The following is a 52985-nucleotide window of genomic DNA, read 5'->3' as shown; positions in this document are numbered from 1 at the left end:
ACCATCCACTGCATCGAGATGCTGCCGGGCAAGGGTGCCCAGATCGCCCGCTCGGCGGGAGCGTCCGCGGTGCTGATGGCTCGCGAAGGCACGTACGCCCAGGTTCGACTGCGCTCGGGTGAGGTCCGCCGGATCCACATCGACTGTCGCGCGACCATCGGCGAGGTGTCGAACGAAGAGCACAGCCTGCGTCAGTACGGCAAGGCCGGCGCCATCCGCTGGAAGGGCATCCGCCCGACCGTGCGCGGCGTCGCGATGAACCCGGTGGATCACCCGCACGGCGGCGGCGAAGGCCGCACCGGCGAGGCGCGTGCTCCGGTGTCACCGTGGAACACGCTGACCAAGGGCTATCGCACTCGCAACAACAAGCGCACGCAGACCATGATCGTGTCGCGTCGCAAGAAATAAGAGGTAGGTCATGGCTCGTTCATTGAAAAAAGGTCCGTTCGTGGACCACCACCTCATGTCCAAGGTCGAGACCGCTTCGGCCAACAAGGACAAGAAGCCGATCAAGACCTGGTCGCGCCGCTCGACGATCCTGCCTGAGTTCATCGGCCTGACGATTGCCGTGCACAACGGCAAGCAGCACGTCCCTGTCTACGTGACCGACCAGATGGTCGGCCACAAGCTCGGCGAGTTCGCGCTGACCCGCACGTTCAAGGGTCACCCCGCGGACAAGAAGGCGAAACGGTAAGGAGTGACCATGGAAACCCGTGCAAGTGTTCGCGGCGTGCGTCTGTCGGTCGACAAGGGTCGACTCGTGGCAGACCTGATCCGCGGCAAGAAGGTCGACCAGGCGCTCAACATCCTGGAGTTCACGCAGAAGAAAGCTGCCGTGATCATCAAGAAGGCGCTCGAGTCCGCCATCGCCAATGCCGAGCACAACGATGGCGCCGACATTGACGAACTGAAAGTCAAGACGATCTATGTGGAGCAAGGCACCACGTTGAAGCGTTTCACCGCGCGCGCCAAGGGCCGCGGCAACCGCATCAGCAAGCCGACCTGCCACATCTACGTCACCGTCGGCAACTGATAGGCAGACAGGAAGAATATGGGACAGAAAATTCATCCGACCGGCTTCCGGCTGCCCGTCACTCGTGCCTGGGCGTCGCGCTGGTATGCGTCGAACCGCAACTTCAGCCAGATGCTGGCAGAAGACCTGCAGGTGCGCGAATTCCTCAAGGCGCGGCTGAAGAACGCCGCGGTGTCGCGCATCCTGATCGAGCGTCCGGCCAAGAACGCCCGCATCACGATCTACTCGGCCCGTCCAGGCGTCGTGATCGGCAAGAAGGGCGAGGACATCGAGAACCTGAAGGCCGAACTGACCCGTCGCCTGGGCGTACCGGTGGCAGTGAACATCGAGGAAGTGCGCAAGCCCGAAATCGATGCTCAACTGATTGCCGACTCGATCACCCAGCAGCTGGAAAAGCGCATCATGTTCCGCCGCGCGATGAAGCGCGCGATGCAGAACGCCATGCGTCTGGGCGCCCAGGGCATCAAGATCATGTCCGCAGGCCGCCTGAACGGCATCGAGATCGCGCGTACCGAGTGGTATCGCGAAGGCCGTGTGCCACTGCACACGCTGCGCGCCGACATCGACTACGGCTTCTCGGAAGCGAAGACCACCTATGGCGTCATCGGCGTCAAGGTGTGGGTCTACAAGGGTGACACCTTGGGCCGCGGCGATGCGCCGGCAGCCAAGACCGACGAGCGCCCGGAAGACGACCGCCGCAATCGCCGTGGCCCGCGCAGCGACCGCCCGTCCGGCGACCGTCGCCCCCCGCGTGGCGGCCCTGGCGTGCGTGCCGGTGCTCGCAATGAAGCGCCGGCCGACGGCAGCGACAAACCGGCCGAGGCCACCGACGCGCCCAAGACTCCCGCAGTCAAGCGCGTGCGCAAAGCCGCCACCCCGGGCTCCGGCTCGGGCGAGGCGAAAGGAGAATAAGCATGTTGCAACCCGCTCGTCGCAAGTACCGCAAAGAGCAGAAGGGCCGCAATACCGGCATCGCCACGCGCGGCACGAACGTGTCGTTCGGCGAGTTCGGCCTGAAGGCCACCGAGCGCGGCCGCATCACGGCCCGCCAGATCGAGGCTGCCCGTCGTGCCATTTCGCGCCATATCAAGCGCGGTGGCCGCATCTTCATCCGCATCTTCCCTGACAAGCCGATTTCGCAGAAGCCGGCTGAAGTGCGCATGGGTAACGGCAAGGGCAATCCGGAGTACTACGTGGCTGAAATCCAGCCGGGCAAGGTGCTCTACGAAATCAACGGTGTGCCCGAGCAGCTCGCTCGCGAAGCCTTCCAGCTCGCGTCTGCCAAGTTGCCGCTGCGCACCATCTTCGTGGCTCGCCAGATCGGCGCCTGACACGACGCATTCGGAGAACTCTGATGAAAGCATCTGAACTGCGCAACAAGGACGTCGCCGGCCTGGAGAAGGAAGTCAAAGACCTGCTCAAGGCCCACTTCGGTCTGCGCATGCAAAAGGCAACCCAGCAGCTGAGCAATACCGCCACGCTGGGTGAGACCCGCCGCGACATCGCTCGCGCCAAGACCATCCTGGCCGAGAAGAAGAAAGGAGCCGCGAAATGACGCAAGCTCAAGCCGCTGAAAAGAACACCCGCACCTTCGTCGGCCGCGTGGTGAGCGACAAGCGCGCCAAGACGGTCACTGTGCTGGTCGAGAACCGTGTCAAGCACGAGCTCTACGGCAAGATCGTGGCCCGCTCGCGCAAGTACCACGCCCACGACGAAAAGGGCGAGTACAAGATGGGCGACCTGGTCGAGATCGCCGAAGGGCGTCCGATCTCCAAGACCAAGTCCTGGGTGGTGACGCGCCTGATCGAGAAGGCCCGGGTGGTTTGAAGCCCCCGCGCGCGACGTGGCGCCTCGTTGTGCCGCGACGCGAAACGACGGTCGGTCCGCCATACTGGCGCCCGACCGTTTTTCTTTTCTGTTTGCCTACACCTGGAGGGGCGCATGCTGAAAGTTGGAGACAAGCTGCCGGCCGGCACGCTGTACGAATTCATCGAGGTCGAGGGCAACGGCTGCTCGCTCGGTCCGAACGCGTTCGACATCGAGAAGGCCACGGCCGGCAAGACGATCGCGATCTTTGCGCTGCCCGGCGCGTACACGCCCACCTGCTCGGCCCAGCACGTGCCGGGCTATGTGCAGAAGGCCGACGAGCTGAAGGCCGCCGGTATCGACGAGATCTGGTGCGTGTCCGTCAACGACGCGTTCGTGATGGGGGCTTGGGGCCGCGACCAGAAGACAGCCGGCAAGGTGCGCATGATGGCGGACGGCAGCGGCGACCTCGCTCGGGCCACCGGCCTCACGCTTGATCTGAGCGCCAAGGGCATGGGCGTGCGTTCACAACGCTATTCGATGCTGGTGGTCGACGGCGTCGTCAAGACGCTGAATGTCGAGGCCCCGGGCAAGTTCGAGGTCAGTGGTGCCGACACGATGCTGGCGCAGGCGCGCCAGTTGAAGGCATAACTCGGCGACATCATCGCCGGCGAGTCCAAGCCCTTGACAGGGGCTTGCGACCTCCTTCATAATTCGCAGCTTCGCCGGAATTCGGGTGGGCTTCGTCCATTACGGGCGCAGGCCTGGTTGAGCCGGCTTCAGCCCAAGCGGCCGTGCGTGGCTTCATCGCCAGGCGCGGTCAGACGGGCCCAAGACTGACCGCGCCAGCGACCTGTGATGGGCACAGGTTTCAAGCGGGAAAAGTTGGGGACTTAAATGATTCAAATGCAATCGCGACTCGATGTCGCCGACAACACTGGCGCGAAGTCCGTCATGTGCATCAAGGTGCTCGGCGGCTCCAAGCGTCGTTACGCCGGCATCGGCGACATCATCAAGGTGAGCATCAAGGAAGCTGCGCCGCGCGGCCGCGTCAAAAAGGGCGAGGTCTACAGCGCCGTGGTCGTGCGTACCGCCAAGGGCGTGCGTCGCCAGGATGGCTCGCTGATCAAGTTCGACGGCAACGCTGCGGTGCTGCTGAACAACAAGCTGGAGCCCATCGGCACCCGTATCTTCGGCCCGGTCACGCGCGAACTGCGTACCGAGCGCTTCATGAAGATCGTGTCGCTGGCCCCTGAAGTGCTCTGAGCAGCGAGCGAGGACAGGCCATGAACAAGATTCGTAAAGGCGACGAGGTCATCGTGTTGACCGGTCGCGACAAGGGCAAGCGCGGCAAGGTTGCCGAGCGCGTCGATGCCGACCACGTCACGGTCGATGGCGTCAACGTCGTCAAGAAGCACGTGCGTCCCAACCCGATGAAGGGCACGACCGGGGGCATCGTCGACAAGACCATGCCCATCCACCAGTCGAACGTGGCGATCTTCAATCCGGCGACCGGCAAGGCCGACCGCGTTGGCATCAAGCTCCTGGCTGATGGCAAGAAGGTCCGCGTCTTCAAGTCGAACGGCGAAGAGATCAAGGCATAAGAGGTTCGAGATGGCTCGTTTGCAAGAGTTTTACCGCGAAAAAGTGGTGCCGAACCTGGTGCAGAAGTTCGGCTACAAGTCCGTGATGGAGGTGCCGCGCATCACCAAGATCACGCTCAACATGGGTGTGAGCGAAGCGGTGGCGGACAAGAAGGTGATGGACAACGCCGTCGGCGACCTCACCAAGATCGCCGGCCAAAAGCCCGTGGTCACCAAGTCCCGCAAGGCCATCGCCGGCTTCAAGATCCGTGACGGCGTGCCCATCGGCTGCATGGTGACGCTGCGTGGCGTCCAGATGTACGAATTCCTGGATCGCTTCGTGACGATCGCGCTGCCGCGCGTGCGCGACTTCCGCGGCATCTCAGGCCGTTCGTTCGATGGTCGCGGCAACTACAACGTGGGCGTCAAAGAGCAGATCATTTTCCCCGAGATCGAGTACGACAAGGTGGATGCTCTGCGTGGTCTGAACATCAGCATCACCACGACGGCGAAGTCCGACGACGAGTGCAAGGCGCTGCTGTCGGAATTCCGTTTCCCGTTCAAGAACTGAGGTGGCACGTGGCTAAAGTTTCGATGAAGCAGCGCGAACAGAAGCGCGCCGACCTGGCTGCCAAGTACGCCAAGAAGTACGCCGAGCTGAAGGCAGTCGCCAACGACGCCAAGAAGTCCGACGAAGAGCGTTATCTCGCCCGCCTCGAGCTGCAAAAGCTTCCGCGCAATGCGAACCCGACCCGTCAGCGCAACCGCTGCGGGCTGACAGGGCGTCCGCGCGGCACCTTCCGCAAGTTCGGTCTGGGTCGCAACAAGATCCGTGAATTGGCCTTCGAAGGCGACATCCCGGGTGTCGTCAAGGCCAGCTGGTAAATCGGCACGATCAGGAGAAATCCAATGAGCATGAGTGATCCTATCGCCGATATGCTGACCCGCATTCGCAACGCGCAGACCGTTGAGAAGGCCAGCGTTTCGATGCCCTCCTCCAAGCTGAAGGTGGCGATCGCCCAGGTCCTGAAGGACGAGGGCTACATCGACAGTTACGCCGTGCGTGGCGAAGAAGCCAAGCCGCAACTCGAGATCTCGCTGAAGTACTACGCTGGTCGTCCGGTGATCGAGCGCCTGGAGCGTGTGAGCCGTCCCGGCCTGCGCATCTACAAGGGCCGCAACGACATCCCCCAGGTCATGAACGGCCTGGGCGTGGCGATCGTGACGACGCCCAAGGGCGTGATGACCGACCGCAAGGCACGTCAAGCCGGTATCGGCGGCGAAGTGCTCTGCTACGTCGCCTGATGAGGGGAGGCCAGTAAATGTCCCGCGTTGGAAAAATGCCGGTCGCCGTCCCGCAAGGTGTGGATGTGGCGATCAATGCTGAACAGATCAGCGTCAAGGGTTCGTTGGGCACCCTGGTGCAGTCGGTGAACCGCCTGGTCACGGTCAAGAACGAAGGTGGCAAGCTGACCTTCACGCCAGCCGACGAGTCGGTCGAGGCGAATGCGATGTCTGGCACGATGCGTGCGTTGGTGGCCAACATGGTCAACGGCGTGAGCAAGGGCTTCGAGCGCAAGCTGAACCTGGTGGGCGTGGGCTACCGTGCCCAGGCCCAAGGCCAGAAGCTCAACCTGCAGATCGGCTTTTCTCACCCGGTGGTGAAGGACATGCCGACCGGCATCAAGGTCGAGTGCCCGACCCAGACCGAAATCGTGATCAAGGGTGCGGACCGCCAGGTGGTGGGCCAGATCGCCGCTGAAGTTCGCGCGATCCGCCCGCCCGAGCCCTACAAGGGCAAAGGCATCCGTTATTCGGACGAGAAGGTCTCCCTCAAAGAGACCAAGAAGAAGTAAGGAGCAGCCAGATGTTGACCAAGAAAGAACAGCGCCTGCGCCGCTCCCGCCAGACCCGGGCTCGGATCGCCGAGCTGCGTGTGGCGCGCCTGATGGTGTTCCGCTCGAACCTGCACATCTACGCGAGCCTGATCTCAGAAGATGGCGTCAAGGTGCTGGCGACCGCCTCGACGGCCGAGAAGGAAGTGCGCGAGCAACTCGGTGGCGCCAACAAGGGCGGCAATGTGACCGCAGCGCAGATCGTCGGCAAACGCATCGCCGAGAAGGCCAAGGCCGCCGGCGTCGAGAAGGTGGCGTTCGATCGCTCCGGCTTCGCGTACCACGGCCGCGTGAAGGCGCTCGCCGAGGCGGCCCGCGAAGGCGGCCTGCAGTTCTAAGCGCACGACCTCAAGGAATCTGAAATGGCAAAGTTTCAACCCAAAGTGGCTGACGAAGGCCGCGACGACGGTCTGCGCGAGAAGATGATCGCGGTGAACCGCGTGACCAAGGTGGTCAAGGGCGGCCGGATTCTCGGTTTCGCCGCGCTGACCGTGGTCGGCGACGGTGATGGCCGCATCGGCATGGGCAAGGGCAAGGCCCGCGAAGTGCCGGTCGCCGTCCAGAAGGCCATGGAGGCGGCCCGCCGCAACATGGTCAAGGTGAGCCTGAAGAACGGCACCATTCACCACAAGGTGAACGGCGAGCATGGTGCGGCCCGCGTGCTGATGGCGCCTGCCAAGCAGGGTGACGGCATCATTGCCGGCGGCCCGATGCGCGCGGTGTTCGAAGTCATGGGTGTGACCGACATCGTGGCCAAGAGCCACGGTTCGACCAACCCCTACAACATGGTGCGTGCCACGCTGGACGCGCTGACGTCGCTGTCGACCCCGGCAGAGGTGGCAGCCAAGCGCGGCAAGACGGTTGAAGAGATCTTCAACTGAAGCGGGAGCAGACATCATGGCTGATGACAAGAAAACTCTGAAGGTGAAACTGGTTCGCAGCCCGATCGGGACGCGCGAATCTCACCGTGCCACGATCCGTGGCTTGGGCCTGCGCAAGCTGAATAGCGAGTCGGTGCTGGAAGACACCCCGGCCGTGCGCGGCATGATCAACAAGGTGAGCTACCTGGTGAAGGTGCTCTGAAGCGGGCTGAGGACAAGATGCAACTCAACACCATCAAACCGGCCGAGGGCAGCAAGAAGGCCCGCCGCCGTGTCGGTCGCGGCATCGGCTCCGGCCTCGGCAAGACCGCCGGCCGTGGCCACAAAGGCCAGAAGTCTCGCGCGGGCGGCTATCACAAGGTCGGCTTCGAAGGCGGTCAGATGCCGCTGCAACGCCGGCTGCCGAAGCGTGGCTTCAAGTCGCAGTCGCTGAAGTTCAACGCCGAGATCCGCTTGTCGGACCTCGAGCGCCTGGGGGCGGCCGAAGTCGACCTGTTGGCGCTCAAGCAGGCCGGCCTGGTGCCGGAGCTGGCGAAGAACGTCAAGGTGATCGCTGCTGGCGAGCTGACCCTGAAGGTCGTGCTGAAGGGCATCGGCGCTACCGCCGGCGCCAAGGCGGCGATCGAGAAGGTCGGCGGCTCTCTGGCCGAGTAAGCGCGACGCGAGCAACAGGCTGTAGGACACCCACACAGTGGCAACCAACGCAACCCAGCTGGCCAAGACCGGGAAGTTCGGCGACCTCCGTCGCCGTCTCGTCTTCCTGGTGCTGGCGCTCGTGGTGTACCGCATCGGCGCGCACATCCCGGTGCCGGGCATCGACCCGACCCAGTTGCAGCAGCTGTTCCAGGGCCAGCAAGGCGGCATCCTGAGCCTGTTCAACATGTTCTCGGGCGGCGCGCTGTCTCGCTTCACGGTGTTTGCGCTGGGCATCATGCCGTACATCTCTGCATCGATCATCATGCAGCTGATGACCTACGTGGTGCCGACGCTCGAATCGCTGAAGAAGGAAGGCGAGGCTGGCCGGCGCAAGATCACGCAGTACACCCGGTACGGCACGCTTGGCCTGGCGCTGTTCCAGTCGCTGTCGATTGCGATCGCTCTGGAAAGCTCGCAAGGGTTGGTGTTGAACCCGGGGTTCGGCTTCCGGATGACAGCGATGATCAGCCTGACCGCCGGGACGATGTTCCTGATGTGGCTGGGTGAGCAGATCACCGAGCGTGGGCTGGGCAACGGCATCTCGATCCTGATCTTCGCCGGCATCGCGGCAGGCCTTCCCAGCGCCATCGGCGGCCTGTTCGAGTTGGTGCGGACCGGCGCAATGAGCATCATTGCCGCCCTGTTGATCATCACGGTTGTTGGGCTGGTGACCTACTTTGTCGTGTTCGTCGAACGCGGCCAGCGCAAGATCCTGGTCAACTACGCCAAGCGTCAGGTCGGCAACAAGGTCTACGGCGGCCAGTCGTCGCACCTGCCCTTGAAGCTGAACATGGCAGGTGTGATCCCGCCGATCTTCGCGTCGTCGATCATCCTTCTGCCGGCGACGGTGGTGAGCTGGTTCAGCACCGGCGACAGCATGCGCTGGCTGAAGAACATCGCCGATGCGTTGCATCCGGGCCAGCCGCCTTATGTGATGCTGTATGCGGCTGCGATCATCTTCTTCTGCTTCTTCTACACGGCGCTGGTGTTCAACAGCCGCGAGACGGCGGACAACCTGAAGAAGAGCGGAGCATTCATTCCGGGCATCCGACCAGGCGATCAGACGGCGCGCTACATCGACAAGATCCTGTCGCGCCTCACGCTGGCCGGCGCGTTGTACATCACTGCGGTATGTCTGCTGCCGGAGTTCCTGATCCTGAAGTACAACGTTCCGTTCTACTTCGGTGGAACCTCTCTGCTGATCATCGTGGTCGTGACGATGGACTTCTGGGCACAGGTGCAGTCGTACGTGATGTCCCAACAGTACGAGTCACTGCTGAAGAAAGCGAATTTCAAGGCAGGCTGAAGGCCTGGAACTGCTACGTGAAGCGAAGCACGCATGGCGAAAGACGACGTCATTCAGATGCAGGGCGAGATCCTAGAGAACTTGCCGAACGCAACGTTTCGCGTGAAGTTGGAGAACGGGCATGTCGTGCTCGGTCATATCTCCGGGAAGATGCGGATGCACTACATCCGCATCCTCCCAGGCGACAAAGTGACCGTGGAGCTGACGCCCTACGATTTGAGTCGAGCTCGCATCGTGTTCCGAGCGAAGTGAGCAACTGTCAACCCTCGGAGCTACTGACCGTTCATCGGGCGCTGACCCCGTCGCGAGCACATTGAGGTCAAGGAGAAGACCATGAAAGTTTCGGCATCCGTCAAGAAGATCTGCCGCAATTGCAAGATCATCCGTCGCAATGGCGTGGTTCGCGTGATTTGCACCGATCCCCGTCACAAGCAACGCCAGGGCTGATCGGCTAGCCGACCCCTGATGAACGCGAACTAGAGGACCACATGGCACGTATTGCTGGTATCAACATTCCGCCCCACAAGCACGCGGAAATCGGTCTGACTTCGATCTACGGCGTGGGTCGCACCACGGCGCAGAAGATCTGCGACGCCTGCGGCATTGCCTACAGCAAGAAGATCAAGGATCTGACCGACGCCGATCTGGAGAAGATCCGCGAAGAGGTGGGCCGTCTCACGATCGAAGGCGACCTGCGCCGCGAAACGACGATGAACATCAAGCGATTGATGGACCTCGGCTGCTACCGCGGCTTCCGGCATCGCCGCGGCCTGCCGATGCGTGGTCAGCGTACCCGCACGAACGCACGCACTCGCAAGGGTCCGCGCAAGTCGGGCGTGCAGCTCAAGAAGTAAGCAGCCGCTCCAGCTGATTGAAAGAAGGTTTCCATGGCTAAGTCACCTGCGAACAACGCCGCCCGTCGCGTGAGCAAGAAGGTCCGCAAGAACATTGCGGACGGCATCGCCCACGTGCACGCGTCGTTCAACAACACCATCATCACGATCACCGACCGCCAGGGCAACGCACTGTCTTGGGCCTCAAGCGGCGGGCAGGGCTTCAAGGGCTCGCGCAAGTCCACTCCGTTTGCGGCGCAGGTCGCGGCCGAGATGGCTGGCCGCGCAGCCCAGGAGCAGGGCATCAAGAATCTGGACGTCGAGATCAAGGGCCCCGGCCCGGGCCGCGAATCGTCGGTGCGCGCACTGGCCTCGCTGGGCATCCGTATCAACTCGATTTCCGACGTGACGCCGATCCCGCACAACGGCTGCCGCCCGCAGAAGCGTCGTCGCATCTAATACAATTTGATGTTTTGGTTCGCCGGCGAGGTGCCTTGAGCACCGGCGCCGGCGGTTTCGTTGAAGCCCACCGTCTGAGCGGCTCCAAAAAATCAACAGCTCGCCAGACTCGCGTGACCTGATCGTCGGGACACGTCAGATTTCAGAGGAAGCACTCAAGTGGCACGTTATCTAGGCCCCAAGGCAAAACTGTCCCGCCGCGAAGGCACCGACCTTTATCTGAAGAGCGCGCGTCGCGCCATTGGTGACAAGGCCAAGTTCGATACCAAGCCCGGCCAGCACGGCCGTACCTCCGGCTCCCGCACCAGCGACTTCGGTCTGCAGCTGCGTGAAAAGCAGAAGGTCAAGCGCATGTATGGCGTGCTCGAGCGCCAGTTCCGCCGCTATTTCGCCGAGGCCGAGCGCCGCAAGGGCAACACCGGCGCGAACCTGCTGCAACTGCTCGAGTCACGTCTGGACAACGTCGTCTACCGCATGGGCTTCGGCTCCACCCGCGCCGAAGCGCGTCAGCTGGTGTCGCACAAGGGCATCACGGTCAACGGCGAAGTCGTGAACATCCCGTCCTACCTGGTCAAGGCCGGCGACGTCGTCGCTGTGCGTGAGAAGGCCAAGAAGCAGCTGCGCATCCAGGACGCCTACAAGCTGGCCGAGCAGATCGGTCTGCCGGGCTGGGTCCAGGTTGACGGCGCCAAGCTCGAAGGCGTGTTCAAGAAGACCCCGGACCGCGACGAATTCGGTGCCGAAATCAACGAATCCCTGATCGTCGAGTTGTACTCGCGCTGATGCTGATTCTGGCGAACCCGCGGTCGCGGGTTCGCCCCTTTTCCCTCTCCCGGCGGGGGACGAAACCGCCGGGTGGTCCATCAGCCTTATCGGTGTAACGAGCCGAGGGTATTGACAGGAAGACCTCATGCAAACGAATTTGCTGAAACCCAAAGCCATCAACGTGGAGCCGCTGGGCGGTCACCGCGCGAAGGTCACGCTCGAGCCTTTCGAGCGTGGCTACGGCCACACGCTGGGCAACGCGCTGCGCCGCGTCCTGCTGTCGTCGATGGTGGGTTACGCGCCGACCGAAGTCACGATTGCCGGCGTGCTGCACGAGTACTCGACGATCGACGGCGTGCAGGAAGACGTCGTGCACATCATGCTGAACCTGAAGGGTGTGGTGTTCCGTCTCCACAACCGTGAAGAGGTGACGCTGGTGCTGCGCAAGGAAGGCGAGGGCCCGGTCACGGCCGGCGACATCCAAACGCCGCACGACGTCGAGATCATCAACCCGGATCACGTCATCGCCCACCTGTCGCAAGGCGGCAAGCTGGACATGCAGATCAAGGTCGAGAAGGGCCGTGGCTACGTGCCGGGCAACCTGCGCCGCTTCGGCGACGAGCCCACCAAGGCGATCGGCCGCATCGTGCTCGACGCATCCTTCTCGCCGGTCAAGCGCGTCAGCTACACCGTCGAAAGCGCCCGTGTCGAGCAGCGCACCGACCTCGACAAGCTGGTGATGGAGATCGAGACCAACGGCGCAATTTCGCCCGAGGAAGCGATTCGTGCGTCCGCGAAGATCCTGGTGGAGCAATTGGCTGTGTTCGCCCAGCTGGAAGGCAGCGAAATCGCTGCATTCGACCAGCCGGCCCAGCGCAGCCAGCAGTTCGACCCGATCCTGCTGCGCCCGGTCGATGAGCTCGAACTCACGGTGCGCTCGGCCAACTGCCTGAAGGCCGAGAACATCTATTACATCGGTGACCTGATCCAGCGCACCGAGACCGAGCTGCTGAAGACGCCGAACCTGGGCCGCAAGTCGCTCAACGAAATCAAGGAAGTCCTGGCATCGCGCGGCCTCACGCTGGGCGTTCGTCTGGAAAACTGGCCGCCGTCCGGCCTGGACAAGCGCTAAGACAAGACCGCCCCTCTAGGGACGACGCTGGCGGACCGGCAAAGCCGGATCCGCGGCGTCACTCGATAAAAACAGAGATCACTCAGTGCAACCCCCGGTACCTTGTACGGCCGGGGTTCAATAAAGAAAGGAAAGCACCATGCGTCACCGTCACGGTCTCCGCAAACTGAACCGTACCTCCGAGCACCGCCTCGCGATGCTGCGCAACATGGCCAATTCGCTGATCGAGCACGAGGCCATCAAGACCACTGTGCCCAAGGCCAAGGAACTGCGCCGCGTCGTCGAGCCCCTGATCACGCTGGGCAAGGAGCCCACCGTCGCGAACAAGCGCTTGGCTTTCTCCCGCCTGCGCAACCGCGACAACGTGGTCAAGCTGTTCGAAACCCTGGGCCCGCGCTACAACGCACGCCCGGGCGGCTACACCCGCATCCTCAAGATGGGCTTCCGCGTCGGCGACAACGCGCCGATGGCTTTTGTCGAGCTGGTCGACCGTCCCGAGCCGACCGAAGCGCCGGCTGAAGGCGAAAGCGCGGAATAAGCGTTCAGGTACTGCCCGCACGCCCGAAGGCCAGCCACGTGCTGGCCTTTGTCGTTCTGGTGCCGGTGCCGATCCCCTGTGCCGACAAACGTCGCCGCCCTTTGGCACACTGCACGCCATGTCGACTGCCACCCTGTTTCGCGTGCAGCACCTCGTCAAGCGGTTCGGTGCCAGCACGGTCGTCAACGACCTGTCGTTCGAGATCCATGCGGGTGAATGCCTGGGCGTGATCGGGCCGAACGGTGCGGGCAAGACGACCACCATCCGCATGTGCCTCGGCCTTGCTGCCCCGGACGCCGGTCGCATCGAGGCCTTCGGTCTGCCGCTTCCCGAGAAGGTGCGGGACGCCAAGGCGCGCATCGGTGTCGTCACCCAGTTCGACAGTCTCGACCCTGATTTCACCTGCGCCGAGAACTTGCGTGTGTACGGGCGCTACTTCGGCTTGCCGAATGCCGTGCTGAACCAGCGCGCGCCCAAGCTGCTGGAGTTTGCGGCGCTGCAGTCCAAGGCGATGGCCAAGCCCGGCGAGCTGTCCGGCGGCATGCGCAGGCGCCTCAGCCTGGCGCGCGCGCTCGTCAACGACCCTGACCTTCTGCTGCTCGACGAGCCGACCACCGGGCTCGACCCGCAGGCGCGTCACCTGATGTGGGAGCGCCTGAAGCTGTTGCTGCAGCAAGGCAAGTCCATCCTGCTGACGACGCACTTCATGGACGAGGCCGAGCGGCTGTGCGACCGCCTGCTGGTGCTCGATCATGGCCGCAAGATCGCCGAGGGCACGCCACGCGGGCTGATCGCCGAGCATCTCGAAAGCGATGTCGTCGAGGTGTATGGCGACGGTGCTGCTGCGGCCGGCGAACACCATCGACGGCTTGCACAACGCGTCGAAACGAGCGGCGAGACCGTGTTCTTCTACGTGCGCGAGCCGAAGCAACTGCTGGACCTGCTCGCCGCCGATCACAGCGTGCGCTATCTGCATCGACCTGCCAACCTCGAGGACCTGTTCCTCAAGCTCACGGGTCGGCAGATCCGCGACGAAGCCTGAGGACGGCCGTCCATGCTCATCTCGTTCTATGCCCCGCCGCGCCTGTCGTCGCGCCTGTGGCCAGTGGTGCAACGCAACTTGCTGGTCTGGCGCAAGCTCGCGGTGCCGAGCCTGATCGGCAACATCGCCGAGCCGTTGATCATCCTCGTGGCGTTCGGTTACGGCCTCGGCGCGCTGCTCGGCGAAGTCGGTGGGTTGCCCTACATCGTGTTCCTGGCGTCGGGCAGCATTTGCATGAGCGCGATGAACGCTGCGTCGTTCGAGGCGTTGTACTCGGCCTTCTCCCGCATGCACGTGCAGAAGACCTGGGACGGCATCATGAACGCGCCGGTGTCTCTCGACGACATCGTGTTCGCCGAGATGCTGTGGGCGGCGATGAAATCGCTCTTCACGGCCGTCGCGATCTCGGGCGTGCTGGTGGCGCTGGACATCAGCCGCGCCCCGACGCTGCTGCTGGCGCTGCCGCTGCTGTTCCTGGTCGGCATCACCTTCTCGTCGATCGCGTTGGTGTTCAATGCACTCGCGAAGAGCTACGACTTCTTCACGTACTACTTCACGCTGGTGTTGACGCCGATGACCTTTCTGTCGGGAATCTACTTCCCTACCGACCAGCTGCCCGACTGGCTGCAGCGCGTCGCGCAATGGCTGCCGCTGACGGCTGCGGTCGAGCTGGTGCGGCCGCTGGTGATCGGACAATGGCCCGAGCAGGTCGGGCAGCCGGCGGCCGTGCTGATCGGTTATGCCGTGGTGGGCTACTACCTGGCGCTGGTGCTGACGCGCCGGCGCTTCTTCAAGTGAGGGTGCTGCGATGACCGATGCCGCAGAGCGCGCGCTGCTGGCCTTCAGCACGGCCGCCGACGAAGCGAGCGCCGCCGGGCTCGCCCGCTGCTTGCTCGAAGAGCGCCTGGCCGCCTGCGTCAACATCGTCCCCGGCCTGCGTTCAATGTACTGGTGGCAGGGTCGCATCGAGGAGGGCGCGGAGTGCCTGCTGGTGATCAAGACGACGGCGGCGCGCTGGCCTGCATTGAAGGACCGGCTGCCTCAGCTGCATGCCTACGACGTGCCGGAGTTGGTCGCGACGGAAATCACGGACGGTCTGGAACCCTACCTTCGATGGCTGATCTCAGAAGTTCAAGGAGTCGCAAGATGACGGGTCGCATGCGCTGGTTGGTGGGGCTGGCCCTGGCCATCGGCCTGGGGTTGCTGGGGAGCGCGCAGGCGGAAGACGACTTCCTCGAGCCGGAGAAGGCGTTTGCCTTCTCGGCCTCCGCGCTGGACGACCGCACGGTCGAACTGCGGTTCGAGGTGGCCGACGGCTACTACATGTACCGCGAGCAGTTCCGTTTTGCAGCGAGCGGCTCGACGGTGCTCGGTGCACCGGTGATCCCGCCCGGCAAGGTCAAGTACGACGAAACCTTCCAGAAGAACGTCGAGACCCATCGGGGCACGGTGCGCATCCGTGTGCCGGTCGAGCAGGCGCAGGGGTCGTTCAGGCTGACTGTCACGAGCCAGGGCTGCGCCGATCAGGGGCTGTGCTATCCACCGATGGACAACCACGCTGAAGTCGCGCTGGCGGCGTTCGGCGGCGACGGCCGCGTCGAGCTGTTGAGCGAAACCGAGGCCGAACGATGGGGGCAGCCTGGCGGCTTGTCGTCCGCCCTCAAGGGCCTGATCGGGAGCACCTCGGGGCTCGCCGTTTCGACGCCGGTGGTGTCCGAAGACGCGCGGGCGCTCGTCAACACGCCCTCACCGACCGACACCGGGGGCATCGAGGCCGCGCTCCAGTCGGGTCGGCTGCTCACGGTGGTTGCCGTCTTCTTCGTCGCAGGCCTGCTGCTGTCGCTGACGCCTTGCGTGTTGCCGATGCTGCCCATCCTGTCGTCGATCATTGTCGGACAGGCCGAGGCCGACCCGCGCGTCGCCGGCCGCCGCCGTGGGCTGGCGCTGGCCGCGAGCTATTCCTTCGGCATGGCCATGGTCTACACAGCCTTCGGCATCGCGGCCGGGCTGGCGGGCGAAGGCCTCGCGGCCTGGCTGCAGACTCCCTGGGTATTGGGCGCCTTTGCCGGACTGCTGGTACTGCTCGCGTTGTCGATGTTCGGCTTTTACGAGCTGCAACTGCCTGCCAGCTGGCGCGAGCGGCTGAATCACGCATCCGGCCGCCTCAAGGGAGGGCGCTTCGCAGCGGTGTTTCTGATGGGCGGACTGTCGGCGTTGATCGTCAGCCCTTGCGTTGCTGCGCCGCTGGCCGGTGCGTTGGTGTACATCAGCCAAACGCGAGATCTCGTGCTCGGTGGCACGGCGCTGTTCGCTCTGGCGGCAGGCATGAGCGTGCCGCTGCTGCTGGTCGGTGGTTCGGCCGGGCGCTGGCTGCCCCGTGGCGGTGCCTGGATGGAACACGTCAAGCACTTCTTCGGCGCGCTGCTGATCGCGGTCGCGATCTGGATGCTGCAGCCGGTGTTGGCCGGGTGGGTGGCGATGTTGCTGTGGGGCTCGCTGCTGCTGGTGGGCGCTGTCTACCTGAAGGTGTTCGACGCGTTGCACACCGGGGCACGCGGCTGGGCCAAGTTTTTCAAGGGCATCGGTGTGGTGCTGGCCGTGCTGGGCGTGATCCAACTCGTCGGGGCCGCGTCCGGGGGCGGTGACCCGTGGCAACCGTTGCGGCACTTGGCGCGTACGGAAGGGGGGCTGTCACCGGCGCAGGGGCCGCGGTTCGAGTACGTGCGCAGCATCGACGAACTCGACCGTGTGCTGGCCACCGCCAAGCGGCCGGTGATGCTCGACTTCTATGCCGACTGGTGCGTGTCATGCAAGGAAATGGAAGCCTTCACCTTCAGCGACCCCCGCGTCAGCACCAGGCTCGCCAACGCATTGCTGCTGAAGGCCGACGTCACCGCCAACAACGCAAACGATCGCGCACTGCTGAAGCGTTTTCGCCTGTTCGGGCCGCCCGGCACGTTGTTCTTCGATGCCTCCGGCCAGGAACTCGCCGGCGTGCGGGTGATTGGCTTTCAGTCGGCAGACCGGTTTCTGCAAACCCTGCAGGCCGCCGGCCTGTGAGCCGCCTGCCGAGTTTTGTGCATGTGAGTGGCGTCAAACTCGAGAAACGTGCTATAGTCTCATCTCTTCGCCGCGGGGTGGAGCAGTCTGGTAGCTCGTTGGGCTCATAACCCAAAGGTCGTTGGTTCAAATCCAGCCCCCGCAACCAAGGATATATACGTCCTGCCGCCTGCTGCATTAAGCAGCCGGGCGGCAGGGTATGCGAGATCGGCGTAAGCGCCTTCCTCGTCCCGTCCGACCACCACTTCCCCTAGCAATTCAGCCAGCAGGCGCCGCGTGTGCTCGCGGTCGGTGTCTTTCTCCAGCGCTGAACGCAGATCGAGCATCAACCGCTTGTATTGCGCGATCACCTCGTGCGCCAGCACTTCCGGCGTCGGAACGGCCTGGGCTTGCATCTGCTGCTTCACGGCCTCCAAGTCCGCTTCGGCCGCCTTCAGCCGGCCCGCAATGGCTGCGCTGACCCCGACCAGGGCCAGGGACTGCACCAAGTTGTCGATTTCGCGCTGTAGCTCGTTCTGGCGCCTCTGAAGGGCATCGCACCGCTCGGTCTGTGACGCCGTGGCTGCGGCCACCGCCGCGCGCACTTCGTCATGAAGATCGACCAGCGCCTCCGGGTGCATCAGTTCCTCGCGCACCACGCCCAGCAGCCGGGTGTCCAGGCCCGCGCGCGGCACCAGCGTCTCGGACGGGCACGCTACCGGCCCCCGGTCGTGATGGGCCGCGCAGCCGTAGCCCCAGGCGTTGACCGCCACCACCGGCCCGCCGCACACCGAGCACCGCAGCAGCCCACCAAACAGCGTGCGCCCCGGCCGGCCGCCCTTGCGCCCCGCACCGGCCTTGTCCTCGCCGCTGGCGTGCTTGATCGCCCGGGCGCGCACCGCGTCCCACACCGCCTGATCCACGATGCGTAGTTCCGGCGCCTCGCGCACCTGCCACTCGTGCGGCGGGCGCAGCACATAGCGCCGCGCGCCCGTGTCCGGGCACTTGAGCCACTGGCGCCGGTTCCAGACCACACGGCCGACGTACAGCTCGTTGTTGAGCAGCCCCAGGCCCACATCGGCCGGCCCCTTCAGTGCACTGGACGCCCAGGTGCCGCCGCGCGAGCTCGGTACCCCGCGCGCATTGAGGTCGAGCACGATGGCCCGCATGCTTTCGCCGGCCGCGTAGCGCGCGAAGATGTCGCGCACATGCCGGGCCTGTTCCTCGTCGATCACCAAGCGGCGCCCGCCCGGGGCGTCCACGGTGCGGTACCCATAGGTTTTGCCGCCCGCGTGCAGGCCGCGCTCCATCTGCCCGGCAAGGCCGCGATGGGTTTTCTCGCGCAGATCGTCCAGGTACAACTCGTTGACCAAGCCGCGCGCGATGCGCATGACCTTGCGCCCGCTCGCCAGCGTGTCGTATCCGTCAGCGGTGCCGATGATGCGGATGCCCCGGTGCTCCAGGCGCTTGACCATGCTTTCGGCTTCGCCCAGCTCGCGGCTGAGGCGGTCCAGCCCTTCGAGGATCAGGATGGAAAAGCGCCCGGCCAGCGCATCGGCCAGCATCGCCTTGCCGCCCGGGCGCAGCGCGACGGGCACGCTGCCACTGACGCCTTCGTCAGCGTGGGTCGCGACGACCGTCCAGCCCTCGCGGTGTGCTCTGGCTTTCGCCTGCCTCAGTTGGTCCTCGATGGACGTTTCGCGTTGTTTGTCGGTGCTGTACCTCGCATAGAGGCACGCCAGGGGTGTTGTCATGTGAATCCTCCTTGGGTACCGCCTTGTTCAGAAGCTCATGCGCGATCTGCCGTGCCAGCAGCTTCACCAGCCCCTTGCGGGCCAGCGTGCGCGCGTGTTTGTCAGGCGGGGAAGGCTTCATCGTAGGACCGCACGCCCCATACAACAACCCAAAACCACGTGCAGCGTTCAGCGACCGAGGTAGACCGCCGTAATCTGTTCACGCTCGTGACCCAGCTCGCGCGAGATGGTCAATCGCGCCTCGCTGTCGGTGGCTTTCTGTTCGAGGGTCAGTTGCTTCGAGGTCGGTCCGCCGGCAGCCGGCGCATTCCAGCCCGTCAACTCGGCATAGCGGCTTTGCGCGTACGCATGCCGCAGCCCGTGCACACGGTCGATACCAGCCTGCGCGGTCTGCGCCTTGAAGCGGTTCAGTTGGTCCCTGTACGTTTTGTCGGCAGGGATCAGGCTGCCTGTCCCTGCGAGCGCCTTGGCCTGTGTCAGCAGCTGGCGTTGCGCCTCGGTGCGGATCGGCACGACGCGCTCGCGTCCGCCCTTAGTCCAACTGGCCTTCAATCGCAACACGTCGCCCTGGTCGGCCCAGGCCGGCTGGAGCTTGATGCTTTCCTCACGTCGCAGGCCGAAGGCCGCTTGCAGTTGCAAGGACATAGCGGTGTGCGCATCGCTGATCTTGCCGAGGCGGTCCGCATCGAGCACCTTGGCCTTCGAGACGTTGGTGACGTGCTGCCGCTGCGCGATGCCATAGGCCGCGTTGTCGCATGCCACGATGTTGCGCTTGCCGATCTTCTCGGCCAGCCAGCGCAGCGCGGCCATGCGGTTCTTCAACGTGCCGGCCGAGATGCCTTCGGCCTGCCAGCGGTTCACCAGATGCTCGACGTGCTTGTTGCGCAGGCCTTGCACACGCAGCTGGCGGAAGCCGCCATCCTGCAACTGGTTCGCCACCAGGGTCAGCAGCCGTTCGCGGTCGTGCTGGGTGGCGTAGGAGCCATCGCGGTTGCGCTGGCAGACGAGTTTCAAATCACGGTTAAGGGGGCGCATGGTGTGGTCTGGTTCAGGTAAGTGTTTCTGTCGACCTCCAGCGCCTTGGCGCGGAAGGTGATCCCGAGGGATCGCGAAGGACGCGGGACACCACTCCCGGTTGTGCAAGGGGTACCGCTCACCGCCGAAGCGGGCCGCCTGCGTTGCACGCGCTGCTGGCGTCGCGCGGGGGTGCCTGTGGGCACCGGGAACCGTGCGAGGACCGTTCACCCAGGGTCCGGATGGGGTGTGCTGCGGCACACGCGAATAAGTTGACGCAGGGGATCAACGGAGAGCGGGCGGGGAGCCCGCGGAGGCCTCGTCACTGGGCCAGTCACTGGCCTGGACGGGGCGGAATCGCAACGCCGAAGCGCTGCGGCGGGCGTCGTCACTGTCAGCGTTGCGCTGCCAGTAACGACGCTGGCGACTGAGCCGGCTTGTGGCTGGCCCAGTCCCAACATCGTCCGCTGCGCCATGCACCCGTTGCAGGTGCTGCGTCAGCGGGATGACCGCAGTAGTTGCGTCAGCAACCTTGCATGAACTCGGCCGAGCGGCCGGTGAAGATCGAGGGCGCCACGCACAGTGCGCCCTCAGCGAGAGAGCACCCTGCGTGCGACGCTGACGCAGGAAGGTGCATTGGTGCGGCAGGGGGAACTGCTGCCCGATGCTGGACAAGATGCCCCGCGCAGCGAACTACGACGGGACTGGAAGCATGCAGCCCGAGGGCTACGAAAAATAAGCCAAGCGGCAAGAGGCTAAAGCCTCTGGGGTGGGGCGCGGGGGACGGCCGGCTCTGGTCCAGCCTGGAGTGCGCCTCCGGGGTGCAGGTATCGACTGGAACGCCTTTTTCTCCGGGGAACGGAGGGGACAAGGAGCCCATTTGGACCCGTCAGTTGACAACGTCATGAACGGTGGCGTCAAGGCTCAGAGCTGGAACGCAGCACACATCGAGCGAGCGCAGCCGCTGCAATGAACTGCGCCTGCATGGGCTCGATTCCGCTGTGATCCATCGAGATCCACCCAGAGCCTCTGGTTTGAGAAGGTGGGCGACCGACGTCGGCTGCCAGCGCCGTTGTTCATCTGCGACTGACAAGCTGCGTCAAGAACCCACAGCGCGCATGGAGAAGGCAATCGATTCCCTCGCACCTGAGGGTTCGTTCCTTCAGTGCGTTGGTGTGGGTGAATTTGGTCGGGTCAAGGGCGGGCAACGCCCGGCGCAGCGAACCCTTGACGCGGCCGAATTCGCCCTGACGCTAACGGGCGGGGACAGGCAAAGCCCCTGCTGTGCCTGGCCCCCGAGCCCGTCCGGCGGCGAGGACTGCCCCGCCCCTGTGGGGCGGGGATAGGGGTGGGGGAAGTCCATCGAAATCCGGCCAGTGCCATCTGGAGCGTTTACGCATGGGCTTCGGATGCGATGCAAAGCGTCGGAGTCGCCTTGCACCGCATGCCGGGAGCGTAAGTGCGACGGAGCGCGTCAAGGCCAAGCCCTCCGGGCGCGCGTTACCGCGCGGCCTTGACCCGTTGGTACCGCGGTGAATCGCCAAGCGCTCGGGGGGTGACAAGTGGCAGGTGCAGTCGGACCGCCCCTGGCAACCATGACAGGTTTTCGGCCTCAGTTGCTTGCTGTTGCGGAAATCGGGCGAATAGCGCACTACCATCGGCGCCCAAAAGATCAGCGGAGGATCGGAATGGGCATCCCCTTTGTCGTGCTCGGCGACAAGACCAGCCACAAGGGCACCGTCGTTGGTGCGTCCGAGAGTACAGACACACACGGCAAGCGCATCGCGCGCATTGGAGACATGGTCTCCTGCCCAAAGAAGGGATGCCGTGGCCTGTTCCCCATCGTCACCGGTGACGCCTCGATGGTCATCGACGGATCGCCGGCGGCGTACCACGGTTGCAAGACCGCCTGTGGCGCAACGCTGATCGCCTCGCAGATCGTTTCAACAACCAGCCCCTCCGGCGGTGCCGGATCGGCCGATGCAGGCGGTGCCGTGGAGCGCTTCGGCGATGTAGGCGAGGGCCTTGCCGCGAGCTACCAAGACGAAGCGCTCGATGAAGCGATGGATCGTTTTCGCGGTCGCTTCCAACTTGTGCATCGAGACACAGGCGAACCCGTCGCCGGGAAGAGCGTGCGCGTGCGCTCAACCGGTGGTCAGTACCTGACGGGTGCAACGGACGCAGAAGGCTACACGCAGTGGGTGGACCGAGACGCAGCAGAAGCACTGGCCTTTGACATCGTTGAAGAAGAACAAGCATGAGCGGAGACAACCAGGGACCACTCGCAACGGGGGGCATGTCCAAGAAGGGAACAACGACCGTCGTCAAGGTCAACGAACCTGAACTCGACTACCTCGACAAGAAAGTTCTTTGCACGGCCATCTGCAAGTGCAAGAACACGCCGGGCGTGGGCAAAGACGGTCGGTCGCTAAAGCAGGTGTGCGTGTCTGCGCAACTCCGGGCACTCGATGCTTCCTTACAGCATCGCAGTCCGTACAAGCCGGAGATCAACTACGACATGACGAAGAGTCCGCCCGAGCCCATCATGGACAGCACTATCGAGACGAAGGGGCATGACTGGTTGCCCGGATGGCTCAAGAAGTGGTGGCCTGAAGACCCCGAGCATCCACCGTTCGAGCCGGGCAGGGGCATGGTGAAAAGGCCGGATGTCATCATCGTCAAAGACCCAACGAAGCCGCCCACGCAGGACAACATCAAGAAGGTCGTCGAAATCAAGTTCCCGCCTGACACGGTGAGCCGTGAACAGGATGCTGACTACCGGAGAATCGCAGGCGATGCTGACATGGTGGAACTGACGCCCGATAAGTGCGACTGCGACAAGATGGAGCCCGACAAACCGAAGGTGCCTGTGGATGTTGAAGACATCGGCACGATAGGCACGATCCTGGGGATGCTGCTGACCATCTTCGGGAGAAGACCTCCGCGCGCCCCAACGCCCGTGCCTGCCTACTGAGAACGCCATGACCGAAGCATTCGACTACGAGAAATTCCTGATCGAGAACTGGGACAAGGCGCAGATCCCGGGCGGCTTGCTGACGAAGAAGGGCAAACAGGACTATGTCGGAGCCGTGCCGGCGCTGCTCGGTACGCTCTACTTCGATAACGCCCATACCGAGGCCGTTCGCGACGCGATTTGCGAGTGCTTTGAGCAGTACGAAGCGCTCGCGAAAGAACACCTGACCTGGTTGTGGCGGGAGGCGCCCACCGAAGGGCCGGACAAGATGCCCTATCGGGATGCAAAGCCTATGCGGGACATGATGAAACGCTTGGGCGAGAACGATCTCGTCAGCTTCATCTACACCAGCGGGAAAGAAGCTCACGAGGCAGGTGCTTGGGAATTCGAGGTCGTGGGCCGCAGGGGATGGCGAGCGAAGATGAAGGACGCCGGGCCTTCCATCCTGCGCTTTGCGCTGCCCCCTCTCTACGTCCATCAGAACCCGCAAGCTTTCCAGCAATTGTTTGTGACCTTCGCCGACAAGTTGAAGGTGATCCATGGACATGGCGGTATCGGACTGGTCCTGTCGGCCGTACGGCGCAAAGACAACGAACCGATTGAGGCCTACCTGTCAGAGCACATCTACGGGCTGGACATCGGCACTGCATTTGTGCTTGCCGACGACCTACGCCAGGGCATCAAGACGGTGTCTTGGCTCACCGCGATCAACAACGAAATGGTTGAGAAGATCGGCGGCATGTTCCGAATTCAGTCAGAGCTACCCGGGACATGGTTTGCGCTCTACCCATACAGCAACGGGCTGGTGATTCAGGCAGGCCCCAAGGCGGAGGGCGCGTTTGCCAGTGAAGACCCGAGGCCGGCACTCTACGTACTGCCGAACATGCTGCTGAAGGAAGTCCGCACGCCGAAGATTGGGCACATCCACAGCGGTTCCGCTGATGGGGAGCCGCGCATTCGGGGGAAGGCTGCGGAGGACTGGCTGCAGCGCTTCGACGTGCCAGAGGAAGAACTGCTGTCTTACAAGGCGAAGCTGCTCAACGAACCGAAACTGACCGAGGAAACCGTGCGGCCGGGGCGACTGTAGCGCACTCGGAGCTGCTTGGTGCCCCAAAGGGCTATGCATGTGCTTCGTACCTCGGCGAGGCTCGTGGACGACCGTGCAACCGGTCTCACGGCCAGTTGGGACGTGAACGCTCGGCGACACCGCCGTCTAGCTGTTTTTCGGCCAAGAGGCATCGCTCAGCGAGTGCTGCTCCTTTGCGTCGCCGAATCCTCCACGTTCCATTCTGCGAAACCTGACTGCGATCAGAGGCCGAAATTCCACAACATGAAAACTGTCAATGTTCTCCCGCTTCCTCATTCCCACAGGATCTTTGTGTGTCGGCAGGCACCGACGGAGACACAACTAGGGTGCACACGATCATGTGTCGTGCCCCTGAATCGGTGCGTCGTCAACGAAGGATGAACTCCGCTGGCTTAGCTTTGCACTTTGGGCATTGCAGCAGGCGACTTATGGAAGATTGAAGAGCACTCCCGTCTCGCGCTTCACTTGCTGGCACGCTTCCGTCTGCACTCTGTGCGCATTTTCTAGCGTGTCGCTAGTCTCTGAAGAGTTTTGCCTCGCGATACCTGTGGACTTTGATAAGGAGATCGTGAAACGCTTCTCCCATCAAATCCTCGACCTTGCGATCGAGATCAAGTGCAAGCTGCTTGATAGCTTTGTGGGCGTCCTTACTGAAGTAGCCGACAAGCGGCTTCTTGCCGACTCTGCCAGGCTGGATGTAGCCCGCCGCTCGCTCGCCCCGGCCGGCCCGAGCCGCTTTGGGGTGTGAAGATGTAGCCATATGTCAGATAACTTGATAACAAGAGCACTACTTTAACAAGCCGTGGCGCTCATGAACTGGCCACATCAAGTACCTGGGTGCTTCTCATCAAGGATCGCTTGACCTCGATAAGACTACGAGTCCCTGGAATGATTTGCCGCGACCGGTTGGGTTGGGCGGCTCCTAACTTGTTGATTTTTCGAGGATGCAAGGCCTTTGCGCCTGGTGCAAGCCGTACAGACGCCTGTACACGTGCGTGGATCGTGACCAGCAGGTGTGCGGAGTGTGTGCCAGGGCGACGTGCTCAGTTGCGTCAGAGGTGCGCCCGATAAAGCAGCTTTAAACGATCCTGGAACGGGATTTGAAGACCACTCCATGGTGCGTCGCACCATTTCAGGGTGCGTGACTGCGGAATAGTCATCGTCAAGTTGGCCTCCTCGCAAGAGGATTTGATTGCAATAAAAAAAGGGAGTGTCGCGACACGCATTGCGAACATGACTTGACACGTGTTGCAATCCTGGGTCTAAAATATGCCATCGAGAGCGACACCATCATGAGCGACGACACCATCCCTAAAGATCTTGGCCGACGGCTGGGCGATTTGTCTGACCTGCCAGAGGCGTTGCGCAAGCAGATCATGGCAGTCAAGCTCGACGATTTGGAGCAGAAGATCATCGTGACCCTGAAGGACCGCTTTGACGGCATCGCGAACCTTGATGAACTGATGGTCGGCCTTTACCGCGATCACCAGCACATCACCGAGGACCGGCGGAAGCTGGCGAACAAGCTCTATCGCATGCAGCAGGCGGGACTGATCGAGAGCGTCCCCAAGCGCAAGGGCGTTTACAAGCTGAAGGAGAGCGTAGTAGCAGCGTAGACGCCCCACAAAGCAAAAGGCCAGCCGTCCTGTGAAGACGACTGGCCCGATGCAAGGCAATGAAGGCCGGAGCCCACAAAGCCCTAGGTGGTAGCACTCCTAGTGTAAGTGGTGGCCGTTTTTATCGTCAAGGAAGGGTTTCTCCGGACCGGACCTTGGCACCCTTATTACCTGAAAGGGGTAATAAAAATGGCCTCACGGCACGAAATCAAATGTGTCAACAAAAGCGATAGGTACAACCCTCACGAGCGCATCACTGCGATCGGCGGGGTAAATCCGAACGGCACCAACTGGAAGCTGAGCCAGGAGGAAGCAGTCCGGAGTATCGAGGCGGGTAGGTACCAGTTCTTCGTGAAGGCAGGTGGCCGGATCGTCGACGTGATCGTGGCGGTTAGCCGTTACGGCCACAAGTACCTGAAGACGGTCGCGGATGGCGAGCATCCGAACAACCTCCTCAGCCTTTACGAGTGCGTGCACTGATCGCGTGACCCGCGGGGGCGCATGCGCGCTCCCGCTTTTTTCCACACTAGGAGCTCCCATGTTCGAGATCTTCCGCGCCAAGGGCGGCGGCTACTTTTGGCACCTCAAGGCTGGTAACGGTGAGAAGCTGTGTCACTCCGAGGTCTACACGACCAAGCAGGCTGCGCAAGCCGGCATCGAAGCGGTGAAACGCATCGCGCCGGGCGCGCCGGTCTACGACCGGGCCTAATCCGGCAGACTCAGGGCCACCTCCCGGTGGCCCTCCTTTCATCCATCCGCAGGCGCGCAATGACGCCTGTTAACGTCCGTCTGCTTCGCTGAGCGCTAAACCTGCGAACGGAAGATTTGCCGCGCGTACACCTTCTCCTCCCCGCTCAACTGCCCATGCGCCAGCGCGGTGTATACGTGATGGACGAGGGCGCGATCAATGGTCGCATCAATCCGCTTGGTGACGGGGTCGACAGCACCAGTGAGAGGGCTCGCTTGCTGGCCAATGAATCCCTTCACCGCCGCTTCGATGGCCGCTTTGTCGATTGGTGTTGCAGTAGCTGGTGGCAGAGTTTGCGATCGAACTCCAGGGACTGCGTTCGGGGCGGAAGCCGGTGCATTGGGCCCGCTGGGTTTTGCAGGCGAAAATTTCAGACATGGGGCGAAGTCGGCGTCACCAAGCATTCCAACGCGGTCTGCGCGGCTAGTGATCTCGAAGCTTTGATGATGCGACACGCCTAAAGCGAGATCCTCGACCCCCAGTACGGCGATGCGCACGCCGCGCCTCTGTGCAATCTCGATTCCTACCGCGAGATCGCTATCCCCGGTTACCAAGACAGCGTCGCAAACCGCGCGGTGTGAGGTGAGTTCGATCAGATCGGTGACGATCAGCGAGTCCACTCCCTTTTGCTGACCTCGCCCGTTGATGGTGCCGGCGCGGAACTGTACATCGTCGACATTGACAATCGCGCGTTGCTGCGGCGTGTAGCCCTGTGCCATGACGCCGTCATACCAATACACGCGCAACAACTCTTTGCCCGAGAGGTCCAGCGTCGCCTTAGATTTGTCGACGAGGACCTTGATCAATGCAGTCGGATCGGAGATCTCCAAGTCTGCACGAAGTGTGCTGGCCTTCTTCGAGACGATTTCGATTGACTGGCGTAGCAGGTAGCCGGCGTCGACCATCACGACGAAGCGATTCATGGAGGGCCCCCAGAAATAGATAAGCCCCCTAAAGAGGGGGCAGTGGTCTGCCACCCTCGGATAGATAGGAGGGCGACAGACAGCCAGATTTGATCATCTATTGACGAACCCGTCAATAGGCAAGCAAGTACGGCCGCCCTCTCAGCATACGGGCGGGCTCTAGCACCTTTGGTGGGAGGTCCCGGATGTCCCTGAGGGTGAGGGCGGCTGCGTCTACGGTTTGGCATGTCTTGTGGCGTGCGCTGCGTGCATACATGCTCCTGCAGGCGGGCGGCAAACATGCGGCGTGGAGTCGCTTTCTCGCCAGAGCGGTAGATCCTTTGAGCGGGAGGGCGCTACCGCTCAGTATCGAAGCCGTAGACAACCACCAGATCGTGCCCCCGCAACCAAATCCGAGGCAGGTGCACCGCATCTGTCTGGCAGCAAAAAGGCCGGTCACTGACCGGCCTTTTTGTTTGCCGTGCCACCGCCCTCTAGGGCGGCAGCGGTATCGGGCGCTATGCGGTCTCCAGGTCGCTCCAGTTGCGCAACTCCATGTCGGCGGCATGCTCCGGGTCGAGCCACTCACGTGCAGAGGCCCAGACATGCTGGGCCAGGTCGATGGCGGCCGCGCTTTCCATGGCCGGTTTTCGGGCGAGCAGGCGGGCAGCGCAGCGCTCCACCCATTCGCTCTTGCTCATCTTGTCGCTCATGCGGCAGTCCTTCCCTGTTTGGATTTGAGGAAGCGGATTGTGCCGGGAGCGGCTTGCCCTTGGGTCGGACCCACCCATCAGGGGGAAAGCCGGCGGGATTGATGTTTCAAGTCGACCCCATGGGTTGTGACAGAAGCCGCGAAAACAGGGCCGTGAAAGAGCACTTTGTGCCCGGGGCGCCCGTAGGGCGGCTCAAACTGCACCTGCTTGCACGGTTAATGGATAGGCACAAATGTTTCAGGCTACGATAAGCGGGTCTGCGTGGGAGTCGGGAGCTTTCCGAGTGCCGCGCAGCGGCCAAGAAGCGTTTCCCCCGCCGTGTGCGGGGGATTTTTTTGGCGATCCGCCTTTTGCTCAAGTGGCCGGCCGCGCGGGCTGGCCGGTTTTGCCCATCAACGCGATGACGCGCTCGAGCAGAGTGTTCAGCTCTTGGAGCGCGTCCGGTTCGAGCCGGCTCAGCGCGTCGGGCAGAATGCCGCTCACCGGTTCGGGAGCACACCGTGCCAGCCGAGTGCCCTCGGGTGACAGGTAGAGCGCCACGGCGCGCTGATCGCTTGGGTCCCGGTGGCGTTCGATCAAGCCGCGCCGTTCCAGTGTTTCGACGAGGTTGCTGCAGGTGGCCTGCTGGATACCGAGTGCGCGCGCGAGCTGTGTCACGCGCACGCCCGGGGACACGTGCACCGCGGACAGGCACCACAATTGGGACCCGCTGAGCCCGGTGGCGTCCTGTACGTGCTGGAAATGGCGCTTGATCGAACGGACGATCAACCGGAAGCTGCGCAGCGATTGCAGCACCCCGGGCGCCAGCGTCGCGCCGGCCGCTGCGGGCCAGTCCGTGTCGGGCGGGGTCGAGCCGGCACCTCGATTGCCGTGGGAGGCTGCGTCTGGAACGTCTAGGGTCAATGCGGTCGGAGCAGGCATGCTGGGCACGGAGTGTGGCGATCGTTTGACTTGGCCGACAGGAGCACATCCCCTTCGGGGCAGGACAACACCACAACGCTTCTCGACCGGCAGCGTTGACATGATGAACAACAAGGAGCTTTTGCGATGGTGGACGAGCTGATGCAGGCGCAGTCCTTTCTGGGGGTGGCCGTCAACTGGTCCGCCGCCAGCACCCTGCTGGGAATGTCGCTGGTGGTCATCGCCGGCGCACTGATCGGGGAGGCGGTGTTCCGTTTCCTGGGCTTGCCGCGCATCGTCGGCTATTCGCTGGTGGGCATGGGCGTGGCGGCGGCCGGCTATGGTGTCGCCAGCGGCGAGATTCCGCCGGCGGTCCGGCTGATCCTTGACTTGGCGCTGGCCTTGCTGCTGTTCGAGCTGGGTGCACGCATCCACCTGCGCTGGCTGCGCACCAACCCGTTCCTGCTGCTGACCAGCTTGGCGGAGTCGCTGCTCACCTTCATCGTGGTCTATCTGGTGATGCGCTATGTCGGGCTGGATGTGGCTTCGTCGGCTGCGGTCGGGGTGCTGGCCGTGCCAGCCTCGCCGGCGGTGATCGCGCGTGTTGCCTCAGAGTTTGGTGCAGAAGGGCAGGTGACCGAACGGGTTTCGATGATGGCGGCGCTCAACACGCTGTACGGGGTGTTCGCGAGCAAGCTGCTGCTCGCCTGGCTGGACCTGGACCAGGGGCAGAACCCGGTGCAGGCCATCGTGCAACCGCTGTACGTCTTCATCGGCTCCTTCGTCGTGGCCGGCCTGCTCGGCTACGCCGTGGCTCGCGTGGCGCGGGGCCTGGACCTGCGCAACGAGAACTCGACGCTGCTGCTGCTGGGCCTGATCACCTTCGCGCTCGCGCTGACCAAAACCTTTGGACTGTCGACGTTGCTGGTGCCCCTGATGGCCGGCCTGTGGCTGCGCAACTCGACGCAGCGGCCCTGGGTGTGGCCACGTCACTTCGGCACGGCCGGCGGCGTGCTGGTGCTGATGCTGTTCGTGATCGTCGGCTCGTCGTGGTCGGTCGAGGGGTTGGCCACCGGTGGGCTGATCGCGCTGGCAGCGATGGCTGCGCGCGGTGCGGCAAAGGCCGCTGCGGTGTTCACGCTCGGCTGGTTCAGCGGTCAGTCGCTGCGCCAGGGTGTCGGCCTGAGCCTCGCACTGACGCCGCTGTCGGCCACCGCGCTGGTGATGTACGCGGACCTGCAAGGGTCGCACGCCGGCTTTGCCGCGCAACTGGCACCGATCGCCCTCAGCTCGATCGCGATCATGGAGCTGCTGGGTGCATTGGCGGTGCTTGCCGCGTTGCGCGGCGCCCATGAGATCGCAGCACGTCGCACCTGAAGCGGCGCTCACGGAGAAACAACGCATGACGCTCGAAGCCTTCGCCACCTCGCAGCCGCTCACCCTCGGGGTCGAGCTGGAACTGGCGATCGTCAACACGCACGACTACGACCTGTCGCCCAGTGCAGTGGACCTGCTGCGGTTGATGAACAAGCGCAAGATTCCCGGCGACGTGAAGCCGGAGATGACCGACAGCATGATCGAGCTGTCGACCGGCGTGTGCACCAGCCATGGCGATGCGCTGGCACAGCTGACGGAGATCCGGGGGGCGCTGGTGGACTGCGCCCGCAAGCTCAACGTCGGCTTGTGCGGCGGCGGCACGCACCCGTTCCAGGACTGGAGCGAACGGCGCATCTTCAACACGCCGCGCTTTCACATGCTGTCGGAGCTGTACGGTTATCTGTCGAAGCAGTTCACGATTTTCGGCCAGCACGTGCACGTCGGCTGTCCCGGTCCCGACGAGGCGCTGGTGCTGCTGCACGGCATGTCGCGCTTCATTCCGCACTTCATCGCACTGTCGGCCTCGTCGCCCTATGTGCAGGGTACCGACACGGGCTTTCACTCGGCGCGGCTGAACTCGGTGTTCGCGTTTCCGCTGTCCGGGCGCGCACCCTTCGTGACGACCTGGGACGATTTCGGCACCTTCTTCGGCAAGATGACGCGCACCGGCGTGGTCCAGAGCATGAAGGACTTCTACTGGGACATCCGCCCCAAGCCGGAGTTCGGCACCATCGAGGTCCGGGTGCTCGATACGCCGCTGACGATCGAGAAGGCCGCAGCGCTGGCGGCATACATTCAGTGTGTCGCCAGCTGGTTGACGAAGGAGAAGCCGTTCGAACTGGCCGAGGACGACTACCTTGTCTACACCTTCAACCGTTTTCAGGCCTGCCGGTTCGGTCCCGAGGGCACCTTCGTCGATCCCAAGACCGGCGAGCACCGCTCCTTGCGGGAGGACATCCTGTTCACGATGGGGGCGATCGAGCAGCACGCGATCGACCTGAAGGCCGACGGTGCGCTGCGATACCTGCGCAACGAGCTGCAGCGTTACGGCAACGACGCGACCTGGGCACGGCAGGTGCATGCCAAGGAGCATCTGCTGGCCGAAGTGGTGCGGCAGCAGTGCTTGCGCTGGAGCGGCGAGCTGGTCGTCTGATCGACGCCATGCTGCGAGGCCTGCATCACGTTGCGCTGATCGGCGCGGACGTCGAACGCTCGAAGCGCTTCTATGTCGACGTGCTGGGGTTGCGGGTGGTCGCCGAGAACTACCGCGAGGCACGCCGCTCGTGGAAGGTCGATCTCGATGGTCCGGGCGGCCTGCGGCTCGAGCTGTTCACCTTTCCCGATGCTCCGCCGCGGCCAAGTCGCCCGGAAGCACGAGGCTTGCGGCACCTTGCCTTCTCGGTGGCCAGCATCGATGCGGCTCGCAAGCACCTGCTGGCGCATGGGGTCGCATGCGAAGAGGTGCGGCTCGACGAGTACACCGGGCGGCAGTTTTTCTTTTGCGCCGATCCGGATCAACTGCCCATCGAGTTCTATGAGGTCATGACGGCGTAGTAGTTGTACTACATCGACTACAGCGGTCGCCGTCGTCCCAGTGCCTGTTCCTCCCAATCCGCTCAGCAAGCTTCTTGCTGGAGTGCAAGCGGGTACTGCACGTGCGTGCGGGTAAACACGTGGATTGACCTTGTAGTTTTACTTCAAGAGAATCCGTTCCCACGGCTCGGCGGCAGCTCGCCCTCTCTTGCGTTCGTCATATCACTACAAGCTCCCGAGCCGACCCAGGAGACAGACATGCACAGTGCGATCAAGTCCGGCTGGCGCCGGGCCTTGACGGTGGGCGCCTGCGTCGCTGCGGCAGCGTGGCTCGCGGCTTGTGGCGGTGGGAGCGGGTCCTCGGACGACGACGACAACGGCAACCCGGTGCCGGCCGCGACGATGCGGGTGCACTACCAGCGCGCCGACGAGACATATGCCGACTGGGCCGTGTACTCGTGGTCCGGCCCCTCGACGCCGTCGAGCGGCTGGCCCGGCTCGCCGCGCTACGTGTTTTCCAGCACCGACGGATACGGCGGCTATGTCGACATCCCGCTGAACACCGCGCTGGGCAAGATGGACTTCCTGCTCAACAACGCGAACGGCGACAAGGACGGCGACTGCGACCGCAGCGCCGGCTTCGCGACGGACGTCGCCACCGAGGGGCAGGAGATCTGGCTCAAGCAGGGCGACTGCAGCGTCTATGACAGCGCCGGTGCTGCCAGCGGTTTGAACCTGTCGACCGCGCGCGGCCTGTGGCTGGCCCGCGGCACGATCGCATGGCCCGGTGTGGCGACGGAGGGCCGCTTCAGGCTTCACCACGCGGCGGATGGCGGCATCACGGTCGCTGCGTCGGGTGTCAGCGGCGCCGATGGAGCCATCGAGTTGACCGCCGGAGCGCTGAGCGACACGCTCAAGGAGCGCTTTCGCCACGTCGCATCGGCGCCTGCGTTCGAGTTGCCTGCCGACGCCTTGCCACAAGTGCCGGCATGGCTGAAAGGGCAGCTCGTCCTGACCCGCGAGGTCGACGGCCGAGTGGCCGGTGCGACCCTGCTGCAGACGCAGGGTGTACTCGACGATGTCTATGCAGCACAAGCGGTGACCCAGGCGCTCGGGGTCAGCTTTGCGACGGACGGCACGCCCGTCTTCCGCCTGTGGGCGCCGACCGCGCGGTCCGTCTCGCTCAAGATCGTGGGCGGCTCGACGCTGCCGATGATGTTCGATGCCGACAGCGGCATCTGGAGCGTCGCGGGTGACAAGGCTTGGACCAACAGCGCCTACTACACCTACAGCGTCGAGGTGTACTCGCGCGCCGACTCGGCCCTGATCACCAACGAGGTGACCGACCCCTATGCCGTCACGCTGAACGCGAACAGCCAGGCCGCAATGGTCGCCGACCTGAGCGAGGCGACTTTCAAGCCGGCCGGCTGGGACGGCCACGCGGTTCCGGCCCTCGACGCGCCCGAAGACAGCGTGCTGTACGAGTTGCACCTGCGCGACTTCTCGGTCAACGACTCGACCGTCCCGGCCGCCTTGCGCGGCAAGTACAAGGCCTTCACCGTGGCAGGTTCCGACGGCATCACCCACCTGCAGGCGATGGCCGGTGCGGGGCTGACCCACGTGCACCTGCTGCCGGTCTTCGACATCAACACGATCGACGAGGTCGATTGCGTCAATCCGGTCGTGGCCGCCGCGGGCGCCATCAGCGAGGCGCCGCAGGCGGCCGTCAGCGCGGTCAAGGATGAGGACTGCTTCAACTGGGGCTACGACCCGCGGCACTACGGCGCGCCGGAAGGTAGCTACGCGACAGACGCCACCGATGGCGCGGTGCGCGTGCGCGAGTTCCGCGAGATGGTGCAAGCGTTGCACGGGGTCGGCCTGCGTGTCGTGATGGACGTGGTCTACAACCACACCAGCGGCAACTTCCTCGACCGGATCGTGCCGGGCTACTACTACCGCCTCAACGCGGATGGCTTCATCGAAAAGAGTACCTGCTGCGAGAACACCGCGCCCGAGTACGCGATGATGGAGAAGCTGATGCTCGACACGCTGAAGGTGTGGGCGCAGCAGTATGCGATCGATGGATTCCGCTTCGACATCATGGGCCACATTCCGAAGAGCGCGATGGTCCGGGCGCAGGCGGAAACCGACGCGGCCGCCGGCCGCCCGCTGTACTACTACGGCGAGGCCTGGAACTTCGGCGAGGTCGAGAACGACCGCCAGTTCGTGCAGGCGCGCCAGGCCCATCTGGCCGGCACCGGCATCGGCTCGTTCAGCGATCGCATCCGCGATGCGATCCGCGGTGGCGGGCCCTTCGACGTGGGCGAGGACATGGTGAAGAACCAGGGCTTCGTCAGCGGCCGCTGCTACGACAACAACACCCTCAACAGCGGCCCTTGCACCGACGAGCAGCGCGTCGATCTGCATGGCCGGCAAAACTTGATCCGGTTGGGAATGGCCGGCAGCCTGCGCGACTTCATGCTCGATGGCAAGCCGGCGTCCGACTACGACTATGGCGGCCAGCCCGCCGGTTACACGAGCGATCCACAGGAGATCGTCAACTATGCCGGGGTGCACGATGGCGAAACCCTGTTCGACATCGGCCAGTTCAAGCATGCGTCGACGGTCAGCCCCGAGGACCGTGCGCGCGCGCAAGTGGTGGCGCTCGGCACGGTGTTGATGGGCCAGGGCGTGCCCTTCATTCACGCCGGCGACGAGTTGCTGCGCTCGAAGTCGATGGACCGCGACAGCTACAACTCCGGCGACTGGTTCAACCGCATCGACTGGACGGCCACGACCCACTACTTCGGCGAGATGGGGCTGCCGCCGGCAGAGAAGAACGCCGAAGGCTGGGAGTTGATGAAGCCGTTCCTCAGCAATGCTGCGATCCGGCCTGGGGCGGCCCCGGTGGTGGCCGCACGCGAGGCCGTCATGGATCTGATGCGGGTGCGCAAGGACAGTACCATGCTGCGCCTGCGCACCGGCGACGACGTGAAGGCCTGCGTGAGCTTCCCCGACCAGGCGAGCCAGCGGGACGGCCTGGTCGTGATGCGCATCGCCGGCCAGAAGGCGGGCGGCGGCGCCTGCGGCGACGGCAAGTACGCCAGCGTTGTCGTGCTGGTCAACGCCGGCACCGCGGTGCAAAGCTATCCGGTGGCGGGCTACGCCGGCAAGACCGTCATGCTGCATCCCCTGCTGGCAGCTGGCAGCGACCCGCGGGTGAAGACGGCCGGCTTTGCGAGCGCAAGCGGTACTTTCACCGTTCCCGCCCGCACGGTTGCCGTGTTTGTCGAGCCCTGAGCCGAACAAAACGTTGTTTTGTCGCCTAACGGCGATTTGATTGAACTGCCGCCGGCCTGCGCCGGCGGCCTTTTTTTGTGTTCAAAACGGTCAAAATGACGGTTTTCCGAATCTGACGAGGTTTCCTCTCATGCACACCTTGAGTCTTGTTTCGACCCCCCTGTGGCAACGCGCCGCCATGCTGGCGGCAGGCCTGGTGCTTGCGGCCTGCGGCAAGCAGCCTGAGCCGGCGCCGGCTCCGGCACCCACGACCGAGGCTTCGGCCCCGGCGCCCGCACCCGCCAAGGTTTATGTGGTCGGCACCGACGCCGCCTACGCACCCTTCGAGTCGCAAAACGAGAAGGGCGAAATCGTCGGCTTCGACATCGACGTGGTCAGCGCGATCGCGCAGAAGGGCGGCTTCGAGGTCAAGTTCGTCAACACACCGTGGGAAGGCATCTTCAACACGTTGCAGCAAGGCGACCGCGACTTCCTCGTCTCGTCGATCACGATCACCGAAGAGCGCAAGCAGACGATGGACTTTTCCAACCCGTACTTCGACGCCCGCCAGCTGATCGCCGTGCGCGAGAACTCCAAGGTCGCGAAGTTCGCCGACCTGAAGAAGCTGAAAGTCGGCGTGCAGACCGGTACCACCGGTGACGAGGTCGTGACCCAGCTGCTGGGCAAGAACAGCACCAACGTCAAGCGCTTCGAGTCGACCCCGCTCGCACTGCAGGAACTGCAAGCCGGCGGCGTGGATGCCGTGGTGGCCGACAACGGCGTGGTCGAGAACTACGTCGCCAACAACACCGGTGCGAAGTTCAAGACCGTCAGCGACGACGCCTTCCCCGCCGAGCAATACGGTCTGGCGGTGCGCAAGGGCAACACCGAACTGCTCGAGAAGCTGAACAAGGGCTTGGCCGACATCAAGGCCGATGGCACCTACGACCAGATCTACGCGAAGCACTTCGGCGCCAAGCCCGCTGAGGCGCCCGCTGCCGCGGCGTCCAACTGAGACGGCCGGGCCGGGAAGTCCATATCGTGGATTTGCGCTGGGAGATCCTGTCCGGCTACGTGCCGCTGTTCACCGCCGGCCTGTGGATGACCATCAAGCTCACGTTGGTGGCCATCACGGCAGGTCTGGCGCTGGGCCTGGTGCTCGGACTCGTCAGCAGCTCGCGCAATGCGCCACCGCCGAAATCGGTGCTGGCGCTTGCGCTGCTGAAACCGGCCCAGTGGCTGACGCTGGCGTACGTCACCTTCTTCCGCGGCACGCCCCTGTTCGTGCAGATCCTGCTGGTGCATTTCGCGCTGATGCCCACGCTGATCCAGCCCGAGCACGGCTTGCTGCTCTCCGGTGACGCAGCGATCCGCTTCCGCCAGGAGCACGGTGCCTTCTTTTCGGGCGCGCTGGCCCTGACACTCAATGCCGGCGCCTACATCTCCGAGATCTTCCGGGCCGGCATCCAGTCCATCCACACCGGGCAGACCCAGGCCGCGTACAGCCTCGGCCTCACGCACGCCCAGAGCATGCGTTTCGTGATCCTGCCGCAGGCGTTTCGTCGCATGGTGCCGCCCCTCGTGAACGAGGGCGTCACGCTGATCAAGGATTCGTCGCTGGTCTCCGCGATCGGGTTGGCCGAGCTGGCGCTCGCCGCACGCACGGTGGCGGGGGCCTATTCGCGCTACTGGGAGCCGTATCTGGCGATCTCGGTGATGTATCTGGTGCTGACGCTGGTGCTGTCGCTACTGGCCAAGAAGCTCGAGGCGCCTGCGCATCTGCGCGGCCGTTAGGCCGCCTGCGTCCGCCACGACGCCGGCGGTACGCCGGCGTTTTCATTTGGCACGGCCGCTGCCCTTGAAACCGGGCGTACCGCCCCTATTCTTTGCCGCCGCAACCCTTAAATCCAACAACTCGGGACACGTCATGGACAAGCAGACCCTGTCATTCCAAGCCGAAGTGAAGCAGCTCCTGTACCTGGTTGCGCACTCGCTCTACTCGAACAAGGAGATTTTCCTGCGCGAGCTGATCTCCAACGCGTCGGACGCGTGCGACAAGCTGCGGTTCGAGGCACTGAACGACAACTCGGTCTATGAGGATCAGCCCAACCTGGAGGTGCGCGTCGGCTTCGACAGCAACGCGAAGACGATCACCATCAGCGACAACGGCATCGGCCTGTCCGCTGACGAGGCCATCGCCAATCTCGGCACGATTGCCAAGAGCGGCACCCGGGAGTTCATGGACAGGCTTTCAGGCGACCAGAAAAAGGACGCCCAACTGATCGGCCAGTTCGGCGTCGGCTTCTACAGCGGCTTCATCGTGGCTGATCGCATCACCGTCGAGTCGCGCCGTGCCGGCCTCAAGCCCGAGGACGGCGTGCGCTGGAGCAGCGAAGGCACCGGCGATTTCCAGGTCGAGACGATCACGCGCGACAAGCGCGGCACCGACGTGATCCTGCACCTGCGCGACAGCGACGCAGAGTTCTTGAGCAGCTGGAAGCTGAAGTCCATCATCAGCCGCTACTCCGACCACATCTCGCTGCCCATCCTGATGCGCAAGGAGGAGTGGAACCAGGAAAAGGGCGAGTACGTCCAGAAAGACGAGTGGGAAACCGTCAACCAAGCGGCAGCCCTGTGGACGCGTGCGAAGAGCGAGTTGACCGAAGAGCAGTATCACGATTTCTACAAGCAGCTCAGCTACGACACCGAGCCGCCGCTGGCGTACACCCACAATCGGGTCGAAGGCCGCAGCGAGTACACACAGCTGCTGTTCATTCCTGCCAAGGCGCCGTTCGACCTCTGGAATCGCGACAAGCGCGGCGGCGTGAAGCTGTACGTCAAGCGCGTCTTCATCATGGAGGACGCCGAAGCACTGATGCCGGTTTACCTGCGCTTTGTCAGGGGCGTGATCGACTCGGCCGACTTGCCGCTCAACGTCTCGCGCGAGTTGCTGCAGGAAAGCCGCGACGTGAAGGCCATCCGCGAAGGGTCGACCAAGCGTGTGCTCGCCATGCTGGAAGACCTGGCCGAGAACCAGAAGGACAGGTATGACGCCTTCTGGAAGGAGTTCGGCGCGGTTCTGAAAGAAGGCGTCGGCGAGGACCACGCCAACCGTGAGCGGTTGGCGAAGCTGCTGCGCTTCGCGTCGACGCATGCCGACGAGGGCGTGTCCTTCGCCGACTACGTCAGCCGCATGAAGGAAGGCCAGGAGGCGATCTACTACATTACCGCCGACACGCTGGCCGCCGCGCGCAACAGCCCGCAGCTCGAGATCTTCCGCAAGAAAGGCATCGAGGTGCTGTTGCTGGCCGACCGTGTCGACGAGTGGATGCTGAGCCACCTCAACGAGTTCGACGGCAAGCCGCTGCAGAGCGTCGCGAAGGGCGCGGTCGACCTCGGCAAGCTGCAGGACGAGGAAGAGAAGAAGAAGGCCGAGGAGACGGCCTCAGCGATCAAGCCGCTGCTCGACCGCCTGAAGGAAGCGCTGAAGGACAAGGCCAAGGACGTGCGGGTGACGACCCGATTGGTCGATTCGCCTGCCTGCCTGGTCAGCGAGGAGGGCGACATGAGTGGCCACCTCGCCCGACTGCTGAAACAGGCCGGCCAGAGTGCGCCCGACAGCAAGCCGGTGCTGGAGATCAACGCCGAGCACGCGCTGGTCAAGCGGCTGGATGGCAGTGAGCGCTTCGATGACCTCGCCCACATCCTGTTCGACCAGGCACTGCTGGCAGAAGGCGGGCAGCTCGACGACCCCAGCGCTTACGTCAGGCGTGTCAACACGCTGCTGGCCGGCTGAGCGCCGCCTGCAGCGACGGACGCCATCAAAAAAGCCGCCCGAGGGCGGCTTTTCTCTTGCTGCCGGGACCGATCAGTCCTGGCGACGACGGCGGCGTGCCATGAAGCCGACGGCACCCAGGCCCGCCAGCATCAGAGCGTACGTCTCGGGTTCCGGCACCGGCACGAGGCTGATGCCCACGACGAGGTCGTCGTAGTCGGCGTCATAGATGTGACCATCGTTGAAGCCGAGGATGAAGTCGTACTTGCCGAAGGCGGGGTTGCCTTCCGCGACGGCAGAGCCGGGGGTCACCACGTAACCTGCATAGGCAGAGCTCGGGCCACCGTTGGGCGCGACGTCACCGTCGGTCGTATCGGTGAACAGGAAGTCGAGCGCACCGGCGGCCACGTCGATCGTGTAGCTGCTGCCAACTCCCGTGGTCTGGTTGTTGAGAACCAGATCACCGAAAGTCAGCGTGTTGGTGTGCCACGCGTCGTCCTTGCCGAGGAAGGTGATGGTCAGCGCGCCGCCGAGCCCGGAATCCAGCAGACCATTGCGGGTGCCGCTGTTCAGCGTGCCCGTGAAGGTCGCCGGGGTGCCGTTGTACCCGGAGAACGTGATGTCCGAGCCACCGGACACCGAAAGTTGGGCACTGGCTGCGGTGGTCACCATCGCAAGTCCGAGCGCCAGCAAATGACGTTTCATTCAAATCCTCCTGAAAGTAAAAGCCCAGTTCGGGCGATATCGCATGGGGCTACTGGAGGGTAGGCCCCGCTGCGAAAACCTTCAGGCCCCCAAGTGAGGGTGCACTTTCGTGCATGGCAGGCACGATATTGGCTACGGTGTTACGGCGCCGACAAATCTTCTTGCATTGCCTCAATTTGTTCGCGCAGGCGCACCACCTGCTCCGACCAATAGGCGGACGTGCCGAACCACGGAAATGCAGGTGGGAACGCGGGGTCGGACCAGCGTCGCGCGAGCCACGCACTGTGATGCACGATGCGCAGCGTGCGCAAAGCTTCGATCAGCTGTAACTCGTGACGGTTGAACGACGCAAATTGTTCGTAACCCTCCAACACACATGCGAGCTGCCGTTGCATCGCTCCGTGGTGGCCGGACAACAGCATCCACAGGTCTTGTACGGCGGGCCCCATGCGCGCGTCGTCCAGATCGACGAAGTGCGGACCGGAGGGTGTCCACAGGATGTTGCCCAGGTGGCAATCGCCATGCAGGCGCAGATGACGCACCGGACCTGCCGCGGCAAAACACCGCGCCACGCCGTCCAGTGCGCGCTGTAGCGCATCATCCCAGGCGGGCCGGACATCCGGTGGCACGCAGTCGTGCGCCGCGAGCCAGTCGCGCGCATCCTCGCCGAAACTGCGCAGGTCCAGCGTCGGGCGTGAGGTGAAGGCGCTGCGCTGCCCGATCGCATGGATGCGCCCAAGGAAGCGGCCGAGCCACTCCAGTGTCTCCGGGTCCTCCAGTTCAGGCGCGCGGCCGCCGCGGCGCGGATAGGCAGCAAAGCGAAAGCCCGCGTGCTCCGCCAGCGTGGTGCCGGCAGGCATCGCAGGCAGGGACAGTGGTGCGACCACCGGGATTTCGGACTGCGCGAGTTCGAGCGCGAAGGTGTGCTCTTCGTGGATCTGCGCGTCGGTCCAGCGCGCCGGGCGATAGAACTTCGCGACGATCGGGTCGCCGTCTTCGAGGAACACCTGGAACACCCGGTTCTCGTACGAGTTCAGCTGGATCAGCCGGCCATCGCCGCGCAAGCCGGCGATGTCGAGAGCGTCGAGCACGACGTCCGGCGTCAGGTGCGAATAAGGATGGTCGGACGCGGAGCGGGAAATGGGTGCGATAGGCATGTGCCCATCCTACCGAGCCGCCGGTGGGGCGGCCGGGAATGTTCAGCGCGGAGCGGCTGCGGCCGGGGTGTCAACGACAACGGCGGCGATTTCGCTGTCGGGCGCCAGTGTCGGCACGGTGGGCGCGGTGGTGGGGGTGGGCGCCAGCGGTGTGAAGCCGCTTTCGATCAGTCCGTCGAAGCGGCTGTCGGGTGCGAAGAAGGAATCGGGATAGGCCGAATCCTGCCAGCCGGCAGCACGCTGCTCGCGCCGTCGTTGTACCGTCGTTGCCAGTGTCTGCTGGGCCTGCGCGAAGCGGGTGGGCGCGCCTTCGGCGGACGGACTGGCTGCGACCGCGCTCGCATGCCCCTCGACGGCCAGTTGGACCTCGGCGAGCGACGGCAGTTCGTCGGCGTAGAAGTGCAGGTACTGCACGCGACAGGCCTGCAGGACGCCGGTCTTGATCGTCGTCGCCCGGCGTGAGCGATGGTGGCGGCCCTCGATGTCGATCGCGGTGATCACGCGCCCATTGGGCGTGCACAGCGCGAAGGTCACGTGCAGCGAGCTGATCAGCTCGTGCCAGTAGGCCACGCGTGCGGGCTCGGAGGGCTGGGTGAACCGCGTCAGCGGCAGCTTCGCCAGGACCACGTAGTGCGGGAAGGCTTCGCGCAGTTGCCGGTGCATGCGGCGTTCGTCGGCGGTGAAGACCGGCCGCAGCATCAGGTTCCACACGTGCGGCAGCGGCAGCGGACGCTTGCGCGTGGTCAGCCACAGCACGATGCCGGCGCCGAAGGCGGCGGCGCTCGTCAGTGCGGCAATCAGGAGTACGGTCTGCATGGCCTCACCCGGGGGCGGAAAAGAACGAAGGAGTGCCGCGGCTTGGGCGGGCGTCGGCTCGAACGAGCGCGCATCATATCGACGCGACCGGGCCGGCTCCATCGCCTATCCGGGGGAGGAGCAATCGCTCACATGAGCCTCTTGCGCATCATTCCATGCCGGTGCCGCGATGGGCGCTGATGTGGGCCTTTACTTCCTTGATGCTGTCGAGAAGCGCGGAGAACCGCCGCGCCTGGCGCTTCAGCCCGTAATCCACCTCTGCTGCCTGCCGCTCGAAGAGCTGCTCCAGATGCGTGGCCAGCGTGTCGCGCGGCAGCTTGAGGTGGGCCTGTGCTTCGCCGCCGTCGCGCGCCACGATGGCTCCGGCCTTGCGAGCGATCTTCAGCATGGCCGTGTTCTCGCTCAGGGCGTGGATGTAGAGCGTGTCGATCTTGCGATTGCGCGCGTGCACGACGGCGCGTTCGAACAGCCGCGCGCCAAAGCCCTTGCCGCGCGCCGTCTTGGAAACTGATACGCCGAACTCGGCCATGGCCGGACGGCCGGGAATCTGCTGCGGCGCCTCGTAGGCCAGGTGGGCTGCCGCGATCAGGTGCAAACGCCGATTGAAGATGCCGAAGACCTCGTCGCGCTCGAAATCAAGCGACGCCACGTATTTCTCGATCTGCTTGTCGGTGGCGGGGTGGCCGAACCGCAGATAGCGGTCCGATGGATCGAGCGCCAGCAGGTGCACAAGAATGCGATGACGGTGCCGAGGCGCCAGCGAGCGAATCGGCACCCATGAGAACAATGGCTCGGAGGGCGGTGTCGTGCGCACCGGCCGGTCGTGACGGTCGCTACGGAAGCCTGCGCCGCCGAGTGCATCTCCGGGAAAACCCATGACCATCTCCTAAGGGTTAACCCTAGGATACACCATCTGACCCGGCAAGGGGAGCCGCACAGGTATCGGCCGGCCTGGTCTGGCCTTGCCGAGATGCCGCGGATTTGGGTATACTGCCCGGCTTTCCCGTCTTCAACCCCGGGAATTTACTGTCTGTGCCTTGCTCGGCCTTGTCTGGTGAGGGGTGCATGCAGTCGACGCCTAAGAGGCTGCCGCCCTTTGCTGTTCAGGAAGGGGCTCCAGAAGCAGCACCGACCGCGTTGTCCGTCCCCCGGTTTGCCGGGCGACCAGGGTTGAGCAAACCTACTTGGAACAGCTCATGAAAACCTTCAGCGCCAAGCCGGCCGAGGTGAAGCACGAGTGGTTTGTGATTGACGCCACCGACAAGGTGCTCGGACGTGTCGCCAGCGAAGTGGCACTCCGTTTGCGCGGCAAGCACAAGGCCATCTACACGCCTCACGTCGACACTGGTGATTTCATCGTCGTCGTCAACGCAGACAAGCTGCGCGTCACCGGCAACAAAGCCGAGCAAAAGGTGTACTACCGTCACTCGGGCTTCCCGGGCGGCATTTACGGCACCAAGTTCAAGGACATGCAGGCCAAGCATCCCGGTCGCGCGTTGGAGAAGGCCGTCAAGGGCATGCTCCCCAAAGGTCCTCTGGGCTACGCGATGGTCAAGAAGCTGAAGGTGTATGCCGGTGCCACGCACCCCCACACCGCACAGCAGCCCAAGGCGCTGGAAATCTAAGGAGCGGCGATGATCGGCAATTGGAATTACGGCACCGGCCGCCGCAAGTCTTCTGTGGCTCGTGTGTTCATCAAGAAGGGCACCGGCCAGATCCTGGTCAACGGCAAGCCTGTCGACCAGTACTTTGGTCGCCAGACCTCGATCATGATCGTGAAGCAGCCGCTGGTGCTCACGGCCAACGACGCGGGCTTCGACATCAAGGTCAACGTGCACGGTGGCGGTGAATCCGGCCAGGCGGGTGCGGTGCGCCATGGCATCACCCGTGCCCTGATCGACTACGACGCGACCCTCAAGCCCCAGCTGAGCCAGGCCGGCTTCGTGACGCGCGATGCGCGCGAAGTCGAGCGTAAGAAGGTCGGCCTGCACGGCGCCCGTCGCCGCAAGCAGTTCAGCAAGCGCTGATTCGTTTCGGTACTTGTTGCCTTCAAAGGCCGCCTTCGGGCGGCCTTTGTGCTTCTACAATCTTTTCCTTTGGTCGAGGCGCCCGGCCCGTGAAGCCCGCGCCCGCGTCGTTCGGAGGTCTGCATGTTGAAGGTCGGTATCGTCGGTGGCACGGGTTACACCGGAGTGGAGTTGCTGCGCATCCTCTCGCAGCACCCAGGGGTACGCATCACGGCCATCACGTCACGCAAGGAAGCCGGCCTGCCGGTGGCCGACATGTACCCCTCGCTGCGCGGCCGTGTCGATCTCGCCTTCACGACGCCCGACGAAGCGCGGCTGGCCGAGTGCGACGTCGTGTTCTTCGCGACCCCGCACGGCGTGGCGATGGCGCAGGCGCGCGAGCTGCTCGCCGCCGGCGTCAAGATCATCGACCTCGCTGCCGACTTCCGGTTGAAGGACACCGCGGAGTTCGAGAAGTGGTACGGCATGCCGCACACCTGCCCGGACATCCTCGGTGAAGCGGTCTATGGCTTGCCGGAGCTGAACCGCGAGGCCATTCGTGGCGCTCGTATCGTCGGCAACCCCGGCTGCTACCCGACCAGCGTGCAGCTCGGTTTTGCGCCGCTGCTGCGCACCCCTGGGCTGGTCGACGCGTCGCACCTGATCGCCAATTGCGCGTCGGGCGTGTCCGGCGCCGGGCGCAAGGCAGAGGTGGCCACGCTGTTCTCCGAGGCGGCGGACAACTTCAAGGCCTATGGCGTCAAGGGCCACCGCCACGGCCCCGAGATCAACCAGCAACTGCGCGCCGTGGCGGGCCACGCCGACGTGCACTGCCTGTTCGTGCCGCACCTGATCCCCGCGATCCGCGGCATCCACTCGACCCTCTACGCACGACTGACGCCTCAGGGGCAGGAGGCCGACCTGCAGAAGCTGTTCGAAGACTGCTACCGCGGCGAGCCCTTCGTCGACGTGATGCCGGCCGGGTCGGCACCCGAGACGCGCTCGGTGCGCGCCTCGAACATCGTGCGCATCGCGGTGCACCGGCCGATGCCCGACCTGGCCATGGTGCTGGTCGTCGAGGACAACCTGACCAAAGGCGCATCGGGGCAGGCGGTGCAGTGCATGAACCTGATGTGCGGGCTCGACGAGACCGCCGGCCTGATGTTCGTGCCGGTCCTGCCCTGAAGCGGCGGGCTGGGCGTGCGCTGGAAGCTACTGCGGCGGCGGCTGTCGATCAGCGCCCCGCGCATGATCGTCCGCAGCTACCTGCCCTGGCCGTTGCGCTGGGCGGTCATCGCGTTGATGCTCGGATTCTCGGCGGCGCTCGCGCTGTGGGCCTTCGAATTCGGCAAGACCCTGTCGGGCCTGCAGCGGGGCAACCCGGACGAACTGCACCGGCTGCGCAGCGAACTGCTTGAACTGCGCGAGCAGCGCGACAAGGCGCAGTCGATCGCCAACACCGCCGAGAGCCTGTTGCGTGCCGAGCGGGTGGCGCAAGAGCGCCTCGCGGAACAGATGAAGGCCCTCGAGGCCGAGAACCTCGCGCTCAAAGGCGACCTGGGCTTCTTCGAGCGGCTGCTGCCCGCGTCGGGCCAGCAGCCGCTGTCGGTGCGCTCGCTGCAGGCCGAGTTGGCCGAGCCGGGCCAGATGCGCTTCCAGTTGCTGGTGATGCAAAACGGCAAGACGCTGCCCGAATTCCACGGTCGCTACGAAGTGACGCTGACCGGCACGCTCAACGGGCAGGCGTGGACGCAGACGATGCCGGGCGGTGCCAGGTCGTTACAAGTGAAACAGTACCAACGTGTGGAAGGCGTCATCGCCTTCCCTGAACACGCCGTGGTAAAACAAGTTCAGGTCCGCGTGACCGACATGGGCGGCACGCTGCGCGCCCAGCAGTCCCTCAAGCTCTGAGCCTCGAGCGCCGTACAGAGCGTTGTCAGCACAATGCGGCCCGGCATGCACCGGGGCGCCACATCGTTGGAGTTCACCATGTTCGGCAAGAAGAAACAGCCGCCCATTCGCACGCTGATCGGCGAGGGCACCCGCATCGAGGGCCGCCTCGCGTTCACCGATGCCTTGCGCATCGACGGTGAGGTGGTCGGCGACGTGGTCGGCTCCGACGACGCTCCCACGCTGCTGGTCATCAGCGAGAAAGCCAGGGTCAACGGCAAGGTGAAGGCGCGCCATGTCATCATCAACGGAACCGTCGAGGGGCCGGTGGAGTCGGACGAACTGCTGGAATTGCAGCCAAAAGCGCGCATCTACGGAGATGTGCGCTATCAGTCGCTCGAAATGCACCAAGGCGCGACGATCGAGGGCGTGGTCCATGCCTTGAAGACGCCGGAGCAGGCCGCATCTAATGCCCTGAAGCTGGCCTCCAACAACGGATAATGCGCGTTGCCGAGCCCCACAGGATCTTTCCCGGAGTCCCCCATGACCGCAGTTGCCGAAGCCACCCCCACCACCGAGATGCCCGCCCCGATCGTCTTCACCGACAGCGCGGCCGACAAGGTCAAGCAACTGGTCGACGAGGAAGGCAACCCTGAGCTGAAATTGCGCGTCTTCGTGCAGGGCGGGGGCTGTTCGGGCTTCCAGTATGGCTTCACCTTCGACGAGATCGTCAATGACGACGACACGCAGATGAACAAGAACGGCGTCACCCTGTTGATCGATGCGATGAGCCTGCAATACCTCCTCGGCGCCGAGATCGACTACAAGGAAGACCTCGAAGGCGCCCAGTTCGTGATCAAGAACCCGAACGCGAGCACGACCTGCGGCTGCGGATCGAGCTTCTCGGTCTGACGCGTCGCTTGCGTGGCCGCCAAAGCCGCCCACTGGGCGGCTTTGTTCTTGACAGCTCAGGCAGCGTGCAACCCACCCAGCACGCGGGGACCGGCGGCTCCCGTCACGGAGGGCAAGTTGCCGAACTGCCCCAGGACGCGCTGGCGCGCGAGCCATGCGAAGGCCGCTGCCTCGACCTGCAGCGGCGGTAGACCGCGCTGGCTGCTGTCGACGACCTGCACACCTGGCAGCCGCGCGGTCAGGCGTTGCATCAGGTGAGCGTTGAAGGCGCCACCGCCGCACACCACCAGTTCCCGGGTGTCCGGCGCGTGCTCGCGACAATGTGCGGCTGCCGACGCCGCCGTGAACTCGCACAGCGTGGCCTGCACGTCGGCCGGCTGAGCCGGGATGCGGCCCAGGTGCCGTTGCAGCCAAGGCTCGTTGAACAGGTCGCGTCCGGTACTCTTCGGCGGCGGCAGCGACAGCCACGGCTCGGCCATCAGCGAGTGCAGCAGCGCATCGACAGCCCGGCCGCTCGCGGCCCAGCGACCGCCATCGTCATAAAGCTGGCCGAGGTGGTGTGCGCACCAGAGGTCCATCAACGCATTGCCCGGGCCGCAATCGAAGCCGAGTGTGGGCTGGCCGGGGCGCAGCAGCGTCAGGTTGGCGATGCCGCCGACGTTCAGCACGGCGACGTCTTGACCCGGCGTAGCGAAGAGGGCTCGATGAAAGCCCGGGGCCAGCGGCGCTCCGTGGCCCCCTGCTGCGATGTCGCGCGAACGGAAATCAGCGGCGACCGCTAGGCCGGTCAGCTCGGCCAGCAGTGCCGGCTGGAGCAACTGCAGCGTATAGCCGATGCCGTCGTATTCGTGCGGCTGGTGGCGCACCGTCTGACCATGCGCGCCGATGGCCCGGATGCTTGCGCGCGGTACGCCGCTGCGGTCGAGCAACTGGTGCACCACCGTTGCGTAGCAGCGCGCCAAGCGGTTGCCGGCGAGAGCCGCACGGTGCAGTTCGTTGTCGCCAGGCGTGTTCAGGGCCAGCAACTCGGCCCGGAAGGCCGCGTCGAAGGGCACGGATGCGTGGGCCAGCACATGCAGCGGCCGGTGGTCGGCGTGCGGGCCGAAGTCGGCCACCACGCCGTCGACGCCGTCTAGCGAGGTGCCCGACATCAGCCCAATGTAGATCTCGTTCATGGCGCGATTCTCGGCGCAAACCAAAGAAAAGGCCCGCACTTGGCGGGCCTGTCTTGCGATGCGCGGGAGCCTTATTCTGCGGCGCTCGCGTAGCGATGCCGCGCCTCGGCGACCGCCAGCTGCGCACGGGCCGACTGGGCCAACGCGGCGAACTGGGGGCGTGCGGCCGGCGAAATCGTGAAGGCTTCGGACGAGCGCGCGACCTTCAGCGGGTCGACCTGCTGGCCGGCTTCGCGGATCTCGAAATGCAGATGAGGGCCCGTGGCCCAGCCGGTCGACCCGACCGCGCCGATGTGATCGCCTTGCGACACGCGCTGGCCCTTGCGCACGTTGATACGGCTCAGGTGGGCATAGACGGTGAGTCGGTTGCTACGGTGCTGCACGTAGATGACGTTGCCGTAGCCGTTCTGTACCCCGGCGAATTCCACCGTGCCGTCGGCCACCACGCGCACCGGCGTGCCGGTCGGTGCACCGTAGTCGACGCCGAGATGGCGGCGCCAGGTCTTGAGCACCGGGTGGAAGCGCATCGCGAAGCCGGAGGTCACGCGCGAGAACTCCATCGGCGAGGCGAGGAAGGCGCGGCGCATGCTCTGGCCCTTGAAGTCGAAGTAGGCGCCTTTGCCGCCGGGCTCCTGGAACCACATCGCCTCGAACGCCTTGCCGTTGTTCGTGAACTGCGCGGCCAGCACGCGGCCGGCGGCCTGGTTCCAGGTGATCGGCTCGCCGTCGGCTTCCAGGGCTTCGTACAGCACACTGAAGTAGTCGCCGCGGCGCAGGTCGCGACGGAAGTCGATCTCGTTGGCAAAGATTTCGGCCATCTGGATCGCCAGCACCTCGGGCAGGCGAGCCTCGTCGGTCGCCGCGAACAGCGACGAACGGATCGTGCCGCCGCCCAGCCGCACCTGCGGCGCCAGCGGAGCCTGCTCGGTCTTGGCCTGCAGGCCGAGAGCGTCGCGCGCGATGGTCAGGCGGGTGAAATGGGTCGAGAACTGCTCGCCTTTTTCGGCCGGATAGCGGGCCACCAGGCGGCGCAGCTGCCCGAACTCGCCGGTGACGACCTGCACCATCTTGCCGGGCCGCCCCTGGAGCAGCTTACGGGCGACGGCATCGTTGCGCAGGAAGGCGGCGGCTTCAGCGTCGACGACGTTCAGTCGGCTGAGCAGCGAGTCGGCGGTGTCGCTGGCGCGGGTGAGGTCGTTGCGCGTCAGTTCGAGCAGCACGTCGCCGAGGGCGTCGACCTGCTCGTTCAACGGCAGCGGAGTGACGTCTTCGAGGACCAGGCGGCGGGGCAGGTCGGCCGCATCGGGCGCCAGCGGTGCGACGCCGAATGCGGTGATGCCGGTGCCCAGCAGCATCGCGACCACGGCGGCAGCGATGCCCCGACGGTGCCGGTGCGCCCAAAGCGTCGCGCGGTCGAAGCCGCGTCCGAGGGATTCCAACGCTTTCAATTGATGTGTCTGTCTTGGGGGCGACCGGCCAGGACTTTCCTGGCCGCGGCGCCCTACAGTTGAACCGAACCCTCGGCGGGTGGAAGCCCGGAGGCCGTCCACTAGAATGCCGAGGCACCAAATATGGGGGTTTGCGGTGCGGCGCAGTATAGCAACCGCCCTTTTCGACCCCCAACTGCAAAAACCCGTATGCCCTTGACCTCCGAACCTTCGTCCGGCGCCGCGCCTGTCCGTCCATCCCCTGCGTCCGAGTACCCGATCACCGACAAAGTTCGGGAGGCGATGACGATTTCTTTACGCGGTTGCGACGAACTGTTGCCTGAATCGGACTGGTTGAGCAAGCTGGCGAGGGCAGAAGCAACACGCGTGCCATTGCGGATCAAGCTGGGCCTTGACCCAACCGCCCCCGATATCCATATCGGCCATACCGTGGTGCTCAATAAGATGCGCCAGCTTCAAAACCTGGGGCATACGGTGATATTTCTCATCGGCGACTTCACGTCGACGATCGGCGATCCCTCCGGACGCAACAACACGCGCCCGCCGCTGACGCCGGAGCAGATCAAGGCCAATGCCGAAACCTACTACAAGCAGGCCAGCCTGGTGCTGGACCCGGAGCGCACCGAGATTCGTTACAACTCGGAATGGAGCGACCCGCTGGGTGCACGCGGCATGATCCAGCTGGCGGCCCGGTACACGGTGGCCCGGATGATGGAGCGGGACGATTTCACGAAGCGCTTCAAGGCCGGTACGCCGATTTCGGTGCACGAGTTCCTGTACCCGCTGATGCAAGGCTATGACTCGGTGGCGCTGAAGGCCGATCTGGAGCTCGGCGGCACCGACCAGAAGTTCAACCTGCTGATGGGGCGCCACCTGCAGCAGGAATACGGCCAGGAGCCGCAGTGCATCCTGACGATGCCGCTGCTCGAAGGCCTGGACGGCGTCGAGAAGATGTCCAAGTCCAAGGGCAACTACGTCGGCATCGCCGAGCACCCGAACCAGATGTTCGGCAAGCTGATGAGCATCTCGGATACGCTGATGTGGCGTTACTTCGAGTTGCTGAGCTTTCGACCGCTGGACGAAGTCGGCCGGTTGAAGGCCGAGTGTGCGTCCGGGCGCAACCCGCGCGACGCCAAGGTGATGCTGGCGCAGGAAATCGTCGCGCGCTTCCACTCGCCGCGGGCCGCTGAAGAGGCGCTGGCCGATTTCAACAACCGCGCCAGGGGCGGCATCCCGGACGAAATTCCCGCAGTGAGCCTGACCGGCGCGCCGCTCGGCATCGGGGCGCTGCTGAAGCAGGCGGGGCTGGCGCCGTCGACCAGCGAGGCGATGCGCCTGATCGAGGGCGGCGGCGTGCGCATCGATGGCGCTGCCGTCGGCGACAAGGCGCTCAAGCTCGAAGCCGGCACCTTCGTCGTGCAAGTCGGCAAGCGCAAGTTCGCGCGCGTGACGCTGGCCTGAAGACGGCGCACAGGCGGCCGGCATGTCGGTCACCGGGTATCTGAAGCTGTCGATCGCGGCGGCCGTCGCGACCATCGGCCTGAAGACCGCGGCCTGGTGGTTCACCGGCTCGGTCGGCCTGCTGTCGGATGCGATGGAGTCCTTCGTCAACCTGGCGGCGGCGGTGTTCGCGCTCGCGATGGTGACGATCGCCCAGGCGCCGGCGGACGACGACCACCCGTACGGGCATCAGAAGGCCGAATACTTCTCCAGCGGCTTCGAGGGGTTGCTGATCCTTGGCGCAGCCCTGGCCATCGTCTGGGCGGCCACGCAGCGGCTGTTCTCGCCGCAGTCGCTCGAATCGCTCGGACTGGGCGTCGGCCTGTCGATGCTGAGCTCGGTCGTCAACGGGGGCGTGGCCTGGATGCTGCTGCGCGCCGCGCGCCGGCACGAGTCGATCGCGCTGGAGGCCGACGGCCGCCACCTGATGACCGACGTGTGGACGTCGATCGGCGTCGCGGGTGGCATCCTGCTGGTGCCGGTGACCGGCTGGCTGTGGCTCGACCCCGCGTTGGCGATCGTGGTGGCGCTCAACATCGCGCGCGAAGCCTGGGGCTTGTTGCGCCGCTCGGTTGACGGCCTGATGGACCGCGCGCTCAGCGGTGCCGAGCGTCAGGCCATCGAGCGGGTGCTGCAGCGACTGGGTAGCGCCGAGGTGCGCTTCGACGACTTGCGCACGCGCCGAGCGGCGGGTGCCAAGTTCTGCCAGCTGCACATGCATGTGCCCGGCTCGTGGCGACTGGACCGGGCCGCCGCGCGGCGCGAGGAGGCCGAGCGTGCGCTGATCGACGCGGTGCGCGGGCTGCGAGTGACGATCGAGCTGCTGCCGACGAACGTCGAGCCGGTCGGCCAGCGGGTGGCGCACGAAGGAAGTGACGGGAACAAGGAACACCGGTGATCGGGTTGATACAGCGGGTGGCGCAGGCACGCGTCGAGGTGGGCGGTCAGGTGGTCGGCCGGATCGGCCACGGCCTGCTGGTGCTGGTGTGCGCCGAGGCCGGCGACGTGGACGCGCAGGCCGACAAGCTGGTCGCGAAGCTGCTGAAGCTGCGCATCTTCAGCGACGACGCCGGCAAGATGAACCGCAGCGTGCAGGACGTGCAAGGCGGTCTGCTGATCGTCTCGCAGTTCACGCTCGCGGCCGACGTCTCCGGGGGCAACCGGCCGAGCTTCACGAATGCTGCGCCGCCCGACGAGGGCAGGCGCCTGTACGAACGGGTGGTCGCGCTGGCCCGGCGCGATCACCCCGAGGTCGCCACCGGCGAGTTCGGCGCCGAGATGCAGGTGCACCTCGTCAACGATGGGCCGGTCACCCTTCCGTTGCGGTTCTGATCCAAGCAGGAAAAAGCCGCCCGGCCTTGCGGCGGGGCGGCTGTGCAACTTCAGCGGAAAGGAGGTCGATCAGTCGGCGTAGGTGCCGGCGGCCTTGATGACCGGGCCCCACTTGTTGATCTCGCCCTCGACGAACTTCTTGTGGCCGGCCGGCGACGTGCGGTCGTCCGTCACGACCACTGCGCCCAGCGCTTCCTCGCGCTTGATAAACTCGCCGTCCTTCAGCGCAGCCTTCAATGCGGCGTTCAGCTTGTCGAGCACCGGCTTGGGCGTGCCCTTGGGGGCGTACACGCCGTGCCAGATCGAGACGTCGAAACCCTTGAGCCCGGATTCATCGAGCGTCGGCAGGTTCTTCAGGGCAGGCGTGCTCAGGCGCTTGGTGGTCGTGACCGCGTAGGCCTTCACCTTGCCGCCTTCGATCTGGCCGGTGGTGTTGGTGGTCTGGTCGCACATGATGTCGACCTGGCCGCCGATCAGGTCGGTCATGGCCGGGCCGGTGCCCTTGTACGGAACCGTGACCATCTCGGTCTTGGTCATCGACTGGAACAGCAGGCCGCACAGGTGCGACGCGGCGCCCAGGCCGGCGTTGGCGAGGTTGACCTTGCCCTTGTTGTCGCTGAGCCACTTGCTCAACTCGGCGTAGTTCTTGGCGGGCAGCGACGGGCGGCCGATCAGCGTCATCGGCACTTCATTGACGAGGCCGACGAACTCGAAGTCCTCCAGCGGCTTGTACTGCAGGTTGCGATACAGGGCCGGCGAGGTGGCCATGCCGATGTGATAGACGAGCAGGGTGTAGCCGTCCGGCGAAGCTTTGGCGACCTTGGTGGCGCCCAGCGTGCCACCGGCGCCGGCGACGTTCTCGACGATGATCTGTCCGTTCAGCGGCTTGCGCATCGCCTCGGCCAGATCGCGGGCGACCTTGTCGGTCGGGCCGCCGGCCGCGAACGGGACCACGAAGGTGACCGGTTTCGAAGGAAAGTCTTGGGCCAACGCGCCGGTTGCGGTCAGGGCGGCAGCGGCAGCCACCATCAGCATGCGTTTCATGACAGGGTCTCCTTGTGGTTGGCAGGGGATGAAACGCCGTGATGCTACGTCGTGAGACGGAGCGCGCATGACGGAAACTACGTAAGGCCGGGTAAGCCTTGAGTCGGCGCAGAAGGCGCCTCTTTTATGCCGAATTCCCCATATCGGAATTGCCAATGTGTATTGGACGGCTATAAACGGCCGGGCGTACGCTGGCGGCTCCTTCCAGGAGTTCACCCGTGTCCAGCCGTTCGTCCGCCCTCCTTCTCCAGCTTCTCGTGGCTGCAGCCGTGGCGACGGCGGCGCCGGTGCGTGCCGACGTGCTGTCGGTGCACGCGGCC

66 protein-coding genes and 1 tRNA gene (2 of these 67 cut by a window edge) are annotated in these 52985 nt (G+C 64.5%); 54 read left to right on the top strand and 13 right to left on the bottom strand.

All coding sequences use genetic code 11. The features are described from left to right. From rplB to M8A51_RS21540, 31 genes are all read left to right on the top strand, one after another. A protein-coding gene (rplB, locus tag M8A51_RS21690; RefSeq protein ID WP_251780628.1) for a 50S ribosomal protein L2 crosses the window boundary here: on the top strand, window positions 1-408 show its 3' portion. Its footprint begins 417 nt before the window's first position; 408 of the gene's 825 nt are visible here — the last part of the coding sequence; the start codon falls outside the window, past its left edge; its stop codon occupies window positions 406-408. 10 nt (window positions 409-418) lie between these two features. After that, on the top strand, window positions 419-694 hold the full coding sequence (rpsS, locus tag M8A51_RS21685; RefSeq protein WP_251780627.1) for a 30S ribosomal protein S19: 276 nt from the start codon (window positions 419-421) through the stop codon (window positions 692-694). A 9-nt stretch (window positions 695-703) separates the two neighbouring features. Further along, window positions 704-1033, top strand: coding sequence for a 50S ribosomal protein L22 (rplV, locus tag M8A51_RS21680; protein WP_251780626.1), 330 nt, complete (start codon window positions 704-706; stop codon window positions 1031-1033). Between the two features lie 18 nt (window positions 1034-1051). Beyond that, the gene (gene rpsC / locus M8A51_RS21675) at window positions 1052-1945 is read left to right on the top strand and encodes a 30S ribosomal protein S3 (RefSeq protein ID WP_251780625.1); all 894 of its coding nucleotides are present in this window, start codon (window positions 1052-1054) and stop codon (window positions 1943-1945) included. A 2-nt stretch (window positions 1946-1947) separates the two neighbouring features. Beyond that, entirely contained in the window at window positions 1948-2364 is a 417-nt protein-coding gene (rplP, locus tag M8A51_RS21670; protein WP_251780624.1) for a 50S ribosomal protein L16, read from the top strand. Between the two features lie 20 nt (window positions 2365-2384). Further along, on the top strand, window positions 2385-2588 hold the full coding sequence (gene rpmC, locus M8A51_RS21665) for a 50S ribosomal protein L29 (protein ID WP_251780647.1): 204 nt from the start codon (window positions 2385-2387) through the stop codon (window positions 2586-2588). Beyond that, a complete protein-coding gene (gene rpsQ / locus M8A51_RS21660) occupies window positions 2585-2860 on the top strand; it encodes a 30S ribosomal protein S17 (protein WP_251780623.1) in 276 nt (91 codons plus the stop codon). Before rpmC ends, rpsQ begins: the two co-directional genes overlap by 4 nt. Before the next feature lie 114 nt (window positions 2861-2974). After that, window positions 2975-3490: a peroxiredoxin gene (locus tag M8A51_RS21655; RefSeq protein WP_251780622.1), complete on the top strand. Its 516-nt coding sequence runs from the start codon at window positions 2975-2977 to the stop codon at window positions 3488-3490. Window positions 3491-3736: 246 nt separating this feature from the next. Further along, window positions 3737-4105 (top strand): 50S ribosomal protein L14, encoded by a 369-nt coding sequence (gene rplN, locus M8A51_RS21650; RefSeq protein ID WP_047196705.1) that lies wholly within the window; start codon window positions 3737-3739, stop codon window positions 4103-4105. 20 nt (window positions 4106-4125) lie between these two features. Then, window positions 4126-4443 (top strand): 50S ribosomal protein L24, encoded by a 318-nt coding sequence (gene rplX / locus M8A51_RS21645; protein WP_251780621.1) that lies wholly within the window; start codon window positions 4126-4128, stop codon window positions 4441-4443. 10 nt (window positions 4444-4453) lie between these two features. Next, on the top strand, window positions 4454-4993 hold the full coding sequence (rplE, locus tag M8A51_RS21640) for a 50S ribosomal protein L5 (protein ID WP_251780620.1): 540 nt from the start codon (window positions 4454-4456) through the stop codon (window positions 4991-4993). Window positions 4994-5016: 23 nt separating this feature from the next. After that, entirely contained in the window at window positions 5017-5307 is a 291-nt protein-coding gene (gene rpsN, locus M8A51_RS21635; protein ID WP_259372122.1) for a 30S ribosomal protein S14, read from the top strand. A gap of 24 nt (window positions 5308-5331) precedes the next feature. After that, the gene (gene rpsH, locus M8A51_RS21630) at window positions 5332-5727 is read left to right on the top strand and encodes a 30S ribosomal protein S8 (RefSeq protein WP_251780618.1); all 396 of its coding nucleotides are present in this window, start codon (window positions 5332-5334) and stop codon (window positions 5725-5727) included. Between the two features lie 17 nt (window positions 5728-5744). Continuing rightward, window positions 5745-6278, top strand: a complete 534-nt coding sequence (gene rplF / locus M8A51_RS21625) for a 50S ribosomal protein L6 (RefSeq protein ID WP_251780617.1) — start codon at window positions 5745-5747, stop codon at window positions 6276-6278. Between the two features lie 11 nt (window positions 6279-6289). Next, entirely contained in the window at window positions 6290-6655 is a 366-nt protein-coding gene (gene rplR / locus M8A51_RS21620) for a 50S ribosomal protein L18 (RefSeq protein WP_251780616.1), read from the top strand. Between the two features lie 24 nt (window positions 6656-6679). Next, entirely contained in the window at window positions 6680-7198 is a 519-nt protein-coding gene (gene rpsE, locus M8A51_RS21615) for a 30S ribosomal protein S5 (protein WP_251780615.1), read from the top strand. Window positions 7199-7214: 16 nt separating this feature from the next. Continuing rightward, window positions 7215-7400, top strand: a complete 186-nt coding sequence (gene rpmD / locus M8A51_RS21610) for a 50S ribosomal protein L30 (RefSeq protein ID WP_251780614.1) — start codon at window positions 7215-7217, stop codon at window positions 7398-7400. Window positions 7401-7417: 17 nt separating this feature from the next. Beyond that, window positions 7418-7852 carry a 50S ribosomal protein L15 gene (gene rplO, locus M8A51_RS21605; RefSeq protein ID WP_251780613.1) on the top strand — a complete coding sequence of 145 codons (435 nt, stop codon included), beginning with the start codon at window positions 7418-7420 and terminating at the stop codon, window positions 7850-7852. Window positions 7853-7889: 37 nt separating this feature from the next. Further along, window positions 7890-9200, top strand: coding sequence for a preprotein translocase subunit SecY (gene secY / locus M8A51_RS21600; protein WP_251780612.1), 1311 nt, complete (start codon window positions 7890-7892; stop codon window positions 9198-9200). A gap of 33 nt (window positions 9201-9233) precedes the next feature. Continuing rightward, on the top strand, window positions 9234-9452 hold the full coding sequence (gene infA / locus M8A51_RS21595) for a translation initiation factor IF-1 (RefSeq protein WP_009855680.1): 219 nt from the start codon (window positions 9234-9236) through the stop codon (window positions 9450-9452). Window positions 9453-9533: 81 nt separating this feature from the next. After that, entirely contained in the window at window positions 9534-9647 is a 114-nt protein-coding gene (gene rpmJ, locus M8A51_RS21590; RefSeq protein ID WP_047196694.1) for a 50S ribosomal protein L36, read from the top strand. A 41-nt stretch (window positions 9648-9688) separates the two neighbouring features. After that, window positions 9689-10054 (top strand): 30S ribosomal protein S13, encoded by a 366-nt coding sequence (gene rpsM / locus M8A51_RS21585; RefSeq protein ID WP_251780611.1) that lies wholly within the window; start codon window positions 9689-9691, stop codon window positions 10052-10054. Window positions 10055-10087: 33 nt separating this feature from the next. After that, window positions 10088-10492, top strand: a complete 405-nt coding sequence (gene rpsK / locus M8A51_RS21580) for a 30S ribosomal protein S11 (protein WP_251780610.1) — start codon at window positions 10088-10090, stop codon at window positions 10490-10492. Window positions 10493-10651: 159 nt separating this feature from the next. Further along, a complete protein-coding gene (rpsD, locus tag M8A51_RS21575; protein ID WP_251780609.1) occupies window positions 10652-11275 on the top strand; it encodes a 30S ribosomal protein S4 in 624 nt (207 codons plus the stop codon). Between the two features lie 127 nt (window positions 11276-11402). After that, window positions 11403-12389, top strand: coding sequence for a DNA-directed RNA polymerase subunit alpha (locus M8A51_RS21570; protein ID WP_251780608.1), 987 nt, complete (start codon window positions 11403-11405; stop codon window positions 12387-12389). Between the two features lie 139 nt (window positions 12390-12528). Continuing rightward, complete coding sequence (rplQ, locus tag M8A51_RS21565) at window positions 12529-12927, top strand: 50S ribosomal protein L17 (RefSeq protein WP_251780607.1); 399 nt, start codon at window positions 12529-12531, stop codon at window positions 12925-12927. Window positions 12928-13045: 118 nt separating this feature from the next. Continuing rightward, entirely contained in the window at window positions 13046-13969 is a 924-nt protein-coding gene (locus tag M8A51_RS21560; RefSeq protein ID WP_251780606.1) for an ATP-binding cassette domain-containing protein, read from the top strand. A gap of 12 nt (window positions 13970-13981) precedes the next feature. After that, a complete protein-coding gene (locus M8A51_RS21555) occupies window positions 13982-14767 on the top strand; it encodes an ABC transporter permease (protein ID WP_251780605.1) in 786 nt (261 codons plus the stop codon). 10 nt (window positions 14768-14777) lie between these two features. After that, window positions 14778-15119, top strand: a complete 342-nt coding sequence (cutA, locus tag M8A51_RS21550) for a divalent-cation tolerance protein CutA (RefSeq protein WP_251780604.1) — start codon at window positions 14778-14780, stop codon at window positions 15117-15119. Then, window positions 15116-17029 carry a protein-disulfide reductase DsbD gene (gene dsbD / locus M8A51_RS21545; protein WP_251780603.1) on the top strand — a complete coding sequence of 638 codons (1914 nt, stop codon included), beginning with the start codon at window positions 15116-15118 and terminating at the stop codon, window positions 17027-17029. The genes cutA and dsbD overlap by 4 nt, the downstream gene beginning before the upstream one ends. Window positions 17030-17100: 71 nt before the next feature. Further along, a tRNA-Met gene (locus tag M8A51_RS21540) sits at window positions 17101-17177 on the top strand. Here M8A51_RS21540 and M8A51_RS26620 read toward each other — a convergent pair. Then, complete coding sequence (locus M8A51_RS26620) at window positions 17134-18762, bottom strand: recombinase family protein (protein WP_368408582.1); 1629 nt, start codon at window positions 18760-18762, stop codon at window positions 17134-17136. The genes M8A51_RS21540 and M8A51_RS26620 overlap by 44 nt on opposite strands. A gap of 168 nt (window positions 18763-18930) precedes the next feature. Continuing rightward, on the bottom strand, window positions 18931-19797 hold the full coding sequence (locus M8A51_RS21530) for a phage integrase N-terminal domain-containing protein (protein WP_251780601.1): 867 nt from the start codon (window positions 19795-19797) through the stop codon (window positions 18931-18933). A 1667-nt stretch (window positions 19798-21464) separates the two neighbouring features. On the opposite strand from M8A51_RS21530, the gene M8A51_RS21525 reads away from it, so the two are divergent. The 3 genes from M8A51_RS21525 to M8A51_RS21515 are packed head-to-tail and all read left to right on the top strand — an operon-like array spanning window position 21465 to window position 23837. Continuing rightward, window positions 21465-22037 carry a PAAR domain-containing protein gene (locus M8A51_RS21525; protein ID WP_251780600.1) on the top strand — a complete coding sequence of 191 codons (573 nt, stop codon included), beginning with the start codon at window positions 21465-21467 and terminating at the stop codon, window positions 22035-22037. Next, a complete protein-coding gene (locus M8A51_RS21520; RefSeq protein ID WP_251780599.1) occupies window positions 22034-22750 on the top strand; it encodes a VRR-NUC domain-containing protein in 717 nt (238 codons plus the stop codon). The genes M8A51_RS21525 and M8A51_RS21520 overlap by 4 nt, the downstream gene beginning before the upstream one ends. A gap of 7 nt (window positions 22751-22757) precedes the next feature. Further along, complete coding sequence (locus tag M8A51_RS21515; RefSeq protein ID WP_251780598.1) at window positions 22758-23837, top strand: type VI immunity family protein; 1080 nt, start codon at window positions 22758-22760, stop codon at window positions 23835-23837. Between the two features lie 514 nt (window positions 23838-24351). Here M8A51_RS21515 and M8A51_RS26615 read toward each other — a convergent pair. Next, entirely contained in the window at window positions 24352-24597 is a 246-nt protein-coding gene (locus tag M8A51_RS26615; protein WP_368408581.1) for a ribbon-helix-helix domain-containing protein, read from the bottom strand. A 532-nt stretch (window positions 24598-25129) separates the two neighbouring features. Between M8A51_RS26615 and M8A51_RS21505 the strand changes: the two genes are divergently transcribed. The 3 genes from M8A51_RS21505 to M8A51_RS21495 all read left to right on the top strand — a co-directional run bounded on the left by M8A51_RS21505 (window position 25130) and on the right by M8A51_RS21495 (window position 26162). Continuing rightward, a complete protein-coding gene (locus tag M8A51_RS21505; protein WP_251780596.1) occupies window positions 25130-25453 on the top strand; it encodes a hypothetical protein in 324 nt (107 codons plus the stop codon). Window positions 25454-25564: 111 nt separating this feature from the next. Then, window positions 25565-25933 carry a DUF3892 domain-containing protein gene (locus tag M8A51_RS21500; RefSeq protein WP_251780595.1) on the top strand — a complete coding sequence of 123 codons (369 nt, stop codon included), beginning with the start codon at window positions 25565-25567 and terminating at the stop codon, window positions 25931-25933. Between the two features lie 58 nt (window positions 25934-25991). Further along, window positions 25992-26162, top strand: a complete 171-nt coding sequence (locus M8A51_RS21495) for a YegP family protein (RefSeq protein ID WP_251780594.1) — start codon at window positions 25992-25994, stop codon at window positions 26160-26162. Between the two features lie 95 nt (window positions 26163-26257). On the opposite strand, the gene M8A51_RS21490 is transcribed toward M8A51_RS21495, so the two are convergent. The 3 genes from M8A51_RS21490 to M8A51_RS21480 form a co-directional block, all read right to left on the bottom strand. After that, window positions 26258-27124, bottom strand: coding sequence for an NYN domain-containing protein (locus tag M8A51_RS21490; protein ID WP_251780593.1), 867 nt, complete (start codon window positions 27122-27124; stop codon window positions 26258-26260). 497 nt (window positions 27125-27621) lie between these two features. After that, window positions 27622-27816, bottom strand: a complete 195-nt coding sequence (locus tag M8A51_RS21485; protein ID WP_251780592.1) for a hypothetical protein — start codon at window positions 27814-27816, stop codon at window positions 27622-27624. 354 nt (window positions 27817-28170) lie between these two features. After that, complete coding sequence (locus tag M8A51_RS21480; protein ID WP_251780591.1) at window positions 28171-28737, bottom strand: MarR family winged helix-turn-helix transcriptional regulator; 567 nt, start codon at window positions 28735-28737, stop codon at window positions 28171-28173. A 126-nt stretch (window positions 28738-28863) separates the two neighbouring features. Between M8A51_RS21480 and M8A51_RS21475 the strand changes: the two genes are divergently transcribed. The 7 genes from M8A51_RS21475 (at window position 28864) to htpG (ending at window position 38701) form a co-directional block, all read left to right on the top strand. After that, window positions 28864-30093, top strand: coding sequence for a cation:proton antiporter (locus M8A51_RS21475; RefSeq protein WP_251780590.1), 1230 nt, complete (start codon window positions 28864-28866; stop codon window positions 30091-30093). Between the two features lie 25 nt (window positions 30094-30118). Then, on the top strand, window positions 30119-31246 hold the full coding sequence (locus M8A51_RS21470; protein WP_251780589.1) for a YbdK family carboxylate-amine ligase: 1128 nt from the start codon (window positions 30119-30121) through the stop codon (window positions 31244-31246). Window positions 31247-31254: 8 nt separating this feature from the next. Beyond that, entirely contained in the window at window positions 31255-31647 is a 393-nt protein-coding gene (gene gloA2 / locus M8A51_RS21465) for an SMU1112c/YaeR family gloxylase I-like metalloprotein (protein ID WP_251780588.1), read from the top strand. A 237-nt stretch (window positions 31648-31884) separates the two neighbouring features. Next, window positions 31885-34926, top strand: coding sequence for an alpha-1,6-glucosidase domain-containing protein (locus M8A51_RS21460; RefSeq protein WP_251780587.1), 3042 nt, complete (start codon window positions 31885-31887; stop codon window positions 34924-34926). Window positions 34927-35056: 130 nt separating this feature from the next. After that, window positions 35057-35920: a basic amino acid ABC transporter substrate-binding protein gene (locus tag M8A51_RS21455; protein ID WP_251780586.1), complete on the top strand. Its 864-nt coding sequence runs from the start codon at window positions 35057-35059 to the stop codon at window positions 35918-35920. A 26-nt stretch (window positions 35921-35946) separates the two neighbouring features. Beyond that, window positions 35947-36699 (top strand): amino acid ABC transporter permease, encoded by a 753-nt coding sequence (locus M8A51_RS21450; protein WP_251780585.1) that lies wholly within the window; start codon window positions 35947-35949, stop codon window positions 36697-36699. Between the two features lie 133 nt (window positions 36700-36832). After that, entirely contained in the window at window positions 36833-38701 is a 1869-nt protein-coding gene (gene htpG / locus M8A51_RS21445) for a molecular chaperone HtpG (RefSeq protein ID WP_251780584.1), read from the top strand. Window positions 38702-38773: 72 nt separating this feature from the next. Here htpG and M8A51_RS21440 read toward each other — a convergent pair whose 3' ends face one another. The 4 genes from M8A51_RS21440 to M8A51_RS21425 all read right to left on the bottom strand — a co-directional run bounded on the left by M8A51_RS21440 (window position 38774) and on the right by M8A51_RS21425 (window position 42235). Further along, window positions 38774-39385, bottom strand: a complete 612-nt coding sequence (locus tag M8A51_RS21440; protein ID WP_251780583.1) for a PEP-CTERM sorting domain-containing protein — start codon at window positions 39383-39385, stop codon at window positions 38774-38776. A gap of 140 nt (window positions 39386-39525) precedes the next feature. Further along, on the bottom strand, window positions 39526-40542 hold the full coding sequence (locus M8A51_RS21435; protein WP_251780582.1) for a serine/threonine protein kinase: 1017 nt from the start codon (window positions 40540-40542) through the stop codon (window positions 39526-39528). A 42-nt stretch (window positions 40543-40584) separates the two neighbouring features. Next, window positions 40585-41358, bottom strand: coding sequence for a DUF2726 domain-containing protein (locus M8A51_RS21430; protein ID WP_251780581.1), 774 nt, complete (start codon window positions 41356-41358; stop codon window positions 40585-40587). Between the two features lie 148 nt (window positions 41359-41506). Next, window positions 41507-42235 carry a GNAT family N-acetyltransferase gene (locus M8A51_RS21425; RefSeq protein ID WP_251780580.1) on the bottom strand — a complete coding sequence of 243 codons (729 nt, stop codon included), beginning with the start codon at window positions 42233-42235 and terminating at the stop codon, window positions 41507-41509. 319 nt (window positions 42236-42554) lie between these two features. On the opposite strand from M8A51_RS21425, the gene rplM reads away from it, so the two are divergent. The 6 genes from rplM to erpA all read left to right on the top strand — a co-directional run bounded on the left by rplM (window position 42555) and on the right by erpA (window position 46166). Further along, the gene (rplM, locus tag M8A51_RS21420) at window positions 42555-42983 is read left to right on the top strand and encodes a 50S ribosomal protein L13 (RefSeq protein ID WP_251780579.1); all 429 of its coding nucleotides are present in this window, start codon (window positions 42555-42557) and stop codon (window positions 42981-42983) included. A 9-nt stretch (window positions 42984-42992) separates the two neighbouring features. After that, window positions 42993-43385, top strand: coding sequence for a 30S ribosomal protein S9 (rpsI, locus tag M8A51_RS21415; protein WP_251780578.1), 393 nt, complete (start codon window positions 42993-42995; stop codon window positions 43383-43385). A gap of 123 nt (window positions 43386-43508) precedes the next feature. Beyond that, window positions 43509-44549, top strand: a complete 1041-nt coding sequence (gene argC / locus M8A51_RS21410; RefSeq protein WP_251780577.1) for an N-acetyl-gamma-glutamyl-phosphate reductase — start codon at window positions 43509-43511, stop codon at window positions 44547-44549. Window positions 44550-44564: 15 nt separating this feature from the next. Next, window positions 44565-45275, top strand: coding sequence for a DUF6776 family protein (locus M8A51_RS21405; RefSeq protein WP_251780576.1), 711 nt, complete (start codon window positions 44565-44567; stop codon window positions 45273-45275). Window positions 45276-45353: 78 nt separating this feature from the next. Then, on the top strand, window positions 45354-45755 hold the full coding sequence (locus M8A51_RS21400) for a bactofilin family protein (protein ID WP_251780575.1): 402 nt from the start codon (window positions 45354-45356) through the stop codon (window positions 45753-45755). 42 nt (window positions 45756-45797) lie between these two features. Continuing rightward, complete coding sequence (erpA, locus tag M8A51_RS21395) at window positions 45798-46166, top strand: iron-sulfur cluster insertion protein ErpA (protein ID WP_251780574.1); 369 nt, start codon at window positions 45798-45800, stop codon at window positions 46164-46166. A 56-nt stretch (window positions 46167-46222) separates the two neighbouring features. On the opposite strand, the gene M8A51_RS21390 is transcribed toward erpA, so the two are convergent. Further along, entirely contained in the window at window positions 46223-47341 is a 1119-nt protein-coding gene (locus M8A51_RS21390) for an anhydro-N-acetylmuramic acid kinase (protein ID WP_251780573.1), read from the bottom strand. 71 nt (window positions 47342-47412) lie between these two features. Continuing rightward, window positions 47413-48789 carry a peptidoglycan DD-metalloendopeptidase family protein gene (locus tag M8A51_RS21385; RefSeq protein ID WP_251780572.1) on the bottom strand — a complete coding sequence of 459 codons (1377 nt, stop codon included), beginning with the start codon at window positions 48787-48789 and terminating at the stop codon, window positions 47413-47415. Window positions 48790-48978: 189 nt separating this feature from the next. On the opposite strand from M8A51_RS21385, the gene tyrS reads away from it, so the two are divergent. From tyrS to dtd, 3 genes are read left to right on the top strand one after another with little or no spacing between them, the layout of a single operon-like run. Then, a complete protein-coding gene (gene tyrS, locus M8A51_RS21380; RefSeq protein ID WP_251780571.1) occupies window positions 48979-50250 on the top strand; it encodes a tyrosine--tRNA ligase in 1272 nt (423 codons plus the stop codon). A gap of 22 nt (window positions 50251-50272) precedes the next feature. Further along, window positions 50273-51187: a cation diffusion facilitator family transporter gene (locus tag M8A51_RS21375; protein WP_251780570.1), complete on the top strand. Its 915-nt coding sequence runs from the start codon at window positions 50273-50275 to the stop codon at window positions 51185-51187. Continuing rightward, window positions 51184-51621 carry a D-aminoacyl-tRNA deacylase gene (gene dtd / locus M8A51_RS21370; RefSeq protein WP_251780569.1) on the top strand — a complete coding sequence of 146 codons (438 nt, stop codon included), beginning with the start codon at window positions 51184-51186 and terminating at the stop codon, window positions 51619-51621. The genes M8A51_RS21375 and dtd overlap by 4 nt, the downstream gene beginning before the upstream one ends. A 69-nt stretch (window positions 51622-51690) precedes the next feature. On the opposite strand, the gene M8A51_RS21365 is transcribed toward dtd, so the two are convergent. Beyond that, window positions 51691-52665, bottom strand: a complete 975-nt coding sequence (locus M8A51_RS21365) for a tripartite tricarboxylate transporter substrate binding protein BugD (RefSeq protein WP_251780568.1) — start codon at window positions 52663-52665, stop codon at window positions 51691-51693. A gap of 257 nt (window positions 52666-52922) precedes the next feature. Here M8A51_RS21365 and M8A51_RS21360 point away from each other — a divergent pair, with 257 nt between their 5' ends. Continuing rightward, a protein-coding gene (locus M8A51_RS21360) for a rhodanese-like domain-containing protein (RefSeq protein ID WP_251780567.1) crosses the window boundary here: on the top strand, window positions 52923-52985 show its 5' end (the start). The gene runs 459 nt beyond the window's last position; the window shows 63 of its 522 coding nt (coding positions 1-63); its start codon is at window positions 52923-52925; its stop codon lies beyond the right edge, outside the window.

The sequence above is a fragment of the Caldimonas mangrovi genome, assembly GCF_023721835.1.
Taxonomy (GTDB): Bacteria; Pseudomonadota; Gammaproteobacteria; order Burkholderiales; family Burkholderiaceae_C; genus Caldimonas; species Caldimonas mangrovi.
Note: the sequence above shows the minus strand (reverse complement) of the source record. Positions and strands in the feature narration are given on the sequence as shown.

What these genes read in the sequence shown, in the direction of transcription:
- rpsS (WP_251780627.1), top strand. Translation starts at nt 419, where the DNA reads ATGGCTCGTTCATTGAAAAAAGGTCCGTTCGTGGACCACCACCTCATG.
- rplV (WP_251780626.1), top strand. Translation starts at nt 704, where the DNA reads ATGGAAACCCGTGCAAGTGTTCGCGGCGTGCGTCTGTCGGTCGACAAG.
- rpsC (WP_251780625.1), top strand. Translation starts at nt 1,052, where the DNA reads ATGGGACAGAAAATTCATCCGACCGGCTTCCGGCTGCCCGTCACTCGT.
- rplP (WP_251780624.1), top strand. Translation starts at nt 1,948, where the DNA reads ATGTTGCAACCCGCTCGTCGCAAGTACCGCAAAGAGCAGAAGGGCCGC.
- rpsQ (WP_251780623.1), top strand. Translation starts at nt 2,585, where the DNA reads ATGACGCAAGCTCAAGCCGCTGAAAAGAACACCCGCACCTTCGTCGGC.
- M8A51_RS21655 (WP_251780622.1), top strand. Translation starts at nt 2,975, where the DNA reads ATGCTGAAAGTTGGAGACAAGCTGCCGGCCGGCACGCTGTACGAATTC.
- rplN (WP_047196705.1), top strand. Translation starts at nt 3,737, where the DNA reads ATGATTCAAATGCAATCGCGACTCGATGTCGCCGACAACACTGGCGCG.
- rplX (WP_251780621.1), top strand. Translation starts at nt 4,126, where the DNA reads ATGAACAAGATTCGTAAAGGCGACGAGGTCATCGTGTTGACCGGTCGC.
- rplE (WP_251780620.1), top strand. Translation starts at nt 4,454, where the DNA reads ATGGCTCGTTTGCAAGAGTTTTACCGCGAAAAAGTGGTGCCGAACCTG.
- rpsN (WP_259372122.1), top strand. Translation starts at nt 5,017, where the DNA reads ATGAAGCAGCGCGAACAGAAGCGCGCCGACCTGGCTGCCAAGTACGCC.
- rpsH (WP_251780618.1), top strand. Translation starts at nt 5,332, where the DNA reads ATGAGCATGAGTGATCCTATCGCCGATATGCTGACCCGCATTCGCAAC.
- rplF (WP_251780617.1), top strand. Translation starts at nt 5,745, where the DNA reads ATGTCCCGCGTTGGAAAAATGCCGGTCGCCGTCCCGCAAGGTGTGGAT.
- rplR (WP_251780616.1), top strand. Translation starts at nt 6,290, where the DNA reads ATGTTGACCAAGAAAGAACAGCGCCTGCGCCGCTCCCGCCAGACCCGG.
- rpsE (WP_251780615.1), top strand. Translation starts at nt 6,680, where the DNA reads ATGGCAAAGTTTCAACCCAAAGTGGCTGACGAAGGCCGCGACGACGGT.
- rpmD (WP_251780614.1), top strand. Translation starts at nt 7,215, where the DNA reads ATGGCTGATGACAAGAAAACTCTGAAGGTGAAACTGGTTCGCAGCCCG.
- rplO (WP_251780613.1), top strand. Translation starts at nt 7,418, where the DNA reads ATGCAACTCAACACCATCAAACCGGCCGAGGGCAGCAAGAAGGCCCGC.
- infA (WP_009855680.1), top strand. Translation starts at nt 9,234, where the DNA reads ATGGCGAAAGACGACGTCATTCAGATGCAGGGCGAGATCCTAGAGAAC.
- rpmJ (WP_047196694.1), top strand. Translation starts at nt 9,534, where the DNA reads ATGAAAGTTTCGGCATCCGTCAAGAAGATCTGCCGCAATTGCAAGATC.
- rpsM (WP_251780611.1), top strand. Translation starts at nt 9,689, where the DNA reads ATGGCACGTATTGCTGGTATCAACATTCCGCCCCACAAGCACGCGGAA.
- rpsK (WP_251780610.1), top strand. Translation starts at nt 10,088, where the DNA reads ATGGCTAAGTCACCTGCGAACAACGCCGCCCGTCGCGTGAGCAAGAAG.
- M8A51_RS21570 (WP_251780608.1), top strand. Translation starts at nt 11,403, where the DNA reads ATGCAAACGAATTTGCTGAAACCCAAAGCCATCAACGTGGAGCCGCTG.
- rplQ (WP_251780607.1), top strand. Translation starts at nt 12,529, where the DNA reads ATGCGTCACCGTCACGGTCTCCGCAAACTGAACCGTACCTCCGAGCAC.
- M8A51_RS21560 (WP_251780606.1), top strand. Translation starts at nt 13,046, where the DNA reads ATGTCGACTGCCACCCTGTTTCGCGTGCAGCACCTCGTCAAGCGGTTC.
- M8A51_RS21555 (WP_251780605.1), top strand. Translation starts at nt 13,982, where the DNA reads ATGCTCATCTCGTTCTATGCCCCGCCGCGCCTGTCGTCGCGCCTGTGG.
- cutA (WP_251780604.1), top strand. Translation starts at nt 14,778, where the DNA reads ATGACCGATGCCGCAGAGCGCGCGCTGCTGGCCTTCAGCACGGCCGCC.
- dsbD (WP_251780603.1), top strand. Translation starts at nt 15,116, where the DNA reads ATGACGGGTCGCATGCGCTGGTTGGTGGGGCTGGCCCTGGCCATCGGC.
- M8A51_RS26620 (WP_368408582.1), bottom strand. Translation starts at nt 18,762, where the DNA reads ATGACAACACCCCTGGCGTGCCTCTATGCGAGGTACAGCACCGACAAA.
- M8A51_RS21530 (WP_251780601.1), bottom strand. Translation starts at nt 19,797, where the DNA reads ATGCGCCCCCTTAACCGTGATTTGAAACTCGTCTGCCAGCGCAACCGC.
- M8A51_RS21525 (WP_251780600.1), top strand. Translation starts at nt 21,465, where the DNA reads ATGGGCATCCCCTTTGTCGTGCTCGGCGACAAGACCAGCCACAAGGGC.
- M8A51_RS21520 (WP_251780599.1), top strand. Translation starts at nt 22,034, where the DNA reads ATGAGCGGAGACAACCAGGGACCACTCGCAACGGGGGGCATGTCCAAG.
- M8A51_RS21515 (WP_251780598.1), top strand. Translation starts at nt 22,758, where the DNA reads ATGACCGAAGCATTCGACTACGAGAAATTCCTGATCGAGAACTGGGAC.
- M8A51_RS26615 (WP_368408581.1), bottom strand. Translation starts at nt 24,597, where the DNA reads ATGGCTACATCTTCACACCCCAAAGCGGCTCGGGCCGGCCGGGGCGAG.
- M8A51_RS21505 (WP_251780596.1), top strand. Translation starts at nt 25,130, where the DNA reads ATGAGCGACGACACCATCCCTAAAGATCTTGGCCGACGGCTGGGCGAT.
- M8A51_RS21495 (WP_251780594.1), top strand. Translation starts at nt 25,992, where the DNA reads ATGTTCGAGATCTTCCGCGCCAAGGGCGGCGGCTACTTTTGGCACCTC.
- M8A51_RS21490 (WP_251780593.1), bottom strand. Translation starts at nt 27,124, where the DNA reads ATGAATCGCTTCGTCGTGATGGTCGACGCCGGCTACCTGCTACGCCAG.
- M8A51_RS21485 (WP_251780592.1), bottom strand. Translation starts at nt 27,816, where the DNA reads ATGAGCGACAAGATGAGCAAGAGCGAATGGGTGGAGCGCTGCGCTGCC.
- M8A51_RS21480 (WP_251780591.1), bottom strand. Translation starts at nt 28,737, where the DNA reads ATGCCTGCTCCGACCGCATTGACCCTAGACGTTCCAGACGCAGCCTCC.
- M8A51_RS21475 (WP_251780590.1), top strand. Translation starts at nt 28,864, where the DNA reads ATGGTGGACGAGCTGATGCAGGCGCAGTCCTTTCTGGGGGTGGCCGTC.
- M8A51_RS21470 (WP_251780589.1), top strand. Translation starts at nt 30,119, where the DNA reads ATGACGCTCGAAGCCTTCGCCACCTCGCAGCCGCTCACCCTCGGGGTC.
- gloA2 (WP_251780588.1), top strand. Translation starts at nt 31,255, where the DNA reads ATGCTGCGAGGCCTGCATCACGTTGCGCTGATCGGCGCGGACGTCGAA.
- M8A51_RS21460 (WP_251780587.1), top strand. Translation starts at nt 31,885, where the DNA reads ATGCACAGTGCGATCAAGTCCGGCTGGCGCCGGGCCTTGACGGTGGGC.
- M8A51_RS21455 (WP_251780586.1), top strand. Translation starts at nt 35,057, where the DNA reads ATGCACACCTTGAGTCTTGTTTCGACCCCCCTGTGGCAACGCGCCGCC.
- htpG (WP_251780584.1), top strand. Translation starts at nt 36,833, where the DNA reads ATGGACAAGCAGACCCTGTCATTCCAAGCCGAAGTGAAGCAGCTCCTG.
- M8A51_RS21440 (WP_251780583.1), bottom strand. Translation starts at nt 39,385, where the DNA reads ATGAAACGTCATTTGCTGGCGCTCGGACTTGCGATGGTGACCACCGCA.
- M8A51_RS21435 (WP_251780582.1), bottom strand. Translation starts at nt 40,542, where the DNA reads ATGCCTATCGCACCCATTTCCCGCTCCGCGTCCGACCATCCTTATTCG.
- M8A51_RS21430 (WP_251780581.1), bottom strand. Translation starts at nt 41,358, where the DNA reads ATGCAGACCGTACTCCTGATTGCCGCACTGACGAGCGCCGCCGCCTTC.
- M8A51_RS21425 (WP_251780580.1), bottom strand. Translation starts at nt 42,235, where the DNA reads ATGGGTTTTCCCGGAGATGCACTCGGCGGCGCAGGCTTCCGTAGCGAC.
- rplM (WP_251780579.1), top strand. Translation starts at nt 42,555, where the DNA reads ATGAAAACCTTCAGCGCCAAGCCGGCCGAGGTGAAGCACGAGTGGTTT.
- rpsI (WP_251780578.1), top strand. Translation starts at nt 42,993, where the DNA reads ATGATCGGCAATTGGAATTACGGCACCGGCCGCCGCAAGTCTTCTGTG.
- argC (WP_251780577.1), top strand. Translation starts at nt 43,509, where the DNA reads ATGTTGAAGGTCGGTATCGTCGGTGGCACGGGTTACACCGGAGTGGAG.
- M8A51_RS21400 (WP_251780575.1), top strand. Translation starts at nt 45,354, where the DNA reads ATGTTCGGCAAGAAGAAACAGCCGCCCATTCGCACGCTGATCGGCGAG.
- erpA (WP_251780574.1), top strand. Translation starts at nt 45,798, where the DNA reads ATGACCGCAGTTGCCGAAGCCACCCCCACCACCGAGATGCCCGCCCCG.
- M8A51_RS21390 (WP_251780573.1), bottom strand. Translation starts at nt 47,341, where the DNA reads ATGAACGAGATCTACATTGGGCTGATGTCGGGCACCTCGCTAGACGGC.
- tyrS (WP_251780571.1), top strand. Translation starts at nt 48,979, where the DNA reads ATGCCCTTGACCTCCGAACCTTCGTCCGGCGCCGCGCCTGTCCGTCCA.
- M8A51_RS21375 (WP_251780570.1), top strand. Translation starts at nt 50,273, where the DNA reads ATGTCGGTCACCGGGTATCTGAAGCTGTCGATCGCGGCGGCCGTCGCG.
- M8A51_RS21365 (WP_251780568.1), bottom strand. Translation starts at nt 52,665, where the DNA reads ATGAAACGCATGCTGATGGTGGCTGCCGCTGCCGCCCTGACCGCAACC.